The sequence below is a fragment of the Rhizobium subbaraonis genome, assembly GCF_900220975.1.
Classification (GTDB): Bacteria; Pseudomonadota; Alphaproteobacteria; order Rhizobiales; family Rhizobiaceae; genus Mycoplana; species Mycoplana subbaraonis.
This window is the reverse complement of sequence record NZ_OBQD01000003.1, coordinates 226,513-284,183: the sequence shown is the minus strand read 5'-3', so window position 1 is coordinate 284,183 and position 57,671 is coordinate 226,513. Positions and strand designations below refer to the sequence as shown.

At 65.2% G+C, this 57,671-nt stretch carries 42 protein-coding genes and 1 tRNA gene (2 of these 43 only partly in view); 26 read left to right on the top strand and 17 right to left on the bottom strand.

The genetic code is table 11. The features are described from left to right. Both CRO48_RS05755 and pbpC read left to right on the top strand, forming a co-directional pair. Positions 1 to 4,891, top strand: the 3' portion of a protein-coding gene (locus CRO48_RS05755; RefSeq protein WP_097137186.1) for an alpha-2-macroglobulin family protein. Its footprint begins 566 nt before the window's first position; only the last 4,891 of its 5,457 coding nucleotides appear in the window; the start codon falls outside the window, past its left edge; the stop codon is at positions 4,889 to 4,891. A gap of 18 nt (positions 4,892 to 4,909) precedes the next feature. Then, positions 4,910 to 6,985, top strand: a complete 2,076-nt coding sequence (gene pbpC / locus CRO48_RS05750; protein WP_407071895.1) for a penicillin-binding protein 1C — start codon at positions 4,910 to 4,912, stop codon at positions 6,983 to 6,985. A 602-nt stretch (positions 6,986 to 7,587) separates the two neighbouring features. Here the strand turns inward: pbpC and CRO48_RS05745 are convergent. The 4 genes from CRO48_RS05745 to CRO48_RS05730 form a co-directional block, all read right to left on the bottom strand. Continuing rightward, positions 7,588 to 9,576 carry an acetyl-CoA carboxylase biotin carboxylase subunit gene (locus tag CRO48_RS05745; RefSeq protein ID WP_097137182.1) on the bottom strand — a complete coding sequence of 663 codons (1,989 nt, stop codon included), beginning with the start codon at positions 9,574 to 9,576 and terminating at the stop codon, positions 7,588 to 7,590. A 96-nt stretch (positions 9,577 to 9,672) separates the two neighbouring features. Continuing rightward, positions 9,673 to 10,056 carry a RidA family protein gene (locus CRO48_RS05740; protein WP_097137180.1) on the bottom strand — a complete coding sequence of 128 codons (384 nt, stop codon included), beginning with the start codon at positions 10,054 to 10,056 and terminating at the stop codon, positions 9,673 to 9,675. A gap of 22 nt (positions 10,057 to 10,078) precedes the next feature. Further along, complete coding sequence (locus CRO48_RS05735; RefSeq protein WP_097137178.1) at positions 10,079 to 11,686, bottom strand: carboxyl transferase domain-containing protein; 1,608 nt, start codon at positions 11,684 to 11,686, stop codon at positions 10,079 to 10,081. After that, positions 11,686 to 12,834: an isovaleryl-CoA dehydrogenase gene (locus tag CRO48_RS05730; protein WP_176526676.1), complete on the bottom strand. Its 1,149-nt coding sequence runs from the start codon at positions 12,832 to 12,834 to the stop codon at positions 11,686 to 11,688. Before CRO48_RS05730 ends, CRO48_RS05735 begins: the two co-directional genes overlap by 1 nt. A 339-nt stretch (positions 12,835 to 13,173) precedes the next feature. On the opposite strand from CRO48_RS05730, the gene CRO48_RS05725 reads away from it, so the two are divergent. The 3 genes from CRO48_RS05725 to CRO48_RS05715 all read left to right on the top strand — a co-directional run bounded on the left by CRO48_RS05725 (position 13,174) and on the right by CRO48_RS05715 (position 15,295). After that, positions 13,174 to 13,248, top strand: a tRNA-Val gene (locus CRO48_RS05725). Positions 13,249 to 13,411: 163 nt separating this feature from the next. Then, positions 13,412 to 14,617 carry a sodium/glutamate symporter gene (gene gltS / locus CRO48_RS05720; protein WP_097137173.1) on the top strand — a complete coding sequence of 402 codons (1,206 nt, stop codon included), beginning with the start codon at positions 13,412 to 13,414 and terminating at the stop codon, positions 14,615 to 14,617. A 297-nt stretch (positions 14,618 to 14,914) separates the two neighbouring features. After that, positions 14,915 to 15,295 carry a hypothetical protein gene (locus CRO48_RS05715; protein ID WP_141402013.1) on the top strand — a complete coding sequence of 127 codons (381 nt, stop codon included), beginning with the start codon at positions 14,915 to 14,917 and terminating at the stop codon, positions 15,293 to 15,295. A 182-nt stretch (positions 15,296 to 15,477) separates the two neighbouring features. Here the strand turns inward: CRO48_RS05715 and CRO48_RS31725 are convergent, their stop codons facing one another. From CRO48_RS31725 to CRO48_RS05705, 3 genes are all read right to left on the bottom strand, one after another. Continuing rightward, a complete protein-coding gene (locus CRO48_RS31725) occupies positions 15,478 to 15,702 on the bottom strand; it encodes a hypothetical protein (protein ID WP_141402012.1) in 225 nt (74 codons plus the stop codon). A gap of 407 nt (positions 15,703 to 16,109) precedes the next feature. Next, a complete protein-coding gene (locus CRO48_RS05710; protein ID WP_097137170.1) occupies positions 16,110 to 17,348 on the bottom strand; it encodes an alpha/beta hydrolase in 1,239 nt (412 codons plus the stop codon). Between the two features lie 324 nt (positions 17,349 to 17,672). Further along, a complete protein-coding gene (locus CRO48_RS05705; protein WP_097137168.1) occupies positions 17,673 to 18,410 on the bottom strand; it encodes a FadR/GntR family transcriptional regulator in 738 nt (245 codons plus the stop codon). 240 nt (positions 18,411 to 18,650) lie between these two features. On the opposite strand from CRO48_RS05705, the gene CRO48_RS05700 reads away from it, so the two are divergent. The 5 genes from CRO48_RS05700 to CRO48_RS05680 all read left to right on the top strand — a co-directional run bounded on the left by CRO48_RS05700 (position 18,651) and on the right by CRO48_RS05680 (position 22,180). After that, the gene (locus tag CRO48_RS05700; RefSeq protein WP_245423435.1) at positions 18,651 to 20,180 is read left to right on the top strand and encodes a UxaA family hydrolase; all 1,530 of its coding nucleotides are present in this window, start codon (positions 18,651 to 18,653) and stop codon (positions 20,178 to 20,180) included. Between the two features lie 262 nt (positions 20,181 to 20,442). Beyond that, the gene (locus tag CRO48_RS05695; RefSeq protein ID WP_097137166.1) at positions 20,443 to 20,709 is read left to right on the top strand and encodes a hypothetical protein; all 267 of its coding nucleotides are present in this window, start codon (positions 20,443 to 20,445) and stop codon (positions 20,707 to 20,709) included. A gap of 234 nt (positions 20,710 to 20,943) precedes the next feature. Further along, positions 20,944 to 21,273, top strand: coding sequence for an ArsR/SmtB family transcription factor (locus tag CRO48_RS05690; RefSeq protein ID WP_097137164.1), 330 nt, complete (start codon positions 20,944 to 20,946; stop codon positions 21,271 to 21,273). Further along, positions 21,270 to 21,749, top strand: coding sequence for an SRPBCC family protein (locus CRO48_RS05685; protein ID WP_097137162.1), 480 nt, complete (start codon positions 21,270 to 21,272; stop codon positions 21,747 to 21,749). The genes CRO48_RS05690 and CRO48_RS05685 overlap by 4 nt, the downstream gene beginning before the upstream one ends. Positions 21,750 to 21,766: 17 nt before the next feature. Further along, the gene (locus CRO48_RS05680; RefSeq protein ID WP_097137160.1) at positions 21,767 to 22,180 is read left to right on the top strand and encodes a GFA family protein; all 414 of its coding nucleotides are present in this window, start codon (positions 21,767 to 21,769) and stop codon (positions 22,178 to 22,180) included. 75 nt (positions 22,181 to 22,255) lie between these two features. Here the strand turns inward: CRO48_RS05680 and CRO48_RS05675 are convergent, their stop codons facing one another. Beyond that, positions 22,256 to 22,900, bottom strand: coding sequence for a glutathione S-transferase family protein (locus tag CRO48_RS05675; RefSeq protein WP_097137158.1), 645 nt, complete (start codon positions 22,898 to 22,900; stop codon positions 22,256 to 22,258). Between the two features lie 144 nt (positions 22,901 to 23,044). Further along, positions 23,045 to 24,073, bottom strand: a complete 1,029-nt coding sequence (locus tag CRO48_RS05670; RefSeq protein ID WP_097137156.1) for a GntR family transcriptional regulator — start codon at positions 24,071 to 24,073, stop codon at positions 23,045 to 23,047. 209 nt (positions 24,074 to 24,282) lie between these two features. On the opposite strand from CRO48_RS05670, the gene ilvD reads away from it, so the two are divergent. Next, positions 24,283 to 26,118, top strand: coding sequence for a dihydroxy-acid dehydratase (gene ilvD, locus CRO48_RS05665; RefSeq protein ID WP_097137154.1), 1,836 nt, complete (start codon positions 24,283 to 24,285; stop codon positions 26,116 to 26,118). 136 nt (positions 26,119 to 26,254) lie between these two features. On the opposite strand, the gene CRO48_RS05660 is transcribed toward ilvD, so the two are convergent. Then, positions 26,255 to 26,608 (bottom strand): lysozyme inhibitor LprI family protein, encoded by a 354-nt coding sequence (locus CRO48_RS05660; protein WP_176526662.1) that lies wholly within the window; start codon positions 26,606 to 26,608, stop codon positions 26,255 to 26,257. Between the two features lie 189 nt (positions 26,609 to 26,797). Here CRO48_RS05660 and CRO48_RS05655 point away from each other — a divergent pair, with 189 nt between their 5' ends. The 13 genes from CRO48_RS05655 (at position 26,798) to CRO48_RS05595 (ending at position 48,524) form a co-directional block, all read left to right on the top strand. Then, entirely contained in the window at positions 26,798 to 27,532 is a 735-nt protein-coding gene (locus CRO48_RS05655) for a DUF899 domain-containing protein (protein ID WP_097137152.1), read from the top strand. 72 nt (positions 27,533 to 27,604) lie between these two features. Then, entirely contained in the window at positions 27,605 to 28,372 is a 768-nt protein-coding gene (locus tag CRO48_RS05650) for a VOC family protein (RefSeq protein ID WP_097137150.1), read from the top strand. Positions 28,373 to 28,468: 96 nt separating this feature from the next. Next, positions 28,469 to 31,783 carry a transglutaminase family protein gene (locus tag CRO48_RS05645; protein WP_097137148.1) on the top strand — a complete coding sequence of 1,105 codons (3,315 nt, stop codon included), beginning with the start codon at positions 28,469 to 28,471 and terminating at the stop codon, positions 31,781 to 31,783. A gap of 63 nt (positions 31,784 to 31,846) precedes the next feature. Then, positions 31,847 to 34,198 (top strand): circularly permuted type 2 ATP-grasp protein, encoded by a 2,352-nt coding sequence (locus tag CRO48_RS05640; RefSeq protein ID WP_097137146.1) that lies wholly within the window; start codon positions 31,847 to 31,849, stop codon positions 34,196 to 34,198. A 12-nt stretch (positions 34,199 to 34,210) separates the two neighbouring features. Continuing rightward, on the top strand, positions 34,211 to 35,098 hold the full coding sequence (locus tag CRO48_RS05635) for a transglutaminase family protein (RefSeq protein ID WP_097137144.1): 888 nt from the start codon (positions 34,211 to 34,213) through the stop codon (positions 35,096 to 35,098). Between the two features lie 214 nt (positions 35,099 to 35,312). Beyond that, entirely contained in the window at positions 35,313 to 36,563 is a 1,251-nt protein-coding gene (locus CRO48_RS05630) for a vWA domain-containing protein (protein ID WP_097137142.1), read from the top strand. Between the two features lie 207 nt (positions 36,564 to 36,770). Continuing rightward, positions 36,771 to 39,233: a glycogen/starch/alpha-glucan phosphorylase gene (locus CRO48_RS05625; RefSeq protein ID WP_097137140.1), complete on the top strand. Its 2,463-nt coding sequence runs from the start codon at positions 36,771 to 36,773 to the stop codon at positions 39,231 to 39,233. Then, positions 39,233 to 41,437 (top strand): 1,4-alpha-glucan branching protein GlgB, encoded by a 2,205-nt coding sequence (gene glgB / locus CRO48_RS05620; protein WP_097137138.1) that lies wholly within the window; start codon positions 39,233 to 39,235, stop codon positions 41,435 to 41,437. The genes CRO48_RS05625 and glgB overlap by 1 nt, the downstream gene beginning before the upstream one ends. A 22-nt stretch (positions 41,438 to 41,459) precedes the next feature. Then, complete coding sequence (glgC, locus tag CRO48_RS05615; protein WP_097137136.1) at positions 41,460 to 42,722, top strand: glucose-1-phosphate adenylyltransferase; 1,263 nt, start codon at positions 41,460 to 41,462, stop codon at positions 42,720 to 42,722. Positions 42,723 to 42,748: 26 nt separating this feature from the next. Then, a complete protein-coding gene (gene glgA, locus CRO48_RS05610; RefSeq protein WP_097137134.1) occupies positions 42,749 to 44,188 on the top strand; it encodes a glycogen synthase GlgA in 1,440 nt (479 codons plus the stop codon). Positions 44,189 to 44,191: 3 nt separating this feature from the next. Next, positions 44,192 to 45,820 (top strand): alpha-D-glucose phosphate-specific phosphoglucomutase, encoded by a 1,629-nt coding sequence (locus CRO48_RS05605; RefSeq protein ID WP_097137131.1) that lies wholly within the window; start codon positions 44,192 to 44,194, stop codon positions 45,818 to 45,820. A 142-nt stretch (positions 45,821 to 45,962) separates the two neighbouring features. Further along, complete coding sequence (gene glgX, locus CRO48_RS05600) at positions 45,963 to 47,930, top strand: glycogen debranching protein GlgX (RefSeq protein ID WP_097137129.1); 1,968 nt, start codon at positions 45,963 to 45,965, stop codon at positions 47,928 to 47,930. A gap of 105 nt (positions 47,931 to 48,035) precedes the next feature. Further along, complete coding sequence (locus CRO48_RS05595) at positions 48,036 to 48,524, top strand: MaoC family dehydratase (protein ID WP_097137127.1); 489 nt, start codon at positions 48,036 to 48,038, stop codon at positions 48,522 to 48,524. A gap of 106 nt (positions 48,525 to 48,630) precedes the next feature. Here the strand turns inward: CRO48_RS05595 and CRO48_RS05590 are convergent, their stop codons facing one another. The 4 genes from CRO48_RS05590 to CRO48_RS05575 all read right to left on the bottom strand — a co-directional run bounded on the left by CRO48_RS05590 (position 48,631) and on the right by CRO48_RS05575 (position 53,824). Beyond that, positions 48,631 to 49,179, bottom strand: coding sequence for a sarcosine oxidase subunit gamma (locus CRO48_RS05590; protein ID WP_097137125.1), 549 nt, complete (start codon positions 49,177 to 49,179; stop codon positions 48,631 to 48,633). Further along, positions 49,172 to 52,165, bottom strand: a complete 2,994-nt coding sequence (locus tag CRO48_RS05585; protein WP_097137123.1) for a sarcosine oxidase subunit alpha — start codon at positions 52,163 to 52,165, stop codon at positions 49,172 to 49,174. The genes CRO48_RS05590 and CRO48_RS05585 overlap by 8 nt, the downstream gene beginning before the upstream one ends. After that, positions 52,162 to 52,506: a sarcosine oxidase subunit delta gene (locus tag CRO48_RS05580; protein ID WP_097137121.1), complete on the bottom strand. Its 345-nt coding sequence runs from the start codon at positions 52,504 to 52,506 to the stop codon at positions 52,162 to 52,164. The genes CRO48_RS05585 and CRO48_RS05580 overlap by 4 nt, the downstream gene beginning before the upstream one ends. 64 nt (positions 52,507 to 52,570) lie before the next feature. After that, positions 52,571 to 53,824 carry a sarcosine oxidase subunit beta family protein gene (locus tag CRO48_RS05575; protein ID WP_097137119.1) on the bottom strand — a complete coding sequence of 418 codons (1,254 nt, stop codon included), beginning with the start codon at positions 53,822 to 53,824 and terminating at the stop codon, positions 52,571 to 52,573. Between the two features lie 314 nt (positions 53,825 to 54,138). Between CRO48_RS05575 and rpsU the strand changes: the two genes are divergently transcribed. Then, positions 54,139 to 54,366 (top strand): 30S ribosomal protein S21, encoded by a 228-nt coding sequence (rpsU, locus tag CRO48_RS05570; RefSeq protein WP_097137118.1) that lies wholly within the window; start codon positions 54,139 to 54,141, stop codon positions 54,364 to 54,366. 288 nt (positions 54,367 to 54,654) lie between these two features. Beyond that, the gene (locus CRO48_RS05565; protein WP_407071891.1) at positions 54,655 to 55,548 is read left to right on the top strand and encodes a tetratricopeptide repeat protein; all 894 of its coding nucleotides are present in this window, start codon (positions 54,655 to 54,657) and stop codon (positions 55,546 to 55,548) included. Between the two features lie 233 nt (positions 55,549 to 55,781). Here the strand turns inward: CRO48_RS05565 and CRO48_RS05560 are convergent, their stop codons facing one another. The 3 genes in view from CRO48_RS05560 to CRO48_RS05550 are tightly spaced (at most 10 nt apart) and all read right to left on the bottom strand, a layout consistent with a single transcriptional unit that may run on beyond the window. Next, positions 55,782 to 57,179, bottom strand: coding sequence for an NAD(P)(+) transhydrogenase (Re/Si-specific) subunit beta (locus tag CRO48_RS05560; RefSeq protein ID WP_097137114.1), 1,398 nt, complete (start codon positions 57,177 to 57,179; stop codon positions 55,782 to 55,784). 10 nt (positions 57,180 to 57,189) lie between these two features. Then, positions 57,190 to 57,600: an NAD(P) transhydrogenase subunit alpha gene (locus CRO48_RS05555; protein ID WP_097137112.1), complete on the bottom strand. Its 411-nt coding sequence runs from the start codon at positions 57,598 to 57,600 to the stop codon at positions 57,190 to 57,192. After that, positions 57,600 to 57,671, bottom strand: the 3' portion of a protein-coding gene (locus CRO48_RS05550) for a Re/Si-specific NAD(P)(+) transhydrogenase subunit alpha (RefSeq protein WP_097137110.1). 1,080 nt of this gene lie beyond the right edge of the window; the window shows 72 of its 1,152 coding nt (coding positions 1,081-1,152); its start codon lies off the right edge, out of view; its stop codon occupies positions 57,600 to 57,602. The genes CRO48_RS05555 and CRO48_RS05550 overlap by 1 nt, the downstream gene beginning before the upstream one ends.

Genomic DNA, 57,671 nt, shown 5'->3' with positions numbered 1-57,671 from the left:
CCGCTCGACCGACAATTCCTATCTCGCCGGCCAGGGCCCGCTTGCCGCGCTGAACGCCTATTGGCTGACGCGGTCGACCACCGCTCGCGCCGACGCCCTGGCCGTGCTTGCCGACACGCTCGACAAGTCCGGCAACTACCGCACAGGCATCAATGCCTACAAGGAAAGCCTCGCGCTGGTGGCAGACCCCACGGTCCGCGCCGCCTATCTCGACCTCAAGGCACGCCAGGGCTTCCGCGTCGTCCAGCACACGATCGACAACGACAGCGTCAGCCCGCGAGCCTGCGTGCAATTCTCCGAACCGCTGATGAAATTCGGCGCCGACTACGCAAGCTTCGTCACGCTCGACGGCGCAGCCCCAAAGGGCGTCGAGGCGAAGGACAGCCAGATCTGCGTCGAGGGGCTCAACCACGGCCAGCGCTACAAGCTGGCCCTCCGCCCCGGCCTGCCCTCCTCGGTCGACGAGAGCCTTGAGCAGGCCGTCGAGCTCGACATCTACGTCCAGGACCGCAGTGCCAGCGTGCGCTTCACCGGCGACAGCTTCGTGCTGCCGAGCACCGCGCGGCGCGGCATCCCGCTCGTCTCCGTCAACACCGACAGCGCCGATCTCAAGCTCTACCGCGTCGGCGACCGCAGCATCGCAGCCCTTCTGACCGGCTCGCAGTTCCTCACCCAGCTCGACGGCTATGGCGCCGGCCGCATCGAGAGCGAACTTGGCGAACTTGTCTGGCAGGGCCAGATCGAGATGCAGCGCGACCTCAACAAGGACGTCGTCACCTCCTTCCCCGTCGACGAAGCCCTGCCGAAGCGCGAACCCGGCATCTACGTGCTGACCGCCGAGGCCTCGAACGGGCCGAAGCGCGACTGGGACGCCAAGGCGACGCAGTGGTTCCTCGTCTCCGACATCGGCCTTTCGACCTTCGCCGGCACCGACGGGCTGCATGTCTTCGCCCGCTCGCTCGGCAGCGCTGCGCCGCTTGCCGGCGTCGAACTACAGCTGCTGGCCAAGAACAACGAGATCCTCGGCACCGCCAAAACCGACGCCGATGGCCGCGCAACCTTCACCGCCGGGCTGATCCGCGGCACCGCGGCGATGATGCCGGCCGTGCTGACGGCACGCAATGGCGAGGCCGACTACGTCTTCCTCGACATGACGCGCGCCGGCTTCGACCTCTCCGACCGCGGCGTTACCGGCCGCCCGGCGCCGGGCGCCATCGACATCTTCGCCTGGACGGAGCGCGGCATCTACCGCGCCGGCGAGACGGTGCATGCCGCAGCCCTTGCCCGCGACATCGAGGCAAATGCGGTGGAAGGCCTGCCGCTGACCTTCGTCTTCAGCCGCCCCGACGGCGTCGAGGATCGGCGCCTCGTCAGCAACGACAGCCGCCTCGGCGGCCACACGATCGACTTCCCCGTCCAGGCGAATGCCATGCGCGGCACCTGGACGATGCAGATCTTCGCCGATCCCAAGGCGCCGGCCATCGGCGAGAAGACCTTCCTCGTCGACGACTTCGTGCCCGACCGCACCGAATTCGACCTGACCAGCGAAGCGAAGGACATCGTCAGCGGCACCCCGGTCGCGATCGACGTCGACGGCCGCTACCTCTATGGCGCCCCTGCCGCCGGCCTTGAGATCGAGGGCGACGTGGCCCTGAAGCCGTCGCGCACCAGCGAGACCTTCAAGGGCTATGTCTTCGGCCTTGCCGACGAGGAGGCGATGGAGGAAAACCGCCTGCCGATCGAGGGGCTGGCGCCGCTCGACGACCAGGGCAAGGCACGCTTCGAGGTCGATGTCGCCGAGCGCCCGGCGACCACGCAACTGCTGAACGCCGAGATCACCGTGCGCATGAGCGAGGCCGGCGGTCGCGCCGTCGAGCGCTCGCTGACCCTGCCGGTGCGCCCCGACGGAGCGATGATCGGCATCCGCCCTGCCGCAGGCGGCGACGTACCGGAAAATTCGACGGCGCGTTTCCACGTGATCGTGGCCGGTCCGCAGGGCGGCAGGCAGGCAATGCAGGGCCTGCCGTGGAAGCTTCTGAGCGTCGAGCGCGACTATCAGTGGTATCGCGACGGTTCGTCCTGGCGCTACGAACCGATCCTGTCGACGAAACAGGTCGAGGCCGGCGTGATCGACGTCACCGAGGACGGTGCGGAGATCGCCGTTCCGGTCGGCTGGGGCCGCTACCGCCTGGAGGTCGAGACGGCCGACGCCGACGGCCCCGCGACCAGCATCGAATTCGACGCCGGCTGGTATGTCGAGGCCAGTTCGACGGAAACGCCGGACGCGCTCGAGATCGCGCTCGACAAGGAGAGCTACAAGGTCGGCGAGACGGCAAAACTCAAGGTCACCTCGCGCTATGCCGGCCAGCTTCTCGTCACCAACGGCACGGAGACCCTGATCTCGGTTGCAACAGCCGTGGCCGGCGAAAGCGGCGGCGAGATCGAAATCCCGGTGACTGCCGATTGGGGCGCGGGCGCCTATGTCACCGCCACGCTCTATCGTCCCGGCGACGCCCAGGAAAGCCGCATGCCGATGCGCGCCATCGGCGTCAAATGGCTGAAGGTCGATCCGGCCGAACGCAAGCTGGCGATCACGCTGGATGCGCCGGAAAAGACGCTGCCGCGCCAGCCGCTGAACATTGCCCTCACCGTTGCGGGAGCGGGCGCGAACGAGGACGCCTACGTCACTGTCGCGGCCGTCGATGTCGGCATCCTCAACCTCACCCGCTACGAGGCGCCCGACCCGGACGGCTGGTACTTCGGCCAGCGCCGGCTGGGGCTGGAGATCCGCGACCTCTATGGCCGCCTGATCGACGGCTCGCTCGGCGCCACCGGGCGGCTGCGCACCGGCGGCGACGGCGGCCAGGTTGCCCTCGAAGGCAACCCGCCGACGCAGAAGCTCGTTGCCTTCTTCTCCGGCCCGGTCAAGCTCGACGCGCAAGGCAAGGCGGAGGTCTCCTTCGACATTCCGCAGTTCAACGGCACCGCCCGCGTCATGGCCGTCGCCTGGTCGAAGGCCGGCATTGGCCATGCGAGCCGCGACGTCGTCATCCGCGACCCGGTCGTCGTCACCGCCAGCCTGCCGAAATTCCTGGCGCCAGACGACCGCGCCAGCCTGCGTATCGACATCGCCAACACCGACGCGCCGGCTGGCGACTACCAGCTGTCGATCACCCACAATCCCTCCGTGATGGTCGAACAGACCGGAGCGTCGCAGACCCTGCGGCTGGAAGCGGGCGGCAAGACTGACCTGACCCTGCCCTTGATCGGTGGCGAAGTCGGCAGCGGCGTCGTCACCGTGGCCCTTTCAGACGGCGCCGGGCGGACCTTTGAACAGTCGCTCGACATTCCCGTCCGCCCCGCCACCCTGCCGATCACCACCCGGCGGGTTCTGGAGCTTGCCGCCGGCGGCAGCGTCACGATCGACGACCAGTTGCTCGCCGACAGCCTGCTCGGCAGCGCCTCGGTCGCGCTCAACGTTTCCCGCTCCTCGGCCTTCGACATTCCAGCCCTCCTGATGACGCTTGACCGTTATCCCTATGGCTGCGCGGAGCAGACCACCAGCCGCGCCCTTCCGCTGCTCTATCTCAGCGAGCTTTCGAAGGAGAGCGGTCTGCCCGACGACACCGAGACGGCAAAGCGTGTGCAGGATGCGATCTTTCGCGTGCTCTCCTACCAGTCGTCTTCGGGCAGTTTCGGCCTGTGGGGTCCGGGCTACGGCGACCTCTGGCTCGATTCCTACGTCACCGACTTCCTGACCCGCGCCCGCGAGCAGAAGTTCGACGTGCCGGAACAGGCGATGGTGCAGGCACTCGACAACCTTCAGAACGCGCTGTCCTACGACAATAACGTTCAGGACCGTGGCAACGAGATCGCCTATGCGCTCTACGTGCTGGCCCGCAACCGCAAGGCCGCGATCAGCGACCTGCGCTACTATGCCGATACACGGCTTGCCGAATTCCCGACGCCGCTTGCCAAGGCGCATATCGCAGCAGCGCTGGGCCTCTACGGCGACGCGCAACGCTCAGAGCGGATCTTCCGGGATTCGCTCCGCATGACGACGGACGTCACCAATGTCAGCCTTGACCGCTCCGACTACGGCTCCGCACTCCGCGATGGCGCTGCCGTGCTGGCGCTGGCAGCCGAGGCCCGCCCGGTGCCGGCGATCATCCCCGAACTTTCGCGCATCGTTGCGAACGAATGGCAGAACAAGGCCTATACCAGCACCCAGGAACAGACCTGGATGCTGCTCGCCGCCCGCGCCATCCAGGGCGAAGACGACACGCTCCGGCTCGAGGTGAACGGGGCGGACCACAGCGGCCGCTATGCGGCCCGCATGAGCGGCGAGGATCTTCTGAAGAGGCCCGTCACCGTCGTCAACCGCGGCAATGACAACGTCTCTGCCGTGCTCACCACAGTCGCAGCCCCCGTGCAGCCGCTGCCGGCCGGCGGCGACGGCTTTGCCATCGAGCGCAGCTACTACACCCTCGACGGCGAACCGGCGACCATTTCCGAAGCGCGCCAGAACGAACGCTATGTGGTCGTGCTGAAGGTCACGCAGGACAACGCCTGGCCCTCGCGCGTGCTCGTCACGGATCTTCTGCCGGCCGGCCTGGAGATCGACAATCCGAGCCTCGTCAACAGCGCCAGCCTGACCAATTTCGACTGGATTGGCGACGTCGAGGCCGCCCACACCGAGTTTCGCAGCGACCGCTTCGTCGCCGCCTTCGACCGTTCCGGCACGAGCGGCAGCGAGATCACGCTCGCCTATGTGGTGCGCGCGGTGACGCCGGGAACCTATGATCATCCGGCGGCGAGCGTCGAGGACATGTACCGTCCGCAGTTCTCGGCCCGCACGGCGACCGGCCGCATGCAGGTGCTGGCGGAATAGGAGGCGACCGTGCCGGTCTTGCGCATCGGCCTGCTGGTCCTGCTTTGCAATGCGGTGGTCTTCACCGCATTGCTGCACGGGCTGCTGCGCGCCGACGCGGCCTTTCCCCCGCCGATCGAGAAGGCGCGGGAAGTCTCGCGCGAAGTGGTCGATGCCGACGGGCGACTGCTCAGGGCCTTCGCGACCTCCGAAGGCCTCTGGCGACTGCGGACGACGTCCAGGGACGTCGATCCGCAGTTCGTCCGGATGCTGCTCGCCTATGAGGACCAGCGCTTCTACGAGCACAGGGGCATCGATCCGCTGGCGCTTCTGCGCGCCGCCGGCCAGTTCGTGAGCCACGCCCGTATCGTTTCCGGGGCCTCGACGCTCTCGATGCAGGTTGCCCGGCTGATCGAGCCGCGCGAGGGCCGATCCTTGTTGGCGAAGGTCAGGCAGATCGTCCGCGCCATCCAGATCGAGCGCCGGCTCGACAAGGCCGAAATCCTCGATCTCTACCTAAGCCGTGCCCCCTATGGCGGCAATCTGGAAGGCGTGCGCGCCGCAAGCCTCTCCTATTTCGGCAAGGAGCCGAAGCGGCTCTCTGTCGCCGAGGCAGCCCTGCTCGTCGCCCTCCCACAGCTGCCCGAGCGCCGCCGGCCGGACCGCTTCCCGAAGGTGGCGGAAGCCGCGCGCGAGCGCGTGCTCACCCGCATGGCCGTCTCGACCGTGATCGGGCAAGGCGAGGCCGAGCGGGCGGGCGGGGAAGCCATCCCCGAACGCCGCCTGCAACTGCCGGCCCTCGCCCCCCATCTTTCCGAACTCGCGCTGCGCAGGGACCCGACCCGCCAGCGCCACGAGACGACGATCCGCCGCGGCGTGCAGCATGCGCTGGAAACAGTCGCCCGCAACGCCGCCGAACGGCTTGGCCCGAAGCTGTCGGTCGCAATGGTCATGGCCGACGCCCGCACCGGCGAGATTGTCGGCGAGGTCGGCTCGGCCAGTTACTTCGACGCCTCACGCTCCGGCTGGATCGACATGACGCGCCAGGTCCGCTCGCCCGGCTCGACGCTGAAGCCGTTCATCTACGGTCTCGCCTTCGAGGAAGGGCTGGTGGCGCAGGAGACGATCGTGGAGGACCGGCCGGCCGACTTCTTCGGCTATCGGCCGCGCAATTTCGACATGAGCTATCAGGGTGACGTCACTGTCCGCCAGGCCCTGCAACTGTCGCTCAACGTCCCCGCCGTGCGCCTGCTCGATGCGGTCGGCCCGACGCGGCTGACGGTGCGGCTGCGCCGCGCCGATGTGAGGCTCACCCTGCCCGCAGGCGAGGCGCCGGGCCTTGCGATCGGCCTAGGCGGCGCGGGCATCACATTGCGCGACCTCGTCCAACTCTATGCGGCGCTCGCCAACCAGGGCGCCGTCGTGCGCCTCGGCGACGGCGTCGAGCGGCAGCCGGAAGTGCTTGCCGGCGATCCGCTGATCGCACCCTCCGCCGTCTGGAACGTCTCCGACACCCTTGCCGCCGTGCTGCCACCGCGCGGCAGCCGCAGGATCGGCCTCGCCTACAAGACCGGCACGAGCTACGGCTACCGCGACGCCTGGTCGGTCGGCTATGACGGCCGCCATGTACTCGGCGTCTGGGTCGGTCGCGCCGACAACGCCGCCATCCCGGGCCTCACCGGCTACGATAGCGCCGCCCCCATCCTGTTCGAGGCCTTCTCGAAATCCGGCATCGCGATCACGCCGATGCCGAAAGCGCCGCCGGGTGCCGTCCGCATGGCGCAATCCGAACTCCCCGTCGGCCTGCGCCGCTTCGCCCGGACCGCCTCCGGCCTCGTCACCGCCACCGCCCGCGAACCCGCCCCGCTGATCGTCTACCCGCCGGAAGGTGCGCACGTCGAACTCGGCGCCCTCTCGGGCAGCGACATCGCGCCGCTGGCGCTGAAGCTGCAGGGCGGCCGCGCCCCCTTCCGATGGCTCGCAAACGGCCGCATGCTCCCCGACACGTCCCGCCGCCGGACCACCCAGTGGACCCCGGACGGCGCCGGCTACTCGACCTTGACCGTCATCGACGCCGCAGGCCGGGCAGCCAGCGTGCGTGTGTTCGTGGAATAGCACGCAACGGGAACGACCTCCGCCCTCACGACGGAAGGGATTTTTCGTGCCTTTCAACTTTCGCGCCCGCTGAGAATGTACCGTTCCGGCGCGCCCTCATCGCCTTTTTTGAAACTCTTGGAACCTCCGACATCTGCGCCCCTCACCCCAACCTCGCGGCGACCGTCCTTCTCCCCGCTCGCGGGGAGAAGGTGCCAGCAGGCGGATGAGGGGGGAACCCGCGCGCCGCAGATGACGGAGCGCCGGGGCGTGGCGGAGCGAATGTCGTTCGAAGCGCGGGGCCAGTCGGCAGGAGTGCCCCAAACCTGCAACCGCCAATATTGATGCTTTGCCCGCCACCGGAGGTGAGCGGCGACGAATACGGAACACGCAACGTCTGCCGCGAGTTTCCTTCTCCCGATTGGGGAGAGGTGCCGGACGAATGTGAGGCGTTGTGGAGTCACGGCAGACGCCGCGTGTCCGCACCCCGCCGTCATCCGGCGCCGCGCGCCATCTTCTCCCGCTGGAAAAGGGTGAAGCCTGGACCGGCATCGATGAATGCAGGCTCCGGCGCAGCCAAAGGCGGTCGCGATAAACACCGCCCCCCCCCCGGCACTGACTCCCTAATCCACCTCCTCCGCCACCAGCCTCAGCAGCACAACCCCCTCGGCCACCTGGTCGCCGGCGGTGACCGCCACCGATTCCACCGTGCCGTCGCGCGGGGCGGTCAGCACCAGTTCCATCTTCATCGCCTCCATGGTCACGAGCGCGTCGCCTTTCGCGACCGCCGTCCCCGCCTCTGCCTGTACAAGCCGCACCACACCCGGCATCGGCGCCGCCAGCACGTCGCCGCCGGCTTCCTCCTCGCCGTGCAGGCCCGCCATTTCCTCGACATGGAACACGTGGCTTTCGCCCTCGACGAACAAGACGATCTCGCTCGCCTGCCGGACGCTCCACGCCTCCAGGCTGCAATCGCCGAAATCGGCCAGAACAGCGCCCTTCGCGCCCGCCGCGCGCAACACGACCGATAACCGCCTCTCGCCGAGTTCGACCTCGAAGCGCCTGCCGTCGCCCGCGGCGACCCGGACCTCGAGCGGCTTTCCGTCCTGTTCGACAAACACCGATTGCCACGACGCCCCCCATAGCCGGAAGCCGCGCAGCCGCTCCCAGGGATCGCCGCCCTCCCCCGGGTCGATCAGCCCGAGTGCTGCGATCGCCGCCAGCGCCTGCACCTTCGGCCCTGCCGGCGGATCCGGCAGCAATGTCTCCGCTTGCCGCCCGATCAGCCCCGTGTCGACGTCGCCGGCCGAAAAATGCGGATCCCTGCACAGCCGTCCTAGAAAACCGGCATTGGTCGTCACCCCGGCGATCCGGCATCGCGCCAGCGCGCCGGCGAGCCTGCCGAGCGCCTCGGCACGGTCGGCACCGTGAGTGATCACCTTGGCGATCATCGGGTCGTAGAACGCGGTGACCTCGTCGCCGGCGCGCACACCGGAATCGATCCGCACACCGTCCGGGACGTCGAAAAGCGCCAGCCGCCCCGTCGATGGCAGGAAATCGCGCGCCGGGTTCTCCGCATAGAGCCGCGCCTCGAAGGCCCAGCCATGGATAGCAAGCTCGGCCTGACGCTTCGGCAACGGCTCGCCGGCGGCGACGCGCAACTGCCATTCGACGAGGTCGAGCCCGGTAATCGCCTCGGTGACGGGATGTTCGACCTGCAGACGGGTGTTCATTTCCATGAAGAAGAAGCGATCGGCCCTGAGCCCGTCGGAGACATCGGCGATGAACTCCACCGTGCCCGCCCCGCTATAGGAGATCGCCTGCGCAGCCCGCACCGCCGCCGTTCCCATTGCCTCGCGCATCTCGGCGGTCATGCCCGGCGCCGGCGCCTCCTCGATAACCTTCTGGTGTCGACGCTGCGCCGAGCAGTCGCGCTCGAACAGATGGACGACATTGCCGTGCCGGTCGCCGAACACCTGCACTTCGATATGCCGCGGCTTGGCCATGTATTTCTCGACCAGCACCCGTCCGTCGCCGAACGATGCCTCGGCCTCGCGCCGGGCGCTGGCGAGTGCTGCCGCGAACGCGGCCGGCTGATCCACCCGGCGCATGCCCTTGCCGCCGCCGCCGGCCCGCGCCTTGATCAGCACCGGATAGCCGATCAGATCCGCCTGCGCGGCGAGGAAATCCGGCTCCTGGCTGTCGCCATGATAGCCAGGCACGACGGGCACGCCCACCTGGTCCATCAGCGCCTTGGCGGCATCCTTCAGCCCCATCGACCGGATCGCACGCGCGGACGGGCCGATGAAGACGAGGCCGGCCGCCTCGGCCGCCCCGACGAAGTCCGGGTTCTCGGACAGGAAGCCGTATCCCGGATGCACGGCCTGCGCCCCGCTCTGCTGGCAGGCGTCGATGATCGCAGTGCCGTCGAGATAGCTTCGCGCGGCCTCCGGCGGACCGATGCGGATCGCCTCGTCCGCCATCGCCACGTGCAGCGCCGTCCGGTCGGCGTCCGAGTAGACCGCAACGGTGGCGATGCCGAGCTTGCGGGCCGTGCGGATGATCCGGCAGGCGATCTCGCCGCGATTGGCAATCAGGATCTTCTTGAACATCGTTTCTCCCGGTGATGACCGGCTGCTGGTGCGGGGTGGAAGCCAGGGCCTTGGGCGAGGCGGGCCGGAAACCGGCCCTTTCGATCGCCGCCGGCCCTACTGTGCCGCCACCGCCTCGACCTCCAGCAGCCAGCGCTCATCGAAGATGCCGCAGATCACCACTGTCATCGCGGGCGCCACGGCGCCGAGATACTCGCTGCGCAGTTCCCGGTTGGCCGTCGCATACTGCCGGTCGGCGAGATAGGTCGTCACCTTGACGAGATTGGACTTGTCCATGCCCGCCGCCTTGAGTTGTGCGTCGACATTGCGCCAGACCTGGCGCGCCTGCGCCTCGAAGCCGTCCGGCACCTTGTCGTCCCTGTCCGCCGGTATCTGGCCGCTGACAAGCAGCAGCCTTTCGTACGCCTCCAGCCTCACCGCCTGCGAATACCCTCCGTGCGGGTCCGGTGCGTTCTTCGCGTTGATGTTCTCCCGTTTCATGATTGCCCTCCTGACGTTGGATCTACATGCGGAACAGGCCGAAGCGCGTCGGTTCGATCGGGCCGTTGAGCGCGGCGGACAAGGACAGACCGAGGACGTCGCGTGCCTTGCGCGGGTCGACGATGCCGTCGTCCCAGAGCCGCGCCGAGGCGTAGAGCGGGTGGCTCTGGCGCTCGAACATCTCGATCGTCGGCCGCTTGAACTCGGCCTCCTCTTCTGCCGACCATGCAGCACCCGAGCGCTCGATCCCTTCCCGCCGCACCGTTGCAAGCACGCCTGCCGCCTGCTCGCCGCCCATCACCGCGATACGGCTGTTCGGCCAGGTCCAGAGAAAGCGCGGCGAATACGCCCTGCCGCACATGCCGTAATTGCCCGCCCCGTAGGAGCCGCCGATCAGCATGGTGATCTTCGGCACGCCGACGGTGGCAACCGCCGTCACCAGCTTGGCGCCGTGCTTGGCAATGCCGTCGGCCTCGTATTTCCGCCCCACCATGAAGCCCGTGATGTTCTGCAGGAACACCAGCGGAATGGAGCGCTGGCCGCAGAGTTCGATGAAATGCGCCCCCTTCAGGGCCGCTTCCGAAAAGAGCACGCCGTTGCTTGCGACAACCCCGACCGGTATTCCGTGGACAGCGGCAAAGCCACAGACGAGCGTGGTGCCGAAACGCGCCTTGAACTCGTCGAAGCGCGAACCGTCGACGATGCGGGCGATCACCTCGCGCACGTCATAGGGCACCTTGCTGTCGGCGGGCACGATGCCGAGGATCTCATCCGGGTCATAGAGCGGCGGATCGCCTTCCCCCTTTTGCGGCAGTGGCTGCTTGCGGCCGTTGAGATTGGCGGCGATCCGCCGTGCCAGCGCCAGCGCATGCCGGTCGTCGCGCGCTAGGTGATCGGCGACGCCCGAAAGCCGCGTGTGCACGTCGCCGCCACCGAGGTCCTCGGCCGAGACGACCTCGCCGGTCGCAGCCCTGACCAGGGGCGGGCCGGCGAGAAAGATCGTCCCCTGGTTCTGCACGATCACGGTCTCGTCGCTCATCGCCGGCACATAGGCGCCGCCGGCGGTGCAACTGCCCATCACGACCGCGATCTGCGCGATTCCTTTCGAAGACATCTGCGCCTGGTTGTAGAAGATGCGGCCGAAGTGGTCGCGGTCGGGAAACACCTCGTCCTGGTTCGGCAGATTGGCGCCACCGGAATCGACGAGATAGAAGCAGGGCAGTCGGTTCTGCTCGGCGATCTCCTGGGCGCGCAGGTGCTTCTTCACCGTGATGGGGTAGTAGGTTCCGCCCTTCACCGTCGCATCGTTGCAAACGATCATGCATTCGAGCCCCGATACCCGGCCGATTCCGGCGATCAGCCCTCCGCCGGGCGAGGCCCCGTCATAGAGCCCGTGTCCCGCCGTCAGCCCGATCTCCAGAAAGGGCGAGCCCGGGTCGATCAGTTGTGCCACGCGCTCCCGCGGCAGCAGCTTGCCCCGCCCGAGATGGCGCGCGCGCGCCTTAGCGCCGCCACCTTCGAAAGCGAGCTGGGCAGCAGCCTCCGCCGGTCCGATCGCCGCCAACATAGCCTGCCGGTTGGCGGCAAACGCCTCGCTGCGCGGGGAGATGCCTGATTTCAGTACCGCCATCACGCGGTCTCCTGGAAGATTTCGCGGCCGATCAGCATGCGGCGGATCTCGGACGTCCCTGCGCCGATCTCGTAGAGCTTGGCATCGCGCAGCAGCCGGCCCGTCGGATAGTCGTTGATGTAGCCATTGCCGCCGAGCGCCTGGATTGCCTGCAACGCCTGCTGCGTTGCCTGTTCGGCGGCGTAGAGGATGCAGCCGGCGGCGTCCTTTCGCGCCGTCTCGCCGCGGTCGCAGGCCGCCGCCACCGCATAGACATAGGCGCGGGCGGAGTTGAGCGCGACGTACATGTCCGCCACCTTGCCCTGCAGGAACTGGAACTCGCCGATCGGCCGCTCGAACTGGCGGCGCTCGTGCACATAGGGCACCACCACGTCGAGGCAGGCGGCCATGATGCCGAGCGGCCCGCCGGAAAGCACGACGCGTTCGTAGTCCAGGCCCGACATCAGCACGTTGACGCCGCGCCCCTCCCCGCCCATGACGTTCTCCGCCGGCACCTCGCAGCCGGAAAACACCAGTTCGCAGGTGTTGGACCCACGCATGCCGAGCTTGTCGAGCTTCTGCGCGGTGGAGAAGCCCGCAAAGCCCTTCTCGACGAGGAAGGCGGTGATGCCGCGCGGCCCGGCAGCGGGATCGGTCTTGGCATAGACGACGAGGACGTCGGCATCGGGACCGTTGGTGATCCACATCTTGTTGCCGTTCAGGATGTAGCTGTCGCCGCGCTTCTCGGCCCGCAGCTTCATCGAGACGACGTCCGAGCCCGCCCCCGGCTCCGACATGGCCAGCGCGCCCACATGTTCGCCCGAGATCAGTCTCGGCAGGTACGTCTCACGCTGCGCCTCCGTGCCGTTGCGCATGATCTGGTTAACGCAGAGGTTGGAATGAGCGCCATAGGACAGCGCGACCGAGGCGGACGCGCGGCTGATTTCCTCCATCGCCACGCAATGGGCGACATAGCTCATGCCGGCACCGCCATAGTCTTCCGACGCCGTGATGCCGAGAAGGCCGAGTTCGCCGAGCGCCTGCCAGAGCGAAGCAGGGAAGGCATTGTCCCGATCGATCTCGGCAGCGATGGGTGCGATCCGCTCGCGCGCGAAACGCCGCACACTCTCACGCAGCGCCTCGACCTCCTCGCCAAGCCCGAAATGCATTCCGGCTGTGTACATGGTCACGTCCTCCCACGGCGATGGTTCCAGCAGAGGCAAGGCATGCAGACGGTGCCAGACCGTCCCGCCGGAAAGTATCGCCAACCGCGCGGCCGAAGCGATCCATCCCGATAAACCCGCAGCCCTCCTCCCAAAGCGCCGACAGGAAGATAGGGTGCCATTTTCTCGTTTGGAGTGCGATCCCCTTTTTATCCACGGGCCTTCTACCACCCGAAATCCCGGAAAATCAGGGGCCTCCACAGCGGCGAAAAGAAGCGAAAAAAAAGCTTCACAAAGCCTATTGACGCCGCGCCGGCTTTTATGGTCTATGCGCCCACATCGGATGGGCGTGTAGCTCAGCGGGAGAGCACTACGTTGACATCGTAGGGGTCACAGGTTCAATCCCTGTCACGCCCACCATTCGAATTTCAAGGGCTTAGCGTAAAACCGCTAAGCCCTTTTCGTATTTTTCTGCGACTTCGCCCGGGCCTTCTGGACCGCCTGTCCGCCCCGTAGTAACACAACCCGACAGGGGATTTACCACCGCGGCGCGCAGCGCTTCGCTCCAGGGAGCAACCGACGCATGACGACGATCGAGACACCGGGCTTCCTGACCTTTACGATTGCCATCGTGGTGTTCTTCGTCGGATCGGGGCTCAACCGGATCGTCGGGCCGCTGAAACGCTGGAACATCCCCGAAGCCGTGACCGGCGGCCTCGTCGCCGCGCTCGTCACGCTGATCGCCTACCGCGTCTTCGACACCGCCATTGTGTTCGACCTCGATGCTCGCGACATGCTGCTGCTCTACTTTTTCACCGGCATCGGGCTCAACGCCCGGCTGGACGATCTCAAGGCCGGCGGCAAGCCGCTCGCCATTCTCCTGGTCCTGACGCTGTCCTTCCTGATCCTGCAAAATGTGATCGCCGCCGGCAGTGCCGCGCTTCTCGGGCTGCCGGACGGTCTCGCGGCACTTCTCGGGTCGGTATCGCTGATCGGCGGGCACGGGACCACGATCGCCTGGGCACCGCTGATCGCCAACCGCTTCGGTCTCCCCAACGCGCTGGAAATCGGCATCGCTTCGGCAACGCTCGGACTGGTGATCGCAAGCCTTGTCGGCGGCCCCGTCGCGCGCGTGCTCATCGGCCGCTACAAGCTCAGCGGCGAGGCAACCGAGCCGCCGAGCATCGGCCTGCCCGACGCTCCTGGAATGCCCCGGGAAAGCAGTATCAACCACGTCAACCTGCTGCGCACCGTCCTCATCCTCAACATCGCGATCCTGATCGGCTTTGCGCTGGATCAGGTGGTTGCCGAAACGGGCATCAAGCTGCCGCTCTTCGTCGTCTGCCTGCTCGTCGCAATTGCGATGACCAACACCATACCCCGTCTCTTGCCGAACATGTTCTGGCCGTCCCGATCGCGCTCGCTGGCCCTCATCTCCGACCTTTCGCTGAACGTCTTCCTCGCCATGTCTCTGATGTCGATGCAACTTTGGACCCTCGGCGGCCTGGGGCCGGCGCTGATCATCGTGCTCGGCCTGCAGACCGTCGCCGCCGTGCTCTACATGATCTTCGTCGTCTTCCCGGCGATGGGCCGCGACTATCAAGCGGCCGTCATCTCGGCCGGCTTCAGCGGGATAAGCCTGGGGGCGACCCCGACCGCGATCGCCAACATGACGGCGGTGACCAAGGCCCATGGGCCGGCGCCGACCGCCTTCATCATCCTGCCTTTGGTGTCTGCCTTCTTCATCGACCTCGCAAACGCGCTCGCAATCAGCTTCATGGTGCGATAGGCGCGCAAGGCAACGCTTCACGCGGCGACCGCTTCGACCGGACTGCCGCGGACGGCGCATGTGGAGATGGATCACGGGCGTCACGAAGTGCGCCGGCAGTTGCGACATCACAAGACCCCGCCACCGATGCCGTGAGGTAGCGGAACGCCGTGTGGTGGGCAATGCGAGGAGACCCGCCCTGCGCGGGACGCCGTATTCGCCGCTTTACCCGGCCTGCGTTCCGGGCTAATTGCGCAAGGCCTCGTTCCGATGGCAGGCGCAAGGCAACAGCGCAGGCTGAAACCGAAGGAAAGCATCGTGAAAATTGGCCCAGCCGGCAACCAAGCCCGTGAGCGTTTCCACAAGCAGATGCTGGCGCTCTACGACGTCTGTTCCGCGCTCGGGTTCCGGCCGGTCCTCTTCCGGCGCTACGTCATCCTGAACGGCGGCGTCTCGGCGGCAAAGGAACTGGTCTTCAAGCCGGGCACGACCGGCCTCGAACGGCTGATCGACCTCGGCAAGACCGAACACTCGATGGAAGCGACCATGCTTCTGCCGGAATTCCAGCCGCTCTTTTCCACCGAGGAACTGAAGGAAGCGCGCGAACGGCTTGCAAACGCCAACCGGTCGCGCTCACGCGGTCGCCTGACCCCGAACGCAAGCGAAAGAACGGGGGGTCCGCTCAAGCCCTCTAGCTGACCGCGCAGAAACGAAGACCGCAGCGCGGCCGTTCTGCGCGATCACGTACAGCGCCCGCGCCGAGCCGATACGCTCAAGGGTACGCTATGGACGAACCCGGCCCGAGCGAAATGCACAGCGCGGCACGCCTGCCGCACGGCATAACCCTGTCATTTCATGAAAGCGTCTGATCGCAGTGCAGGTCAGGCGTGGAGGCGGTTCCGCCCGGCCATCTGGCCCTGCATGCCGAGCAGCGCGTCGTCATAGCCCTGCGAGCGAGCCTCGGCGGCAATGACGGCAATCGTCTCGGTGATGATACGGCAGCAGTCCGGCGACATCGCCGGCAGCATGAATCGTGGATCGCTGGCCTGCATCTTCGCTAGGGTACTGCCCAGCAGCGCCCCCCATTCCTCCGGCGTTCGAGCCATGGAATTCCCCTTTGAAGCGTAACGATTTTGGCTGATCTTTTCTTATGTCGGCATATAAGCACAACATCACACACAATTCCACAAAAATGTGGGAAGTTGCTGGGAATAAATCACAGGCCTTGAACGTAAGCCCAATCAGACGCGACATTCGCCGCGGCACGCACTGCCGCGCACTCCGTCTTTTGCTGAAATTCCTGGCTTCCGACCCATGGCCGGAAATTGGCGCGCCATAAATATACAGCAAATTCAAAATATTAGACGAGAACTCCCTGATCTCCGGCTCCCGCGAGCCCGCACGTGACCGGCTAACACCCCCACGCATCCCCAAACGAGAGATTGCGTGGATTTTACCGCATTTGTGACCAGTTATGTGTGCTTTTGAGGCAGGGCGCCGCGGCCCTGCACGTCTATTGCGCCACCGGCGGCTTTTCGGGCTGGTCGAACATCGACCCCCTGTCCACGCTGCTACCCAGCCGCTCCTGCGCGGGCGTCATCGTCAGCAGGTCCACCGGCGTTGCGACGGTCGTCGCGGCGATACGGCCGATCCCCCCTGCAGTCCCTGCGACGATCGCTGTGATGCCGTCGCCGAGTGAAACGTCGGAGTCCGTCAGCGTCTGGCCGTTGACGAGGCGCTCGCCGATCAGTTGCACGATCTGCGGGCTCTCGGCGAACTTTCCGTGGTTCAGCCGGTCGCCGGTCTGCACCTTGGTCAAGTCTACGACCGTGATGCCGGCCTTTTCGAACTGGTCGCGATAGGGCTCGTCGGAGGGATTGATCTGCCCCAGGCGCTTCACATCGCCGGAAATGAAGCGCGAGAGCGCCAGCGCCCTGTCGTCCTGCGAGACGAAGATCGTGAAATTCGGCTTTCTCTCGCCCATGTCCGACCACTGCCGCGCAAAGACGTCGATATCGATGTCGGGCGAGGCCAGCACCACGTTCTGGATCTTCGGCCCGAGCTTGCCGCCGTCGCGGATCGCCATCTGGCGCAGGGACTCCATGGCGAGCCACGTGCCCATCGAGTGGGCGAGGATGGTGATGTCGGTCACGCCCTTTTCAGCTTCGATCGCCCGCAGAAGCCGCTCCAGACCCGTCCGGGAATAGTTGGTGCTTTCCTTGTCGTAGTTGTAGTCGAAAACCCGCGCGCGCGACGGCCAGGTGAACAGGATCGGCGTCACCTGCGCATCCGAATCGTGAACGATCTGCGCGAACCGGAAGACCGCGTCCTCGTAACGGTTGTTGAAGCCGTGCACGAAGACCATCACGTGGCCATTTCTGTTGTGGGCGCGGAACCAGGCCTCGCCGCTTTCCACCGACGGCAGCTGCTGGACGCGCGTCACCGCAAAGTCGGTCTCTGGATTGGGCGGCAGCTTCTTCGGCCACTGCACGCTGCCGGGCTTGCGGTTCTTGTCCGGCGGGATGGAAACAGCAATTTCGGTCAGGAATGGCCGCGCACTACGCTCGCCGGAGAAGAGCGTGTTCGGATCGCCGGAGGGCACCCGGGTGGTGGCGACGAGCATGTCCACCGTCGATGTTCCAGGCACCGGCGCGGTTTCGGCGATGGGGGCCATGAAGCCCTTCTTTCCACCGCACGCGGCAACGGCCACCGAAAGCGACAAAACAAGCGCAATGCGCCACCTACTCCGCATTCGGATACACCCTTTCACCGTGCCGCCGGCTAAGCAGCCTCCCAGACGTCGGCCCCCGCGTGAGGCCGGCCGCGTGTCTTAAGAGATGTTTAATGGGCAATACCCGGGCAGGCAATCGGTTATCATCCGCACCGGTGTTTGTGACATCGAGGTTGCGGGCACCTGCGGCGCCACGGCCACATCCCGCAGGTAGCATGACCTCAAGCGTTCCGCGACCTGCCACGCCTCAAACCGCGCAGGCTGGACAGGCCCTTCCCGATCTCATGATCCGCTGGAGAAAGACGAAGACCGCTCCGTTCCGGCACCGGAGACGGCAAGGCCCCGCTAGGCGCCGTTGAGCGCGAGGTCGCGAACGGCAAGGTCCAGCGTTCGGTTGGACGCCGCGCGCGCGGCCTCCGGATCACGCAGGCGCAGCGCCTCGACCAGTTCCCGATGGACCAGCAGCGCCTCCTCCCTGTCTTCCACCGCCTCGTTGGAGCGATGAAGCGCATAGATGAGCGCCGCATGAATGATGGAGGAGAGCTGGCGGAAGACCTGGTTGTGGCTCGCCTTCAGCAGGATCTCGTGAAACTGCACGTCGGCGCGCGTGAAGGCCTCGATATCTGCGCCGGCATCGCGCATGCGCCTCCAGGCGCCGTCGAGGTCTGCGATTTCCTGGACCGTCGCGCGCTCCGCCGCAAACGCCGCCGCGACAGGCTCCACCGTGCGACGCGTCTCGAGAATGCAGCCGAAAAGGTCGAGATCGTGAATGCGCGGCCCCATCCATTCCAGGATCTGCGGGTCGAGCAGGTTCCAATCCGTCTTTTCGCAGACGACCGTGCCGACGCGCGGCCGGCTGTGGACCAGCCCCTTGGTCGAAAGGATTTTCAGGGATTCCCGCACCACCGTCCGGCTGACGCCGTACATCTCGCAAAGATCGCTTTCCCGCGGAAGAACGCTTCCCACCGCATAGCGGTCGGAGCAGATGTCGAGCCCGATCGCAGCGGTCACGTTTTTCTGTACCCGCGGCCTTCGGACCTGCAAATCCGTCTTGCCGCCCTGCGGCTCCCTCGTCACGTCCACCTGTATCCCCCCGGCGCACCCGCTCTTCGCATCAGCATCCGCCGCGCCAAGCCGCGCTGTCAATACCGCTTTGTCAGACTATTTGATCGATAAGTATGACTATTCAGCCCGATGCGCGTGCCGGGGATGGAAGGCGAATCCGCTCCACGAAGTCAACCTTGACAGGGTGCGAAACTGCCACAATTGACTTTTGCCGACATTGTGCATAATTCGCCAGCCCCCTGTCGCAGGAGTTCTGCCATGCTTGCCGAAATGCCCGCCGTCCTGGTCCTCAACCCGAAAGACAATGTCGGCGTCGTACCGGCCAATCTCGATGCAGGACGCGCTCTCGTGAACGGGGTGGTGGCCGCCGAACGCATTCCGCGTGGCCACAAGGTCGCGATTTCCCCGATCGCCGTGGGCGCACCGGTCCTGAAGTACGGCCAGATCATCGGCTATGCGACGCGGGCGATCCGGCCGGGCGAGCACGTGCACCTGCAGAACCTCGCCATCCACGACGTGGCGCTGAAGCACGAATTCTGCGTCGACAACGCCCCTCCTGACATGGTGCCGGAAGCCGAGCGCCACACCTTCGAAGGCTACGACCGCGGCGGCGGCCGCATCGGCACGCGAAACTACATCGGCATCCTCTCCACCGTGAACTGTTCCGCCACCGTCTCGCGCTACGTCGCCGAGCACTATGCACGGAAGTTTCGCGAGGCCGGCCACGACAACATCGACGGCGTGGTGGCGCTGACCTATGGCGGCGGCTGCGCGCTGAACCTGAAGTCGGAGGGCGGCCGCATCCTCACCCGCACCTTCAAGGGCTATGCGCGCAACCCGAATTTCGGCGGGATCCTGATGATCGGGCTGGGCTGCGAGACCTTCCAGTACGGGCCGCTGGTCGAGGAGGCGGGGCTCGAGGAAGGCAAGACCTTCCGCACCATGATGATCCAGAACCAGGGCGGCACGCGCAAGACGATCGAGGCCGCCTGCGAGATGATCGACGACATGCTGCCCGACGTCGGCCGCATCCGCCGCACGCCGCAGCCGCTGTCCGGTATCAGGCTGGCGCTCGAGTGCGGTGGTTCTGACGGCTATTCCGGCATCTCGGCCAATCCGGCGCTCGGTATCGCCTCGGACATGCTGGTGAAGGAAGGCGCCACGACCGTGCTTTCGGAGACGCCCGAAATCTACGGCGCCGAGCACCTGCTCACCCGCCGCGCCGCCCGCCCGGAAGTCGCCGAAAAGCTGCTCGCACGCATCGACTGGTGGCGAGAGTACACGGCGAAGAACGATGCCGAACTGAACAACAACCCCTCGCACGGCAACAAGGCTGGCGGCCTGACCACCATTCTTGAAAAGTCGCTCGGCGCTGTCGCCAAGGGCGGCTCGATGCCGCTGAACGCGGTCTACGAATACGCCGAGGAAGTGGAGGAAGCAGGCTTTGTCTTCATGGACACGCCCGGCTACGACCCCGCCGCCGTCACCGGCCAGATCGCCGGCGGCTGCAATCTCGTCGCCTTCACCACCGGCCGAGGCTCCGTTTCCGGCTACAAGCCCGCCCCCTGCATCAAGATCGCCACCAACACGCCGATGTACGAGCACATCAAGGAGGACATGGACATCAACTGCGGCACCATCGTCGACGGCACCGAGACGATCGAGGAAGCCGGCCGCCGCATCTTCGACTTCGTCATCGAAACGGCATCAGGGCGGAAAACGGCAAGCGAGGCGTTCGACTACGGCGACAACGAGTTCGTGCCCTGGCAGGTGGGCGCGGTGACGTGAGGCGCGGGAGGGGAGCACTTCAGGCATCGCCGTTCGCGCGCCAACTCTTGGGTTTGCAGGCGCGGCACTCCAGCGACAGCGCCGATGTTGCTGCCGCCCGCGGCCGCGTCCGGGATTGACAGCGCGGCCCGTGCGCACCGTCAGGGCGACGGATCGGCTACGAATTGCTTGACAGGCCGCATGATGGGGCGTTCCGTGCTCGGACGTGGGGGATCGCGGCAGGCTTTGCGTGTCACCTCCGCGTCAAAGGAGGGACGAAGCAATGCCGACCATTGTTGCCCACCACAACATCACCAAAGGTGCCGACCATTGGCTCAATTCACCGAAGCGCCAGGAGCTGTTCGGCCCCCTTGGCGTGACGGGAATCCGAACCTTCGTCGATCCACAGGATCCGACCCGGGTGGCCATCCTTATGGACGTGCCGGATATCGACGCCATGAACAAGGCAATGCAAAGCAAGGCCGCCGCCGATGCGATGGCCTTTGACGGGGTGGTCCCGGAGTCTTTGGTGATCCTTATTGAATCCTGAAGTTTGGCGGCGGCATTTGTCGCCGCTTTCCTGAGTATGCCCGGCATCGCCAACATATCCCGGCACCTCACCCGATGCGTCGCCGGGAATTCGCCCATGCTCACGGTCCTCGCCGCGCTGCTCCTTCGGCCTGAAGGCAAACAGGGGCGGCGAGAGCCGTGGGTTCAGGCACTGCCGCACGGATCAATCAAATAGTATTGACTAATTGATTAGTATGCGCTATTTAATCGATCCATGATCGAAGCTGAAACCATAACAACTGTCATGCGCGCCCTTGCCGATCCCACCCGGCGGGCCGTGTTCGAGCGCATCGCCAACTCCGACGAGATCACCGTCGTTGAATTGACCCGCGGCAGCAACGTCACGCAGGGGGCCATCTCCCAGCACCTCAAGTCCTTGAAGCAGGCCGGGCTTGTCTGCGAGCGCCCTGAGGGGCGCAATGTCTACTATCGCGCCCAGCCAGGTGGGCTGGCGCCACTGGCCGACTGGATGAGCCACTACGGCGTCTTCTGGCGCGAACGCTTTGCCGATCTGAGAAATCTGCTGAAGGAAATCGATCCATGAACCGGGATATGACTCCGAATATGCAGTCGATCGTCGTGGACGAGGTCTTCCCGCATGCGCCGGCAGTCATCTGGAAGGCCTTGACCAGCGGCGAACTGATCGGCCGCTGGCTGATGGCACCGAAGGACTTCGAACCCGTCGTCGGGAGCCATTTCACCTTCCAGACCACACCCGCCGGCGAATGGGACGGCACCATTTATTGCGAGGTGCTCGAGGTGGTGCCGCGTGAACGGTTGTCCTATGCCTGGAAGGGAGGCCATGAAAGCAATGACGGCTATGGCTCGAAGCTTGACACGGTCGTCACCTTCACCCTTTCCGCGACCAACACAGGCACGCGCCTTCGCCTGGTGCACTCCGGCTTCGTGCTTCCGAAGAACGACACGGCCTACCGCAACATGGGCGAAGGCTGGAAAAAGGTGGTCAGGAAGCTCGACGTGGTGGTCGCTGAGGAGGCGTCTTCGCAAGCGCTGCATTGAAGAAACGGGAGAACGACATGAGCAAGTCCTACACCGGCGGCTGCGCCTGTGGCGCGATCCGTTACGAGATATCAGGCGAACCGGCCGTCATGGTTGACTGTCAGTGCCGGCAATGTCAGCGCGACAGCGGCACGGGACACCAATCGCACCTGACGTTCGTTTCGGCTGATGTGACGGTCGAGGGAGGCGCGTCACAATGGCAAACCATAGGCGATGGCGGAACCGTGAAGCGGCGCGCCTTCTGCCCGACCTGCGGTTCGTCCGTCTACATGACGTTTCCCGACATGCCGGATGTCTTCATCGTCACGCCGGCAAGCCTCGACGACCCGAGCCGTTACAAGCCACAACTGGTGTCCTGGACCGTGGCCGGACATGCCTGGGATCACCTCGATCCGGCACTGCAGAAGTTCGACAGGATGCCAACGACGTGACAAACGGCGCAGTCGAAGGGCAACGGCCGTGGAAGGTCGCCCGAGATCGGACTGTGAATGATCGGCGCCGCTCACCTAGAGCGAGGCATTGAACACCGCCATCTGCGCGGCGAAGGCGCGTTTGTAGGCGGGGCGCGCCTGGCCGCGGTCGACATAGGCAGAGAGGGTGGGATAGTCGTCCAGGATACCCGAACCTTCCAGCCTGCGCAGCACCGTCACCATCAAAAGGTCGCCAGCGCTGAAGGTACCGTCGAGCCACTCGGCATCGCCAAGGTGCGCGGCGAGTTGGTCGAGCCGCTTGCGGATGCGCTCGTCGATGAGGGGCAGGCGCTCATCGTACCATGGCCTGTCGCCCTCCAGATAGCGGGCGACTTCGCGATCGATCGTCGGCGGTTCCACCGTGTTGAGGGCGGCAAACATCCATGTGATCGCCCTCGCGCGGGCACGCGCGTCGTCCGGCAACAGGCCCTGATGGCGCTCGGCGATGTGAAGCAGGATGGCGCCGGATTCGAAAAGCACGAGGCCGTCCTCCTCATAGGTCGGGATCTGGCCGAAAGGTTGGAGCGCGACATGCGCGGGCTCCTTCATCGCCTTGAACGAAACGAGGCGCACCTCGTAGGGCTCGCCGACCTCCTCGAGCGCCCAGCGAACACGCATGTCACGCGCCAGCCCCCTGCCACGGTCCGGCGAGCGTTCGAAGGCGGTAATGGTAATCGTCATCGCGGTTCTCCCTGCCTGATCCGTCTTGAAGACGATTGGCCAAAGCAGTGTCCGACATCCTGCGATCAAATCTCCGGCCCGGTTGGAGCGCCACGCCGAGCGCGGCCTCAAGACGAGCGACGTCTTGCGGCCCTCGCCCTCTCCCTACCCCGCCGCCATCACATACCCCGGCACCTCAGGCCGGTGCGTCGCCCGGAATTCCGCCACCCGACCGATCACCTTCGGCAGCGACACCGCGATGTGGTGCCGGAGCGCCTCGGCAGCGCCTTCGACATCGCCCACCTCCAGCGCGGCGAACACGGTGAGGTGCTCGGCGATGAACGGCTCGTCCTTCGGCATGACGTGCGAGACGCCCATGATGTGCTTTGAGACGTTGAGCATGAACCTCGCACGCCTGAGCGCGATCAGGATCTCGCGGTTGGGGCAGTGGCCGAGAAGGGTGATGTGCAGGTCGGTCTCCATGCCGTCCATCTCCTCAAGCGAGAGATCGGGATAGCCGGCGAGCGCGCGCCTGAGCCGCGCCGTCATCGCCGTGCGCTCCTGCTCCGGCATGAAGGGATAGGCCTGCCTGAGCGCCACCGGCTCAAGCGCCACGCGGATGTCGTGCAGGTCGCGCATGCGACCCTCGTCAAGCGGGACGACGGTCCAGCGCATCCTCTCGTCCTTTTCCACGATGCCGAGGTTTTCCAGCCTTGTCAGCGCGTCACGGGCGACCTGGCGGCCGACGCCCTTCGCGCGTGCCAGTTCCACCTCGTTGATGCGGTGACGGCCGAACACGGAAAGATGTACCATCTCCCGCTCCAGCGCCTCGTAGATCGTTTCCCAGGCGGGCGCCTTGCGCAGCGGCTGCGCCTCTTCGCCGTCGCCGAACATGTCCGAGGTCAACGCTATGCGCAGCGGCGCGCCCCTGCCGCGGCCGACGACGAAGCCGCGGCCGTCGAACCGGCGGATCGCGCCCTCCGTCTCCAGCAGGGCGAAGGCCTGCCGCACCGGCGTCCGCGTGGAGGAGAAGATGCCGGCCACGTGCCCTTCCAGCAGCAGCGCGTCCTTCGGCAGCCGCCCTGCCGCGATCGCCCCGGAAATCTGGTCGCGGATACGCAGGTAGAGCGGGCGCGCCTCTCCCGTCTCGACCACCTCCGCCCGTTCCTTCGCCATCGTCCTGTCAACCGCCATCGAGCCGCGACACTCTCACAAACGGCCTCTGTCGGCAATGGTCGTCCCTGCGCCGGATCGCGACAGGAAATTCCACGCCGGCCGGCAAAAAATTGCATTCCTTTCGTGACGCGGCGGGGCTTTTGCGCTAGGGAACGCCTGACAAGGGCTGGCGGAACGGCTTTTTCGCCCCCACATGCCATGCCTGACCGGATTTGAGGAACACGTCGATGCCAGCCTATCGCTCCCGAACCACCACCCACGGCCGCAACATGGCCGGTGCCCGCGGCCTCTGGCGCGCGACCGGCATGAAGGATGCGGATTTCGGAAAGCCGATCATCGCGGTGGTCAATTCGTTCACCCAGTTCGTGCCCGGCCACGTGCACCTGAAGGACCTCGGCCAGCTGGTCGCCCGCGAGATCGAGGCAGCCGGCGGCGTCGCCAAGGAATTCAACACGATCGCCGTCGACGACGGCATCGCCATGGGCCATGACGGCATGCTCTATTCGCTGCCGAGCCGCGAGATCATCGCAGACAGCGTCGAGTACATGGTCAACGCCCATTGCGCCGACGCCATGGTCTGCATCTCCAACTGCGACAAGATCACGCCCGGCATGCTGAATGCCGCCATGCGCCTCAACATCCCGGCCGTCTTCGTCTCCGGCGGTCCGATGGAAGCCGGCAAGGTCGTCCTGCACGGCAAGACGCACGCGCTCGACCTGGTCGACGCCATGGTCGCCGCCGCCGACGACAAAATCTCCGACGAGGACGTCAAGGTCATCGAGCGCTCCGCCTGCCCGACCTGCGGTTCGTGCTCGGGCATGTTCACGGCCAACTCGATGAACTGTCTCACCGAAGCCCTCGGCCTGTCCCTGCCCGGCAACGGCTCGACGCTCGCCACCCACGCCGATCGCAAGCGCCTTTTCGTCGAGGCCGGCCACCTGATCGTCGACCTCGCCCGCCGTTACTACGAGCAGGAGGACGACAGCATCCTGCCGCGCAACGTCGCCAACAAGAAGGCTTTCGAGAACGCCATGTCGCTCGACATCGCCATGGGCGGATCGACCAATACGGTGCTTCACATCCTTGCGGCCGCCTATGAGGGCGGGATCGACTTCAACCTCGACGACATCGACCGGCTTTCCCGGAACGTCCCGTGCCTTTCCAAGGTCGCCCCCGCCAAGAACGACGTTCACATGGAGGACGTCCATCGTGCCGGCGGCATCATGCGCATCCTCGGCGAACTCGAGCGCGGTGGGCTGATCCACCGCGACAGCCCGACTGTGCACGCCGCGACCCTTGGCGACGCCATCGACCGCTGGGACATCACCCGCACCAGCAGCGAGACCGTGCGCACCTTCTTCCGCGCCGCCCCCGGCGGCATCCCGACCCAGGTCGCCTTCAGCCAGGAAGCCCGCTGGGACGAGCTCGACACCGACGGCGAAAAGGGCGTCATCCGCTCGGTCGAAAACCCCTTCTCCAAGGACGGCGGCCTCGCCGTGCTGAAGGGCAACATCGCGCTGGACGGCTGCATCGTGAAGACGGCCGGCGTCGATGAATCGATCCTGAAGTTCACCGGCCCCGCCGTCGTCTTCGAAAGCCAGGACGCGGCCGTGAAGGGAATCCTCGGCGGCGAGGTCAAGGCCGGCGACGTCGTCGTCATCCGCTACGAAGGCCCGAAGGGCGGCCCCGGCATGCAGGAAATGCTCTATCCGACGAGCTACCTGAAGTCGAAGGGGCTGGGCAAGGCCTGCGCGCTGATCACCGACGGCCGCTTCTCCGGCGGCACCTCGGGTCTGTCGATCGGCCACGCCTCTCCGGAAGCGGCGAACGGCGGCGCGATCGGTCTCGTCCGCCAGGGCGACATGATCGAGATCGACATCCCGAACCGCACGATCAACCTTGCAGTTTCGGACGCCGAACTCGCCGCCCGCCGCGCCGAACAGGACAAGCTCGGCTGGAAGCCGGCGCAGCCACGCAAGCGCAACGTCACCACGGCGCTGAAGGCCTATGCCGCCTTCGCAAGCTCCGCCGACCTTGGCGCCGTGCGCATTCTGCCGGAATAGGCTTTCCCCAAAACATTGACAGAAGCGGAAGGCCGGCCCCACGCCGGCCTTTTGCATTCCTGCCGCAGGGTGAACCCTGGAGGCCAGCCCGGCCTGCGCTCGGAGCAGGATATGCTCCATCGGCCTGGGTATCGCCTCAGAGCGGCCGGCTGATGTTCTTGTAGGCCTCGTCCAACTGCTGCATGCGCTTGTCGTAGGCGCCCTTGATGCAGGCGACATCGGGGCCGCAGGCCTGGCGCTCCTTCAGCCATTGCGACTGGCGATCCTGCATTTCGCCGCGCGCGCCCATCGCCACCAGACCGGTCAGGATGTCGAAGGTCGTGACCATCCGGACGTCGGCGTCGTTCAGCGCCCTGTTGTCGCAGATCGCTTTCTCGTCTGCCGCAAGGTCGGCGCGGTCGCAGTCGAAGCTTGCGGCCGCCGCCGGCAGGGCCGCCGAAAGGATGACAAGGCAAAGCGCGGGCAGGCTGAAGGCGGGTTTGTTTTTCATGGCGTCCAACTCCTCGTGAGCGGCGTTAGATATGGCCGGCGCTTTTTTTGACAAGGGAATGTCGGAATGCCGGGCTATGCTGCGTCCTTGAGGCACACGCAGCCGCAAGGCCGGCAACTTTGACATGCACGGCAAACGTTGATATCAACGTAAATAGTCGAAATGTTCCGTGAAAGAGGAGTTACGAACATGAGACAGGAGCACGAAGTCGTTTCGCGCGAGGATTGGGTCAAGGCGCGCCAGGCGCTATTGGCCATGGAGAAGGAGGAGACCCGTCTGCGCGACAAGGTGCGCGCCGAGCGACTGGCGCTGCCCTGGGTGCGGGTGGACAAGGCCTATGCCTTCGACACGCCGGCCGGCAGGAAAACGCTTGCCGACCTGTTCGACGGGCGCAGCCAGCTGATGGTCTACCATTTCATGTTCGGTCCGGACTGGGAAGCCGGCTGCCCCGGCTGCTCGTTCATGGCCGATCACATCGACGGCATGCTGCCCCATCTCAACCACCACGACGTCACCTTCATCTGCATTTCCCGCGCGCCGCTGGAAAAGATCGAGGCCTACAAGAAACGCATGGGCTGGAAGTTCCCGTGGTACTCTTCTTACGGCAGCGACTTCAACTTCGACTATCACGTCTCCTTCACCAGGGAAGAGCTCGGGCGCGGCAAGGTCTACTACAACTTTCGCGAGACGCCGTCCGAGGACGCCCATGACGAACTGCCCGGCATGAGCGCCTTCTTTAGGGACGAGGACGGGACCGTGTACCATACCTATTCGGAATATTCCCGCGGCGGGGAGGAACTGCTGAGCACGCTGATGACGCTCGACCGCGCACCGAAGGGCCGCAACGAGACCGGCACGCTGAGCTTCGTCAAGCGCAAGGACGAATACGGCGACGCGCCGAAAGCGCAATCCTGCTGCAGCTAGCCAGCGTCGGACACCGGGCCTGCGCGCCTTCGGCTTCCGCAACGAAGACTTCGAACAATCCAGGAGAAAATCATGTCCGATACCCAAGGCAAGTTCGTCTGGTACGAATTGATGACCAGCGACATCGGCGCGGCCGAAAAGTTCTACAAGACCGTTGTCGGCTGGAATGCCAAGGACGCCGGCATGCCGGATATGAACTACACGGTGTTTTCGGCAAACGATCAGATGGTAGCCGGCCTGATGAACACCCCGAAGGAGGCAGAAGGCATGCCGCCGGCCTGGATCGGCTACATCGGCGTCGACAGCGTCGATGCAACCGCCAAGGAGATCGCGGCCAAGGGCGGCAAGGTCTACCGGGAGCCGGAAGACATTCCCGGCATCGGCCGCTTCGCCGTCGTCGGCGATCCGCACGGCGCCGCCTTTTGCCTGTTCAGCTCTAGTGACGAGCCCCCGCCGGCCGGTGAACAGATGGCTCCCGGCCACGTCGGCTGGCACGAGCTGATGGCGGGCGATCTGGAGGGCGCCTGGCCGTTCTACGCCTCCCTCTTCGGCTGGGAGAAGGACGAGGCGCTGGATATGGGCGAGATGGGCACCTATCAGCTCTTCAAGTCGCACGGCCAGACGATCGGCGGCATGATGACGAAGCCGAAGGACCTCCCCGCACCGCCGCACTGGGGCTTCTACTTCGTCGTCGATGCGATCGACGCGGCCATCGACCGCGTCAATGGCGCAGGCGGGCAGGTCGTCATGGGACCAATGGAGGTGCCCGGCGGCGCATGGATCATCCAGGGAATCGATCCGCAGGGCGCGCATTTCGCCCTCGTCGGTTCGAGGCGCTGAGGCCCCCGGGCGCCACGGCCCTTGCAATCTCGCTTTGCATTGCACAAACTTCCCCTCGATGGCGGCAAAGACCGTCACGAGGGGAAAAGCGAGCTGATGTCGATCAAGGCCAGTATCTACCATCTGACCCACTATAAATATGACAATCCGGTCCGCCTGGGACCACAGATCATCCGGCTGAAGCCGGCCGCGCACTCGAAAACCAAGGTGATCGGCCATTCGCTGAAGGTCTCGCCGGCGAATCACTTCGTCAACCTGCAGCAGGATCCTTACGGCAACTACCTCGCCCGATATGTCTTTCCCGAGCCCGTGACCGAGCTGAAGATCGAGGTCGATCTCGTCGCCGACATGACGGTCTACAATCCCTTCGACTTCTTCGTCGAGGAGGAGGCCGAGCACTGGCCGTTCGACTATCCGGCCGACCTGCGCGAGGATTTGCACATCTACCGCGAGCCGGAACCGCTGACGCCGGCGCTTTCAGCCTTCCTCGACACCGTCGACCGCTCCCGCCAGCGCACCGTCGACATGGTCGTCGGTCTCAATGCGAAGCTGCAGCAAAAGGTCGACTACGTCATCCGCATGGAACCCGGCGTGCAGACGCCCGAGGAGACGCTGACGCTCGCGCTCGGCTCCTGCCGTGACTCGAGTTGGCTGCTGGTGCAGATCCTGCGCAATCTGGGTTTCGCCGCGCGCTTCGTCTCCGGTTACCTGATCCAGTTGACACCGGACCTCAAGGCACTGGACGGCCCGTCCGGCACCGACCACGACTTCACCGACCTGCATGCATGGTGCGAAGTCTATCTCCCTGGCGCCGGCTGGATCGGCCTCGACCCGACTTCGGGCCTCCTGACCGGCGAAAGCCATATCCCCCTGGCCGCAACCCCGCACTATCGCAACGCAGCACCGATCACCGGCGGCTATTTCGGCGAAGCGAATACCAGCTTCGACTTCGCCATGAAGATCGACCGCGTCGCCGAACACCCGCGGATCACCAAGCCCTTCTCCGACGAATCCTGGGAGGCGCTGAACGCGCTGGGCAAGGACGTCGACCAGGTGCTCGCAAACAACGACGTGCGCCTGACGATGGGCGGCGAGCCGACCTTCGTCTCCATCGACGATTTTGAGTCCGAGGAATGGAACACCGGCGCCGTTGGCCCGACCAAGCGGGAGAAGGCAGACGCGCTGATCCGGCGCCTGCGCGAGCGCTTCGCCCCCGGCGGCTTCCTGCATTATGGCCAGGGCAAGTGGTATCCCGGCGAAAGCCTGCCCCGCTGGACCTTCTCGCTCTACTGGCGCCGCGACGGCAAGCCGATCTGGTCCGATCCCGAGCTGATCGCCGAGGAACATGCCACCCATCCGGTGTCAGACGGCGATGCAGAGCGTCTCCTGACGACGATCGCCGGCGAGCTCGGCATCGAGACGGAGATGGTGCTTCCGGCCTATGAGGACCCCGGCGAGTGGCTCCTGAAGGAAGCAAACCTCCCCGACAACGTCGACCCGTCGAACTCCAAGCTGGAGGATCCGGAAGCTCGAAGCCGCATCGCCCGCGTCTTCGAGCGGGGACTGACCAGGCCAAGCGGCTACGTGCTGCCCGTGCAGGCGTGGAACGCTCGTGCCGCCGGCCAGCGCTGGATCAGCGAGAAATGGCAGACCCGGCGCGGCCGCCTCTTTCTCGTCCCCGGCGACAGCCCGGTCGGCTACCGCCTGCCGCTGGGCTCGCTGCCCTGGATTCCACCCTCCGCCTACCCCTACATCAACCCCGTCGATCCCACGGTCGAACGCGGCGACCTGCCGGACTTTGCCGATCCGCACCGCCAGATCACGATGGACTTCCACGCCACCGAAGGCCAGCAGGAACAGGTCGAGCAGGTCGTGTCCGATATCGTCGGCAAGGTCCGCACGGCCATCAGCGTCGAGCCCCGCGACGGCAGGCTCTGCGTCTTCATGCCGCCGACCAAAGGCGTCGAGGAATATCTCGAGCTCATCGCCGCGGCCGAACGCGCCGCAAGCGCACTCGGCCTGCCGGTGCATATCGAGGGCTATGCGCCCCCGCACGACGAGCGGCTGAACGTCGTCCGCGTCGCGCCGGATCCCGGCGTCATCGAGGTGAACATTCACCCGGCCTACGACTGGCAGGACTGCGTCGACATCACCACCGCCGTCTACGAGGAGGCTCGCCAGAGCCGGCTGGGCGCTGACAAGTTCATGATCGACGGCCGCCATACCGGCACCGGCGGCGGCAACCACGTCGTCGTCGGCGGCAAGAATCCGAACGACAGCCCCTTCCTGCGCCGGCCGGACCTTCTGAAGAGCCTCGTGCTGCACTGGCAGCGCCATCCCTCTCTCTCCTATCTCTTTTCCGGCCTGTTCATCGGCCCGACGAGCCAGGCGCCGCGCATCGACGAGGCCCGCCACGACGGCCTGTACGAGCTGGAGATCGCGCTTTCGCAGGTGCCCGCCCCCGGCGAGGGTGCGCCACCGCTTCCCTGGCTCGTCGACCGGCTGTTCCGCAACCTGCTCGTCGACGTCACCGGCAACACCCACCGCTCCGAGATCTGCATCGACAAGCTGTTCTCGCCCGATGGCCCGACCGGCCGGCTGGGCCTGGTGGAATTCCGCGGCTTCGAGATGCCGCCGAATGCGCGCATGAGCCTGGCGCAGCAGCTCCTGATCCGGGCACTGATCGCCCGCTTCTGGCTGAAGCCGGCCACGGGTTCCTTCGTCCGCTGGGGTACGACGTTGCACGACCGGTTCATGCTGCCGCATCACGTCTGGCAGGATTTCCTCGAGGTGCTCGCCGATCTCAGGCAGAACGGCTTCGAAATCCGCCCGGAATGGTTCGCAGCCCAGCTGGAATTCCGCTTCCCCTTCTGCGGCGAGGTCGAGTACGAGGGCGCGAAGCTGGAGCTGCGCCAGGCGCTGGAGCCCTGGCATGTGATGGGCGAGCAGGGCGCCATCGGCGGCACGGTGCGCTATGTCGATTCGTCCGTCGAGCGGCTGCAGGTGAAGCTGGAGACGGCGAACCCGCAACGCTATGTCGTCACCTGCAACCGCCGGCGGGTGCCGCTCGCGCCGACCGCGGAGAGCGGCGTCGCCGTTGCCGGCGTCCGTTACAAGGCCTGGCAGCCGGCTTCCGGCCTGCACCCCGCGCTGCCCGTTAATACGCCGCTCACCTTCGACATTTATGATACATGGTCTCACAGAGCGGTGGGCGGCTGCATTTACCACGTTGCCCATCCGGGCGGGCGAAACTATGACACCTTCCCTGTGAACGGAAACGAGGCGGAAGCCAGACGACTGGCCCGCTTCGAGCCCTGGGGACACACCCCGGGCGGCTACGGGGTTTACGAAGAAGCCATCTCGCGGGAGTTCCCGCTGACACTCGATCTTCGTCGTCCCGCAGGAGTGTAGGACTTGACATCAACGGCTGCCGAGGCGGAGCGTATCGACGGGAACCCGGTATTGGAGGGGCTCATGAAATATGCGCCCTTGCCGGGCATCGCCGACGAGATGGTCGCCCCCGACGGCACCGTGCGACCGGTCTGGCAGCCGCTCCTCTCGGCTCTCCGCCGGATGGACGAGGCGGAACTGGCAAGCCGCTTCGCCCGCGCCGACCGCTATCTGCGCGACGCCGGCGTCTTCTACCGCGCCTATGGCAAGGATGCCGGCGGCGAGCGTGCATGGCCGTTGTCGCACATACCGGTGCTGATCGATCAGTCCGAATGGGAGACGCTGTCGCGCGGCTTGGTTCAGCGGGCCGAGCTGCTGGAGATGATCGCGGCCGACATCTACGGCCCTGCCCGGCTGGTGTCGGAGGGCCTCTTGCCGGCATCCCTCATTGGCACCAATTCCGAATATCTGCGCCCTCTGGTGGGACTGACGCCCGCCGGCGGCCACTTCCTGCACTTCTGTTCCTTCGAGGTCGGACGCGGCCCCGACGGCAACTGGTGGGTGCTGTCCGACAGGACCGAGGCGCCATCGGGCGCCGGCTTTGCGCTGGAGAACCGCGTCGCCACCGCCCGCGCCTTCTCCGACGTCTATGCCGAAGCGCATGTGCACAGGCTTGCGGGCTTTTTCGGCGCCTTTCGCGACGCGCTTCTGGCCGGCCGCCAGTTCGAGGACGACCGTATCGCCGTGCTCTCGCCGGGTCCGGCCAACGAGACCTATTTCGAACACGCCTATATCGCCCGCTACCTCGGCTTCACCCTCTTGGAAGGCGAGGACCTGACGGTTGTTCGCGGCCGGGTGATGGTGCGCACGGTCGCGGGGCTTAAGCCCGTCAGCGTGTTGTGGCGGCGCCTCGACGCCAGCTTCGCCGACCCGCTGGAGTTGAACCACCAGTCGCAGCTCGGCACGCCCGGCATCGTCGAGGCCCTGCGCGCAGGTTCCGTGCGCATCGTCAACGCGCTTGGCACCGGCATCCTGGAGACCCGCGCGCTGCTCGCCTTCATGCCAACCATCTGCCGGCACCTGACCGGCGAGGACCTGCTGCTGCCGAGCATCGCCACCTGGTGGTGCGGCCAGAAACTGGAGCGCGAGCAGGTCGCCGCCAATATCGAAAAGATGGTTATCGGACCGGCCTTCTCCACGCGTCCCTTCTTCGACGACAACGGCCGCTCCGTGCTGGGCTCCGCCTTGCGCGAAAACGCCAAGCTTTCGATCACGGACTGGCTCGACAGCGACGGCAGCGGCCTCGTCGGTCAGGAGGCCGTCACGCTTTCCACGACGCCGGCCTATGTCGACGGCAAGCTGGTGCCTCGGCCGATGAGCCTGCGCGTCTTCGCCGCCCGCACCGGCGACGGCTGGCAGATCATGCCCGGCGGCTTCGCCCGCATCAGCTCCGGCAACGATGTTTCGGCGATCACCATGCAGGACGGCGGGTCCGCCGCCGACGTCTGGATCGTCAGCGACAAGCCGGTCGACCGGACGACACTGCTGCCCGCCGACGAAAATTTCACCCGCAACATGCCCGGCAGCCTGCCGAGCCGGGCCGCCGACAATCTCTTCTGGCTCGGCCGCTACATCGAGCGCGCCGAAGGCGCACTGCGGATCCTGCGCGCCTGGCACGGCCGCTTCGCCGAATATGCCGATCCGGACCAGCCGCTGCTGAGGGACGTCACCGATTATCTGAAGGAACTGGACATCGACACGGCCGAGCCCGTGCCGTCGAGCCTGGTGATCAACATCGACAGCGCCGTTTTCAGCGCCAGCAACATTCGCGACCGCTTCTCCCCGGACGGCTGGCTGGCCCTTGCCGACCTCGCAAAGACCGCGCGCCGCTTCCATTCGTCCGTCCAGCCCGGCGACGACGCGACGCGCGCGATGACCGTCCTGCTGCGCAAGCTCGCGGGCTTTGCCGGCCTCGTGCACGAGAACATGTACCGTTTCACCGGCTGGCGCTTCCTTTCGATCGGCCGCTATCTCGAGCGCGGCCTGCACATGACGCGCCTCCTGCGCCACCTCGCCGGCGAGGATGCCCCGGACGGCGCGCTCGACATGCTTCTGGAGATAGGCGACAGCGTGATGACCCACCGCCGCCGCTACAACGTGGCGACGGCGCGGCTGACCGTGACCGATCTTCTCGCGCTCGATCCGCTGAACCCGCGCTCCGTGCTCTACCAGCTGAACGAGATCAAGACGGAGATCGAGCAACTGCCCTTCGCCTACTCGAACGGGCAGATGTCTCCCTTCTATCGCGAGGCGATGCGCCTGCATGCGGGCCTCGCCGTCATGACGCCGGAAGGAATGACGCCCGAGGCCTATCGCCGCTTCGAAGGCGAGCTTGAAAAGCTGTCCGATATCCTCGGCCAGACCTACCTGAGCTGAGACCCCCACACCATGCTGTACGACATCAACCTGCGCATCGAGTACGACTACGAGGTTGCGGTCTCCGGCGGCCGGCACATGGTCCGTATCCTGCCGCGCTCGATTCCCGGCCGCCAGCGGCTGATCGCCGGCGCGATCGACATCGTCCCCCAGCCGGTGGAGCGCAACGGCCTCGTCGATTTCTTCGAGAACTCGGCGACCTCGATCCTCTTCCGCAATGCCCATGACCGGCTGGAGGTTGACATGCAGGCACGGGTGCAGGTGGATATCCGCGAGGACCTTCCGGATTTTTCGCCGCGCCCGGGCGAGCTTTCCAGGGAGATCGCGGCCTATTGGTCTCTCGATCCGGCATCGCCCCACCACTTCACCGGTCACAGCCCCCGCCTGCCCCATTGTCCGGTGATTGCCGAGTACGCGCGCTCGATCGCCCGCGACGGTATGACCGTGCAGGAGATCGGCAACGCGATCTGCGAGCGCATCCATGCAGACTTCACCTATGACGCCGAAGCGACGTCGGTGGAGACCACCCCCATCGAGGCATTCCGCCTCAAGCGTGGCGTCTGCCAGGATTTCACCCATGTGATGATCGTGGCGCTGCGCAGCCTCGGCATTCCCGCAGGCTATGTCAGCGGCTTCCTGCGCACCATCCCGCCGGCGGGAAAGGAGAGGCTCGAAGGCGCCGACGCAATGCACGCCTGGGTGCGCCTCTGGTGCGGGCGCGTGACCGGCTGGATCGAGCTGGACCCGACCAACAACATCCCCGCCGGCAGCGACCACATCGTCGTCGGCTATGGCCGCGACTACGCCGACGTGGCACCCGTCATCGGCATCGTCAAGAGCTACGGCCAGCAGACGACGTCACAGGCCGTCGACGTCATTCCCGTGACCCCGCAGGGTTAGGCAAAGGCAAACCGGAGGGGTTGTCCGATTTTGGCACAGGCGGCCGGCGGCCTGCCTGCGAGTCCCGATTGGAGACACCGGCCACCACCCGCAACCCACTGCTTTCCGGGCTCTTTTTCGCATATGCCTCCAATTTTAGCTTTTGCCGAAACCGGCGGATAATTTTTCCACGCTATCGTCGCTGCAACATTATGACGATGGGGTGGCTTCCAAAATGAAACTGGCAACGGAAAAACAGGGTGTCCTTTCCCGCCTGATAAAGGACCGTCGCGGTAACTTCGGCATGATGACGGCATTGCTGCTTCCGGTGCTGCTGGGCGCCGGCGGCATCTCTATCGACCTGACGCAGATCATGATGACGAAGTCGCGGCTGCAGGATGCGGCCGACTCGGCAGCCCTTGCAGCCGCCTCGGCGCTGGCAAACGACAAGTACACGGAGGCGGACGCAAAGCTTCTGGCCATGCAGTTCCTCAAGACGCAGATGCAGGACGGCAGCGATCTCGACGACGAGGCGGCCAAGGAGAAATTGGAGCTTCTGTCCAACTCCGAAATCGATATCCAGCAGATTGCGACGGTCGGCACCGGAAAACAGTTCGTGGTGCAGATCAATGCCCAGTATGGCGTGGACCTCAACCCGCTCACCCGCCTGCTGGTCAAGGACGTCTCCACCGTGAACGCGTCGACCTCGGCCAAGAGCGCCACGGAATCGAAGAACGCACTTTCGATGTTCCTCGTGCTCGACCGCTCCGGCTCGATGTCGTTCATCACCAACGATATCGCCAGCAGCACGCAGAAGTGCAAGAACTGGACGGAGAAGAACTGGGGCAGCAACATCTCCGAGACGAAGCCTTGCTACACCCGCAAGATCGGCGCGCTGAAACTGGCGGTCGCCAATCTCGTGACGCAGCTGAATACCGCAGACCCGAACAAGGAGCTCGTTCGCACGGCCGCGGTGTCCTACAACGACAAAATGCAGACTGAAACGACGTTTGCCTGGGGCACGGACGCCGCCCTCGCCTACGTCAATGCGCTGCCGACCCAGCCGGAGGGCGGTACCGATTCACATGCCGCCTTCGGCAAGGCTTACGAGAAGCTGACGATCTCCGACACGTCGAATGAGAAGACCGAGGAAGAATACCACAAGGAGAAGAACGGCCAGGTTCCGACCAAGTACATCGTCTTCATGACCGACGGCGAAAACACCGCCTACAACGGCAGCTCGAACGACTCCAATTCGAAGAAGTCCGACAAGGAGACGAAGGCCTATTGCGATCTTGCCCGCACGGCCAAGATCGAGGTCTACACCGTGGCCTTCATGGCCCCGAAGCGCGGACAGGAGCTTCTGCAGTACTGCTCGACCACGACCTCACACTACTATGAGGCCAAGGACATGGCCCAGTTGGTCGCCGCCTTCAAGACGATCGGCGAACGAGCCGCAGGCGCCTATGCCCGCCTGACGCATTAGACTTTCGCAAACCCCGCACATTCACAAGGCCCGCCGTCCGGATCGGACAGCGGGCCTCTGTCTATTTCCTGGCCATCCGCCGTGCACCCACCGCATGGCTCCTTTCTTCCAGCGCTGTATTGCAAGCGCTTCGGATAGATGCAAAATTGCGTCAAATCGCCACGTTTTGTGTCTGCCGATCAGTAGAGAAGGGCTTCGTTACCACCCATGATGAACAGGGTCTCCGCCAACGAAATCCCCGCTCCCGCACCACGATCCACCGAGCCGTCGCAGCTTGCGACCGAGCTGGTGGAACGCCTGAAATACCGCATCGGCAAGGACCCGAAGGTCGCCAAGCCACACGACTGGCTGACGGCGGCGATCCTGGTCGTACGCGACCGCATCACCGACAAGTGGATGGATTCGACGCGCCGCACCTACGCCACCGGTGCCAAGCGCGTCTACTATCTGTCGCTCGAGTTCCTCATCGGCCGACTGATGCGCGACGCGATGACGAACATCGGCCTGATGGATGAGATGCGCGAGGCGCTCGCCTCGCTCGGCGTCGATATCGACATCATCGCCGAGCTCGAACCGGACGCGGCACTCGGCAATGGCGGTCTCGGCCGGCTTGCCGCCTGTTTCATCGAATCCATGGCGACGACCGATGTGCCGGCCTATGGTTACGGCATCCGCTACGTTCACGGCCTCTTCCGTCAGCAGATCGCCGACGGCTGGCAGGTGGAACTTCCGGAGACCTGGCTGGCGCACGGCAATCCCTGGGAATTCGAACGACGCGAAAGCTCCTATGAAATCGGCTTCGGCGGGGCTGTCGAGACGCTGGATCTCGGCGACGGCAAGCAGCGCTTTGTCTGGAAGCCCGCCGAGCGCGTGATCGCAACCGCATACGACACGCCGGCCGTCGGCTGGCGCGCCAAGCGCGTCAACACGCTCCGCCTCTGGGCGGCAAACCCGATCGATCCGATCCTTCTCGACGCCTTCAACGCCGGCGACCACATCGGCGCGCTGCGCGACAGCAACAAGGCCGAGAGCCTGACGCGGGTTCTCTACCCGGCAGACGCCACGCCCGCCGGTCAGGAACTGCGCCTGCGCCAGGAGTTCTTCTTCTCGTCCGCCTCGCTGCAGGACATCCTGCGCCGCCACCTGCAGCAGTATCCGGATTTCAGCTCGCTGCCGGATGCGGTCGCGATCCAGCTGAACGATACGCATCCGGCGGTATCGGTGGCCGAGCTCGTGCGCCTGCTGACCGATATGCACGGTCTTGATTTCGATACCGCCTGGGACCTCACCCGTCGCACCTTCGGCTACACCAACCACACGCTTCTGCCCGAGGCGCTGGAGAGCTGGCCGGTTCCGCTCTTCGAGCGGTTGCTGCCGCGGCATATGCAGATCGTCTACGCGATCAACGCGAAGATCCTGATCGAGGCCCGCAAGGAACGCGGCGCCGACGACCAGAGCGTCCGCAACATCTCGCTGATCGAGGAAGGCGGCGAGCGCCGGGTGCGGATGGGCAACCTCGCCTTCGTCGGCTCGCATTCCGTCAACGGGGTCTCCGCGCTGCACACGGAACTGATGAAGGAGACGGTCTTCGCCGACCTTCACCGCCTTTACCCCGACCGCATCAACAACAAGACCAACGGCATCACGCCACGGCGCTGGCTGATGCAGTGCAATCCCGGCCTGTTCAACCTCATTCGCGAATCGATCGGTGACGCCTTCGAGGACGACGCCGAACAGCTGAAGGCGCTCGACCGCTTCGCCGGCGATTCCGCCTTCCGCGAGCGTTTCGCCGCGATCAAGCGCGAGAACAAGGTGCGGCTCGCCAATCTTGTGCAGGCCAGGATCGGCGTCCGCCTCGATCCGGGCGCCATGTTCGACATCCAGATCAAGCGCATCCACGAATACAAGCGCCAGCTGCTCAACATCGTCGAGGCCGTGGCGCTCTACGACCAGATCCGTTCGCGGCCGGAACTCGACTGGGTACCCCGCGTCAAGCTTTTCGCCGGCAAGGCGGCGCCGAGCTATCACAATGCCAAGCTGATCATCAAACTGGCGAACGACGTCGCCCGCGTCATCAACAACGATCCCGCCGTGCGCGGCCTGCTCAAGGTCGTGTTCGTTCCGAACTACAACGTCTCGCTTGCCGAGGTCATGGTTCCGGCAGCCGACCTTTCCGAGCAGATCTCGACGGCAGGCATGGAAGCGTCGGGAACCGGCAACATGAAGTTCGCGCTGAACGGCGCGCTGACGATCGGGACGCTCGACGGCGCCAATGTCGAAATGCGCGACCACGTGGGCGCGGAAAACATCGTCATCTTCGGCATGACCGCAGACGAAGTCGCCCGGGTTCGCGCCGAGGGCCATAACCCGCGCGCCATCATCGAGGGTTCGCCGGAGCTGTCGCAGGCGCTGTCGGCCATCTCTTCGGGCGTGTTCTCTCCCGACGACCGTGGCCGCTTTGCCGGCCTGATCGACGGCCTCTACAACCACGACTGGTTCATGGTCGCGGCCGACTTCGATGCCTATGCCAAGGCGCAGCGCGACGTCGATGCGCTCTGGTCCGACACGGCCGCCTGGAACTCCAAGGCGGTCCTGAACACGGCGCGGATGGGCTGGTTCTCCTCCGACAGGACCATCCGTCAGTACGCGACCGAGATCTGGGGCGCTTGATGGCAAAAAAAGACCCGCTGGCAAAGCAATCGACGGGTCTGGCGAAGGCCGAAATCGAGGCAATTCTGGACGGCCGCCATTCGGATCCCTTCGCCGTACTCGGCATCCAGCAGGTCGATGACAAGTTCGTCGCGCGCTGCTTCATCCCGAATGCCGAAACCGTCTCTGCCGAAACAATGGCCGGCAAGACGATTGGAAATCTCGATCGCCTCGATGCCGCGGGTGTCTTCGCCGGCTCCGTCTCCATTCGCAAGCTGCAGCCCATCCGCTACCGCGCGCGCAATGAAGGTGGCGAATGGATCGTCGTCGATCCCTATTCCTTCGGCCCCGTGCTCGGCCCGATGGACGATTACTATATGCGGCAGGGATCGCACCTGCGGCTGTTCGACCGCATGGGTGCCCATCCGCTGACGCTCGACGGTATCGACGGCTTTCATTTCGCCGTCTGGGCGCCCAACGCGCAGCGCGTCTCCGTCGTCGGCGATTTCAACGAATGGGACGGCCGCCGCCACGTCATGCGCCGGCGCGGCGACACCGGCATTTGGGAGATCTTCCTGCCCGGCGTGACCGCCGGCAGCGCCTACAAATACGAGATCGTCGGCAAGAATGGCGAACTGTTGCCTCTGAAGGCCGATCCCTTCGCACGGCGCTCCGAACTGCGTCCGCGCACCGCGTCGATGACCACGGGCGAGATCGATCAAGAATGGGAGGACGAGGCCCATCGCGCCTTCTGGGCCAGCGCCGACGCCCGCCGCCAGCCCATCTCCATCTACGAAGTGCACGCAGCCTCCTGGCAGCGGCGCGACAACGGCGAAATGCTCTCCTGGGACGAACTGGCGGACCGGCTGATCCCCTACTGCGTGGACATGGGCTTCACCCACATCGAATTCCTGCCGATTTCCGAATATCCCTACGACCCGTCCTGGGGCTACCAGACCACCGGGCTCTATGCGCCAACGGCGCGCTTCGGCGAACCGGAAGGATTCGCCCGCTTCGTCAACGGCGCCCACAAGGTGGGCCTCGGCGTCATCCTGGATTGGGTCCCGGCCCATTTCCCGACCGACGAGCACGGCCTGCGCTGGTTCGACGGCACTGCGCTCTACGAACATGAAGACCCCCGCCAGGGCTTTCATCCCGACTGGAACACGGCGATCTACAATTTCGGCCGTCAGGAGGTGCTGGCCTTCCTGATCAACAACGCCCTCTACTGGGCCGAGAAGTTCCATATCGACGGTTTGCGCGTCGATGCGGTCGCCTCCATGCTCTACCTCGACTACTCGCGCAAGCACGGCGAGTGGGTGCCGAACGAATATGGCGGCAACGAGAACCTGGAGGCCGTGCGCTTCCTGCAGACGATGAATTCCCGCGTCTACGGCACCCAGCCGGGCGTAATGACGATCGCCGAGGAATCGACCTCCTGGCCGAAGGTGTCCCATCCCGTCCACGAAGGCGGCCTCGGCTTCGGCTTCAAGTGGAACATGGGCTTCATGCACGACACGCTGCAATTCATGTCGCGCGAGCCGGTGCACCGCAAGTTCCACCACAACGACATGACCTTTGGCCTGCTCTATGCCTTCACGGAGAACTTCGTGCTGCCGCTGAGCCATGACGAAGTGGTCCATGGCAAGGGCTCGCTGATCGCCAAGATGACGGGCGACGACTGGCAGAAGTTCGCCAATCTGCGCGCCTACTACGCCTTCATGTGGGGATACCCCGGCAAGAAGCTCTTGTTCATGGGGCAGGAATTCGCCCAGTGGCGGGAATGGAGCGAGGATCGCGCGCTCGACTGGAACCTGCTCGAATATCGCATGCATGAAGGCATGCGCCGGCTGGTGCGCGACCTCAACGGCACCTACAGGCGCCGGGTGGCCCTGCACGCGCGCGATTGCGAAGGCGAAGGGTTCGAGTGGCTGCTGGCCGACGATCGCGACAATTCCGTCTTCGCCTGGCTGCGCAAGGCGCCGGGCGAAAAGACGATCGCGGTCGTCACCAACTTCACGCCAGTCTACCGCGAAGCCTACCGAATACCGTTGCCGGGCGAGGGCCGCTGGAAGGAGATTCTCAACACCGATGCCGACATCTATGGCGGCTCGGGCAAGGGGAATGGCGGCGCAGTGCAGGCGACAAGAGACAAGAACGGGAACGTTTCAGCCATGATAACATTGCCGCCGCTGGCGACTTTGATGCTGGAACAGGATGCATGACGGACTGGTCGGGAGGACAACAATGGAGCAAAAGCGCAATCAGCCACTGGCGCGCGACGCCATGGCCTATGTACTGGCAGGCGGTCGCGGCAGCCGCCTGAAGGAACTGACCGACCGCCGGGCCAAGCCAGCCGTGTACTTCGGCGGCAAGGCGCGCATTATCGACTTCGCCCTCTCCAACGCCCTGAATTCCGGCATCCGCCGCATCGGCGTGGCGACGCAGTACAAGGCCCATTCGCTGATCCGTCACCTGCAGCGCGGCTGGAACTTCTTCCGCCCCGAGCGTAACGAGAGCTTCGACATCCTGCCGGCCAGCCAGCGCGTGTCCGAGACCCAGTGGTACGAAGGCACCGCCGACGCGGTCTATCAGAACATCGACATCATCGAGGACTACGGCGTCGAATACATGGTGATCCTCGCCGGCGACCATGTCTACAAGATGGACTACGAGCTGATGCTGCAGCAGCACGTCGATTCCGGCGCGCAGGTGACGATCGGCTGCCTCGAGGTGCCACGCATGGAGGCCGTGGGCTTCGGCGTCATGCACGTCAACGACAAGGACGAGATCATCGACTTCGTCGAGAAACCTTCCGATCCGCCGGGCATCCCCGGCAATCCGGAAATGGCGCTCGCCTCGATGGGCATCTATGTGTTCCACACGCGCTTCCTGATGGATCTCTTGCGCCGCGACGCCGACGACCCGAATTCCTCGCGCGACTTCGGCAAGGATATCATTCCCTACATCGTCGAGAACGGCAAAGCCGTCGCCCACCGCTTCACCGCGTCCTGTGTCCGCTCCGACTTCGAGCGCGAAGCCTACTGGCGCGATGTCGGAACGGTGGACGCCTATTGGCAGGCCAACATCGACCTGACCGACATCACACCCGAGCTCGACATCTACGACAGCACCTGGCCGATCTGGACCTTCGCCGAGATCAAGCCGCCGGCGAAGTTCGTCCATGACGACGAGGACCGGCGCGGCTCGGCAATATCCTCGCTCGTCTCAGGCGACTGCATCATCTCGGGGTCGTCGCTCCACCGCAGCCTGCTATTCACCGGCGTACGCGCAAATTCCTACTCGCGCCTCGAGGGCGCGGTGGTCCTGCCGGACGTGAAGATCGGCCGGCACGCGCAGCTTCGCAATGTCGTCATCGATCGCGGGGTAATCATACCGGAAGGCCTGGTGGTCGGTGAGGATCCCGAACTCGACGGACGGCGCTTCCGCCGCTCGGAGAACGGCATCTGCCTCATCACCCAGGCGATGATCGACAAGCTCGACCTTTAGGGTCAAAACTCTAGGATCAGTCGCCCATGAATGTGCTTTCGGTGGCATCCGAGGTCTTCCCGCTGATCAAGACAGGCGGGCTCGCCGACGTGGCGGGCGCCCTGCCGCTGGCGCTTGCGGGAAACGGCATACGGATGCGCACGCTCCTGCCTGGATATCCCGCGGTGATGCAGCAACTGGCCAGGCCGCGCAAGGTCGCCACTCTGACCAGCGTATTCGGCGACGAGATGCGCATCCTGTCTGCGACCCATGCCGGCCTGGACCTGCTGATCCTGGACGCGCCAACCTATTTCGACCGCACCGGCGGCCCCTATGTGGACGTGACCGGCAGGGACTATATCGACAACTGGAAGCGCTTCGCCGCCCTGTGCCACGCAGGTGCGGAAATCGCCCGCGGCCTTCTGCCGGACTGGACGCCGCAAGTCGTGCATGCCCATGACTGGCAGGCGGCGATGACGCCGGTCTACATGCGCTACACCGGGCTCGAGCGCGTGCCGAACGTCATCACGGTGCACAACCTTGCCTTCCAAGGCCAGTTCGGGCCTGAAATCTTCCCCCAGCTCGGCCTGCCGCCGGACGCCTTCAGCGTCGAGGGACTGGAATATTACGGCGATGTCGGCTTCCTCAAGGGCGGGCTGCGCACCGCCTGGGAAGTGACGACCGTCAGCCCCACTTACGCGCAGGAAATCACCACGCCGCAATACGGCATGGGCCTGGAGGGCCTGATCAATGCCCGCGCAAGCGAGCTCGTGGGCATCGTCAACGGCATCGACACATCCGTATGGGACCCGTCGACCGATCCGCATATCGCCGCCAACTACGGCCCCTCGTCGCTTAGGCTCCGTGCCAAGAACCGCAGGGCGCTGGCGGAGCGCTTCAGCTTGATCAACGACGACGGCCCGCTGTTTTGCGTGGTATCGCGCCTGACCTGGCAGAAGGGCATCGACCTGATTGCAGAGCTTGCCGACTGGATCGTGGCCGAGGGCGGCAGGCTTGCCGTGCTCGGCTCGGGCGACCAGGGGCTGGAAGGCGCGCTGCTGGCCGCGGCCTCCCGTCACCGCGGTCGCGTCGGCATCGTCATCGGCTATGACGAGCCGCTGTCGCACCTGATGCAGGCCGGCGCCGACGCGATCCTGATTCCCTCGCGTTTCGAACCCTGCGGGCTGACGCAGCTCTACGGGCTGCGCTACGGCTGCGTTCCGATCGTCGGCCGCACTGGCGGCCTTGCCGATACCGTCATCGACGCCAACGAGGCAGCGCTCGCCGCGCGCGTCGCGACAGGCTTCCAGTTTGCACCCGTTGACGTTGAAGGGCTTCGACAGGCGCTTCGCCGTGCTTTCACCGCATTTAGAGAACCTAAGGTCTGGGCCCGGTTGCAAAATCAGGGCATGAAGTGCGACGTTTCATGGGAACGCAGCGCCGAACGCTACGCCAAACTTTATTCCAGCCTCCTTGCGAGAGTCTAAGTTATGATTAAGACCGTATCCACAACGCCTTACAGCGACCAGAAGCCCGGCACCTCGGGCCTTCGCAAGAAGGTGCCCGTCTTCCAGCAGGAAAACTATGCGGAGAACTTCATTCAGTCGATCTTCGATTCGCTGGAGGATTTTGCCGGCCAGACGCTGGTGATCGGCGGCGACGGCCGTTACTACAACCGTGAGGTCATCCAGATCGCGATCAAGATGGCGGCGGCGAACGGCTTCGGCCAGGTCCTCGTCGGCCGCGGCGGCATCCTGTCCACACCCGCCGCTTCCAACGTCATCCGCAAGCACAAGGCCTTTGGCGGCATCATCCTGTCGGCCAGCCACAACCCCGGCGGCCCGACGGAAGACTTTGGCATCAAGTACAACATCGGCAATGGCGGCCCAGCGCCGGAGAAGATCACCGATGCGATCTTCGCCCGCTCCAAGGTGATCGATACCTACAAGATCGCAGACGCCGCCGACATCAACATCGATATCGAAGGCACCCACACCATAGAAGGCACCAAGATCACCGTCATCGATCCGGTCGCGGACTATGCCGAGCTGATGGAGGAGCTTTTCGACTTCGCTGCGATCCGCGCGATGTTCGCCGGCGGCTTCCGCGTCGTCTTCGACGCAATGAGCGCGGTGACCGGTCCATACGCCAAGGAAATCCTCGAAAACCGGCTCGGCGCGCCGAAGGGATCGGTACTGAATTTCATGCCGCTGCCCGATTTCGGCGGCCATCATCCCGACCCGAACCTCGTCCACGCCCGTGCGCTCTACGAGGCGATGATGGCCGACGATGCACCCGATTTCGGCGCTGCCTCCGATGGCGACGGCGACCGCAACCTCATCATCGGCCGCGGCATCTTCGTCACCCCCTCCGACAGCCTTGCGATGCTGGCCGCCAACGCTCATCTCGCCCCCGGCTACAGCAAGGGTCTATCCGGCATCGCCCGTTCCATGCCGACGAGCGGCGCTGCCGACCGCGTGGCGGAAAAGCTCGGCATCGGCATGTACGAGACGCCGACCGGCTGGAAATTCTTCGGCAACCTGCTCGACGCCGACAAGGTGACGATCTGCGGCGAGGAAAGCGCCGGCACCGGCTCCAACCACGTGCGCGAGAAGGATGGCCTGTGGGCGGTTCTCCTCTGGCTGAACGTGCTTGCCGTGCGCAAGGAAAGCGTGCTCGACATCGTCCGCGAGCATTGGGCAGCGTACGGCCGCAACTACTATTCCCGACACGACTACGAGGAAGTGGATTCTGCCGCAGCGAACGGGCTGATCGCGGATTTGCGCGCCAGGCTTGCCGACCTGCCGGGCAAGACCTTCGGCGGGCTCACCGTCGAGAAGGCCGACGACTTCGCCTATCACGACCCGATCGACAAGTCGGTCAGCGAGCACCAGGGCATCCGCATCCTGTTTGCGGGCGGCTCGCGCATTGTCTTCCGCCTGTCGGGGACGGGCACGTCGGGGGCGACCCTGCGCGTCTACATCGAACGCTTCGAGCCTGACGCTGCCCGTCATGACATCGAGACGCAGACGGCTCTCGCCGACCTCATCGCGATCGCGGACGAAATCGCCGACATCAAGGGCCGGACGGGCCGCGACGCACCGAGCGTGATTACGTGAGGCTGCGGCACCCGCCCCTTTCGAAGGGACGGGTGCCGGACACTGCGGGGCGAACAGGAACGACGGGCGTTCTGTCGCTGCACTGCTCTCCATCAGGGGAATCTCCCTTCCTGAAGCCTTCCAGCGGAGACGTTTCGACAGGATGCCAGAAGCGATCGGGACCACATTGGGAGCATCGACAGTCGAGGACGGGGCAGCCTTCATCGTCCGCTCGCGCGATGCCAGCCGCATCGACCTCTGCCTGTTCGACGAGGAGGGGCGGCAGGAAATCCGGCGCGTTCCGATGCGGCGCAAGGGCGACCTGCACCATGCTTTCGTCCCGGGACTGGGCGCCGGCGCCCGCTACGGCCTGCGGGCCGAGGGCGTCTACGCCCCCGACCATGGCCTCTGGTTCGATCCGAGCAAGCTTCTCGTCGATCCCTATGCCAGAGAGCTCGATCGCCCCTTCGTTCACGACGCCCGCCTCACTCGGTTCGGCGAGGATACCGCCGACCTCGTGCCGAAGGCTGTTCTGACGGTTGACCGGCTCGCCGACGTCAAGGCGCCGCTTCTCGCTCCGGGCGCAGTGATCTACGAAGTCGCCGTGCGGGCTTTCAGCATGCTGCATCCCGAAGTGCCGCCGGAGATCCGGGGCACGATCGCCGCTCTGGCTCATCCCGCCGTTATCGCTCATCTGAAGCGCATTGGCGTCGATGCAGTCGAGCTCATGCCGATCGTCGCCTGGATCGACGAGCGTCATCTCCCCCCGCTCGGCCTTCACAACAGCTGGGGCTACAACCCCGTGGCACTGATGGCATTGGATCCGCGCCTGGCACCCGGCGGCGTGAAAGAGCTCGCCTCGACTGTGGCAGCCCTGCACGCCGAAGGGATCGGCGTCATCCTGGACCTGGTGTTCAATCATTCGGGCGAGAGCGACCGGCAGGGGGCCACGCTTTCCATGCGCGGCCTCGACAACCTGACCTACTATCGCCACGTCGCCGACCGCCCGGGAGAGCTCGTCAACGATACCGGCTGCGGCAACACGATGGCTTGCGACCATCCCGTCGTGCGCCGCCTGATCCTCGACAGCATGCGCCATTTCGTCGTCAATGCCGGCGTCGATGGCTTCCGCTTCGACCTCGCCTCGATCCTGGGACGCAGCGCGCACGGCTTCGACCCGAAGGCCGCCCTGTTCGAGGAGATCCACGTCGATCCCGTCCTGTCCGACCGGGTGCTGATCGCCGAACCCTGGGACATCGGCCCCGGCGGCTATCAGCTTGGCAATTTCCCTCCCGATTTCCTCGAATGGAACGACCGCTTCCGCGACGATGTCAGGCTGTTCTGGCGCGGTGATCCCGGGCGTCTCGGCACCTTCGCCACCGCCCTTTGCGGCTCGTCGAATGTCTTCCAGCGCGACGGCGCGACGCGCACCCGCAGCGTCAATTTCGTCGCCGCCCATGACGGCTTCACCCTGATGGACCTCGTCTCCTACGGCCGCAAACACAACGAGGCCAATGGCGAGGACAACCGCGATGGCCACAACGACAATCATTCATGGAACAACGGTGCTGAAGGGGAGACGGGTGACCCCGTGGTTCGCGCGGCCCGTCAGCGCGACGCGATGGCGCTCCTCTCAACACTCTTCGTCTCGAAGGGCGCGGTTCTGCTGACGGCAGGCGACGAAGGCGGCCGCAGCCAGCACGGCAATAACAACGCCTATTGCCAGGACAATGCCATCACCTGGCTCGACTGGTCGGCACTCGATGCGGAACTTGTCGAGCACACCGCAGCGCTCGCCGCAATCCGCCGCCGCTTCGACGTCTTTTCCGATACCGCGTTCCTGACCGGCCGGGGCGACGTCGAGTGGTTACGCCCGGACGGCCTGCCGATGCAGACAGGCGACTGGGACAATCCGCTCGCCTCCTCCTTCGTGATGCTCCTCGCATCGCATGACGCGCTCGGCGGCAGCAAGGTCCGCCTCGCCGTTTGCGTCAACAGGGGAAGGGACGGCGTGCCTCTGGCACTCCCCTGCCCGGGCTCCGGCAGCTGGCACAGTCTGCTTTCCCATGGCGGCGGTCCCGCAAGCGAAATCGCTCCACGCAGCATCGACATCCTCATTCAGCACCCTTGACCGGCAGGTCGAAATCGCCTGTACGAACAGAATGCTTTCCTTTCCCCATCCGTCGCTCTAAACATCGCCATAGCTTTGCACCCTGGGCTTGTGAAAGGACCGTTGATGCCTCGCGAAATCCATCTCACCGACGTAAGGGGCCTTGTCGGCGAGGAGATTGGCGTGTCGAAGTGGTTCACGGTGGACCAGACCATGATCGACCGTTTCGCCCAGGCGACGGAGGATCACCAGTTCATCCACACCGATCCCGTCCGCGCCGCAGCGGAAACGCCTTTCGGCGGCACGATAGCGCACGGCTTCCTGTCGCTGTCGCTTCTGTCGGCGATGAATTTCGACTGCGTGCCGCGCGTGCTCGAACAGACGATGGGCATCAACTATGGCTTCGAGAAGGTGCGCTTCATGACGCCGGTAAAATGCGGCGCGCGCGTGCGTGGCCGATTCAGGATGGCGGACGCGCGCTTTCGCGGGGCTGGCATGCTGATGGTCACCTACGACGTCACGGTGGAAATCGAGAACGAGCGGAAGCCTGCACTGACCGCCAACTGGATGACCATCATCCAGTTCGACCCCAAGGACCGGCCGGAAGACGCGTGAGCCGAAGCAAGCGCGCCTGCAGAACGACGCTCACGCCGCTCCAATAAAAAAAGGCTGCAACCGGTACGGTCGCAGCCCTTTTTGATCGCTTGAACTGAGGGCTCTGTCAAAGCCCTGCGTCTTCCGCCCCTTCCGCCAGCAGGCCGAAGGCGTAGGGTGCGAACGAACGCCAGCATTCGACGCGGAAGTCCTGCTCGCCCGTACGGAAGATCACCACCTCGATCTTGCCGAGAACGGTGCGCGCGCAGGCGCCGACCGGGAAGACGGCCGGCGAGAGGTCGTGCGGGCTGGCGCTGGCGATCGCTACCGCCGCCTTCGTTCCGGACACCAGCACCGCCGTGTTGCGATGGGAGACGTCGACCGCCGAATGAAGCACGTCGGCCTTGGCGGCCAATGCGGCGAGGTCCGCACCGTTCTCGTCGATCAGCAGCCATTCGTCCGGGCCGAGCCACAGCGCGTGCCTGCCGTCCGACGAAGCCGATGTCTTCGGCCTCGTCGGCAGATCGAGGCCGAGCGCCTTCGACAGGGCGGACACTGCATCCGCGCCTGCGCGCAACGACAGGCGCGAGGCCGGGCCGGCGGCGGTGACGTGAGCTACGGCGGAGCCGCCGTGGAAGCCGCCCAGCGGCGCCTTGCGGAGTGCTTGTTCAGCCATTGAGGCGAACTCCTTCCTTGTCGATGAACACCATGTCCGTCACCTCGACCGCGACCGTGCGGTCTGGCATCGGCACGTAGAGCGTCTGCCCCGTCCGGGAATGACCACCCTCCACCAGCGCAAACGCGATCGAGTGGCCGCAATTCTCCGACCAGTAGGCCGACGTAACGTGGCCGAGCATCTTCATCGGCACCGGCTGGTTCGGATCGGCGACGATCTGCGCCCCCTCCTCCAGCACCAGCTTCGGATCCTTGGTCCTGAGGCCGACAAGCTGCTTGCGGCCCTCCTTGACGAGATCCGGCCGTTTCAGGCCGCGAATGCCGACGAAGTCGGTCTTCTTCTTCGAAACCGCCCAGGCCAGACCGGCGTCAAAAGGCGTAACCGTGCCGTCGGTGTCCTGGCCGACGATGATGTAGCCCTTCTCGGCGCGCAGCACGTGCATGGTCTCCGTGCCGTAGGCGCAGGCGCCGAGCGCCTCCGCCCTGGCCCAGATCGCTTCCCACACCGCCTGGCCGTAGTCGGCGGGAACGTTGACCTCAAAGCCCGCCTCGCCGGTGAACGACATCCGGAACAGCCGCGTCGGCACGCCGCAGATCTTGCCCTCGCGGACGCTCATGTGCGGGAAAGCCTCGTTGGAGATGTCGATGCCTTCGACGAGCGGCGCGATGATCTCGCGCGCCTTCGGCCCCTGCACGGCGATGACCGCCCACTGTTCCGTGGTGGAGGTCAGCCACACCTTCAGGTGCGGGAACTCGGTCTGGAGGTAGTCTTCCATGTGGTTCATCACCCGCGGCGCGCCGCCGGTGGTGGTGGTGACGTGGAAGCGGTCCTCGGCGATGCGGCCGACGACGCCGTCGTCATAGACGAAGCCATCCTCGCGCAGCATGATGCCGTAGCGGCAGCGGCCGGGCTTCAGCGTATCCCAGGCGTTGGTATACATGAGATTGAGGAATTCTGCCGCGTCCGGGCCGACCACCTCGATCTTGCCGAGCGTGGAGGCATCGAACAGGCCTGCGACCTCGCGCACCGTTCGGCACTCGCGGTCGACCGCCTCCTGCATGGTCTCGCCGGCGCGCGGGTAGTACCAGGCGCGCTTCCAGTTGCCGACGTCCTCGAAGATGGCGCCGTGCGCCGCCTCCCAGGCATGCATCGGCGTCTTGCGGGCCGGATCGAACAGGTCGCCACGGGAATGGTTGATGATCGTTCCGAACGTCACCGGCGTATAAGGCGCGCGGAAGGTGGTAAGGCCCACCTTCGGGATCTCGCGGCCCAGCGTCTCGGCAGCGATCGCAAGCCCGTGCAGGTTGGAAAGTTTGCCCTGGTCGGTCGCCATGCCGTTTGTGGTGAAGCGCTTGATGTGCTCGATCGAGTGCATGCCCTCGCGCACGGCAAGGCGGATGTCCTTGGCGCAAACGTCGTTCTGGAAGTCGATGAAAGCCTTGACGTTCGTATCCGCACCCGCGCCTTCCGCCGCACCCGCCATGCCGCCGGTCCATTCGAAGGCGTTTTCGCCGCGCAGTTCGACCTTCTCGCCGCCGTCGTTGCCGGTCGCACGCGCCATCAGCTCGCCGGCCGCAAGCGCCTCCTCGATCGTGGCCTGCAGACCAATCGTGCCGTTGCAGGCGCCAACCGACAGGCAGTCCTGCGCATAGGTGCCCGGCAGAAACTGCCCGGTCTCGGCATTGTAGGCGACCTTGCCGCGCGACTGCGAGAACAGATGCACCGAAGGCGTCCATCCGGCCGAGGTCAGCAGCGCGTCAACCGTGATCGAGCGCTTGCCACCGCCGCCGTTGCGCACGACGGTGATGGCGGAGACGCGGCGATGGCCCTTGGTGTCGACCACCGAATGGCCGGTCAGCACCTCGATGCCGTGGCTGCGGGCCTCGTTAAGGACGGCATCACCCGGCTTGCCGCGGCTGTCGACGATGGCGGCGATCTGTACCCCGGCGCGCTTCAGGTCGAACGCGGCCTCGTAGGCCGAATCGTTGGCCGTATAGATCGCCACCTTCTTGCCGACGGCGACGCCGAAATGGTTGAGATAGGTGCGCGCGGCCGACGCCAGCATGATGCCTGGACGGTCGTTGTTGCCGAACACCATGTGCCGTTCGATCGCGCCGGTGGCGAGGATGACGCGCTTGGCGCGCACCTGCCACAGCCGCTCGCGCGGCGCCTTGCGGTCGGGGCGGGCGACATGGTCGGTCACGCGTTCGACGAGACCGACGAAATTATGGTTGTAGTAGCCGAACGCCGTGGTGCGGGACAGCACGGTGACGTTGTCCATCGCCGCAAGCCTTGCGGCCGCCTCCTGCGCCCAGACGAACCCTTCCTTGCCATCAACGGTGACTGAACGGTCGTAGTGCAGCGCACCGCCGACCTCGGGCTGCTCGTCGCAAAGGATGACACGGGCGCCGGTCGCAGCTGCCGACAGCGCAGCCGAAAGTCCCGCCACCCCTGCGCCGACGACAAGGACGTCGCAGGTGGCGTAGCGGTTTGCATAGTGGTCCGGATCTTCTTCCGTGGGCGCCGTTCCGAGGCCGGCGGCGCGACGGATGACGGGCTCGTAAACCTTCTCCCACGCAGCCTTCGGCCACATGAAGGTCTTGTAGTAGAAGCCGGCGGCGAAGAACGGCGACATCAGGTTGTTCAGCCCGCCCACGTCGAAGGTGAGCGACGGCCAGCGGTTCTGCGAGGTCACCTTCATGCCGTCGAAGACTTCCTGCACCGTGGCGCGCACGTTCGGCTGGCGACGTGCGGTATCGCGGGCGACGTCGATCAGTGCATTCGGCTCTTCGGGACCGGCGGACACGATGCCGCGCGGCCGGTGATACTTGAACGAACGGCCGACGAGGTGGACGCCGTTGGCAAGCAGCGCCGAGGCGACGGTATCGCCCTCCAGCGCCTCATAGCTCTTTCCGTCAAAGGTGAATCGCGCAGTCCTGGCTGGCGTCAGGCGGCCCTGACCGGCAATGCGATTGGCGCCGCTCATTTCGCAGTCCCTTCCGTGGCTTCATAGGTCTCGACCGTCTTCTCCGTGGCCGGATGGACGGCTGATAGATCGGGCTTTGGCTCGCCGGCCTTGTAGCTGGCGTAGAACTTGTCGCTGACGGTATCGCGCGCGGCATTGAAGAAGCGGCCGCAACCATGGATGTGGCGCCAACGCTCGAAGATGAGGCCCTTGGGGTTGTCGCGCAGGAAGAAGAACTCCGCGAACTCCTCGTCTGTGATGTCGGCGATGTTGGTCGGACGTGCGATATGCGCATCGCCGCCGTGGCGGAACTCGAGCTCGGAGCGCTCTTCCTCGCAATAGGGGCAATAGATCAGTAGCATGCGGTCTCTCCTGTCCCGCACCGGCAGCACCGATGAGCTTGCCGGGCGCGCGGGGAAAATGGGTTCAGTGCGCCACCGCGGCAGCCGCGGCCTCGTCGATCAGACGTCCCGTCCGGAAGCGGTCGAGGGTCAGCCCGGAGGCCAGCTTATGCGGCTCGCCCTTGGCGATCAGGTGCGCGAACAGGTGCGCCGAGCCCGGCGTCGCCTTGAAGCCGCCGGTACCCCAGCCGCAGTTGACGAAAAGGTTCGGAACGGGCGTGACACCCTGGATCGCCGAGCGGTCCGGCGTGTTGTCGGTGATACCGCCCCACTGGCGCATCATCTTGACGCGGCGGAACATCGGGAAGAGTTCGCAAATCGCGTCGAGGGTATGCGTGATGATCTGCAGGCCGCCGGTCTGTGAATAGGAGTTGTACTGGTCGGTGCCCGCACCGATGACGAGCTCGCCCTTGTCCGACTGCGAAATATAGGCGTGAACCGTGTTCGACATGACGACGCAGGGGAAGATCGGCTTCATCGGCTCGGAGACGAGCGCTTGAAGCGGGACCGAATGCAACGGCACCCGCACGTCGGCCATCGACATGATCACCGAGTTGTGGCCGGAAGCCGAAACCGCGATCTTCTTGGCGCCAATGAAGCCCCGGCTCGTTTCGACACCGGTAACCTCGCCGTTCGGCCCGCGCCGGATGCCCTTGACCTCGCAGTTCTGGATGATGTGCACGCCGCGGTCGGAAGCCGCGCGCGCATAGCCCCAGGCAACCGCATCGTGGCGGGCGGTGCCGCCGCGGCGCTGCAGGGCCGCCCCGTTGATCGGGTAGCGGGCGGTCGCGGAGATGTCGAGCGGCGGACAGAAGTCCTTTGCCTGCTGCGGCGTCAGCCATTCGTTGTCGATGCCGTGCAGCCGGTTGGCGTGAATGTGGCGCTTGAAGGATTGCTTGTCGTGAATGTTGTGCGACAGCATCATAACGCCGCGCGGCGAGTACATGACGTTGTAGTTGAGCTCCTGGCTGAGCCCTTCCCAGAGCTTGAGCGAGTGCTCGTAGATGTCCATGCTCTCGTCATAGAGATAGTTCGAGCGGATGATGGTGGTGTTGCGGCCGGTATTGCCGCCGCCGAGCCAGCCCTTCTCGATCACCGCCACATTGGTGATGCCGTGCTCCTTGGCGAGATAGTAAGCGGCACCCAGGCCATGACCGCCGCCGCCGACGATAATGACGTCGTATTCCTTGCGCGGCTCGGGAGAAACCCACTGGGGCTCCCATCCCTTGTGGCCGCGCAGCGCCTCGCGTGCGACGGCGAAGACCGAATATTTGCGCATCCGCCTTACTCCGTATGTCCGGGTCATTTCCGTGTCGTGGATAGAAAGCAAATCTGGCAAAGTTACAACGTTTTCTTTGCGACGCATTCCGCCGCGCTTGTGCTGCATGCGACATCCGAAAGCGCGACGCATGCAGCAGCTCCCTGCACAGTTAATTTTGCACGGCATTGCGCCGAACCGTCTGGACTTCCGCATGCCGATCTGGTATCCGACCTCCCAATCGCACGTCCTCCGGGCTGCGAAGCGAATTATGTATTGCCTCGTCGACCTGATGCCCCGAGGCTTCCAACACAAACCAAAGGAACGGGATACTCGTGCAGGTACTAGTCCGCGATAACAACGTCGATCAGGCGCTCCGCGCTCTCAAGAAGAAGATGCAGCGCGAAGGCATCTTCCGCGAAATGAAGATGCGGGACTACTACGAGAAGCCGTCGCAGAAGCGCGCACGCGAAAAGGCCGAAGCCGTTCGCCGCGTTCGCAAGCTCGCGCGCAAGCGCGCTCAGCGCGAAGGTCTGGTCAGCGGCGGCCGTACGGCTCGTTGATCCGTCGTTTTTTCGACGTTTTCAGATGCAAGGTCTGGCGGGGGCGAAGCTATCGCCGCCGCCTTTTTTGATGCGTTCGGGGCAACCCGGAGGTAGACGCATCGCCCGGCAGCCGCAAAGCGGCAAAGGCCGGTGGCGTCGGACAAGCCTTGGCGCCAAGCCAATGCGCGCAGGAGCCGGAACATGCGGCCCTGGCATTGCCGGATGGCAAATCGCCTGGCGGCGGACGCATACGGCCAAAATCGATGCAGGATCTGGCGCGGTAGCGCCTTGTTGAGGGACGATATCTTGAAAATGGCAGCACTCACGGGGCAATCGACTTCCAACCTGAAACGCCTTGCTCCCGCATCGGACCTTCGCCGGCCCGTCTCCGCAGCGCTCTTCACCGTCATTGCCGCGATTTCGCTGTCTGCATGCCAGAGCGCCGGAACGTCCACCGACGTCATCCGCGTCGAACGCGCCCAGGGCTCCACGGAGAACATCTCCTCCCTTTCCAGCGTGATCGCCGCCAACCCGCAGGATCCTGAAGGCTACAACGTGCGCGGGTCGGCCTACGGCCGCGCCGGCGAATCCCGCAAGGCTGTCGACGATTTCAATCGCGCCATCGAGCTCAACCCGCGCTTCTACCAGGCCTATGCCAACCGCGCGCTGGTGCTGCGCAGCATGGGCAAGCAGTCCGAGGCCGCCTCCGACTACAACATGGCGCTGCAGATCAATCCGAACTACGACGTCGCCTATATCGGCCGCGGCAACCTCTATCGGCAGGCCGGCCGGATTGACGAGGCCTTCAACGACTTCAACAAGGCGATCTCCCTCGACACGACCGACCCGCGCGCTTACCACAACCGCGGCCTGATCTATCAGCGGCGCGGCCAGCACGGCCCGGCGATCGAGGATTTCTCCAAGGCCATCTCGCTGTCTCCGAGCTCGGCAGAGCCCTACAACGGCCGCGGCCTCTCTTATGCAGCGCAGGGCGACGACGACAACGCGTTTGCCGACTTCAACACCGCGATCGGTCTCGACGGCAACAATGCCGAATCCTGGACGAACCAGGCGCTGATCTACGAGCGCCGCGGCGAGACGGCAAAGGCGGCGAAGTCCTATTCGCATGCCGTACGCCTCGATCCGAACTACCAGCCGGCCAAGGACGGCGTCGCGCGCACGCGCGGCGGCGCGGCCTGACGGCGGACACCGGGGCGCCGCGCGCGCGCCTGCATCGACGGCCTTCAAAATAACGCCCGGGGAGCGCATCGTTCTCCGGGCTTTTTCATGCCTATCGAAAGGAGCTCCGATGCCGCATCATCGGCATGTCATCGCAAGCATGCTTCGCCCTCTCGCCCATTCTCACCGACGGCAACAAAAATGCCCGCCGGATGAGGGCGGGCATTTGTCGAGGACGGGCGTAACGCTTCGCCTCAGTGGTTCATCGCCTTGACAATGTCCTCAGTCATCTTCTTGGCGTCGCCGAGCAGCATCATCGTACCGTCCTTGTAGAACAGCGTGTTGTCGATGCCGGCATAGCCGGAGCCCAGCGAGCGCTTCACGAACAGGCAGGTCTTGGCCTTGTCCACGTCGAGGATCGGCATCCCGTAGATCGGCGAGGACTTGTCGTCGCGGGCAGCCGGATTGGTCACGTCGTTGGCGCCGATCACATAGGCGACGTCAGCCTGGGCGAACTCGGAGTTGATGTCCTCCAGCTCGAACACTTCGTCATAAGGCACGTTCGCTTCGGCGAGCAGCACGTTCATATGGCCGGGCATGCGGCCTGCGACGGGATGGATCGCGTACTTCACCTCGACGCCGTTCGCCTTCAGCTTGTCGGCCAGCTCGCGCAGCGCATGCTGCGCCTGTGCCACCGCCATGCCGTAGCCCGGCACGATGATGACCTTCGAGGCGTTCGCCATCAGGAAGGCAGCGTCGTCGGCCGAGCCCTGCTTGACCGTGCGCTGGATGCCGTCGTCGGCTACAGCCGCCGTCTCGCCACCGAAACCGCCGAGGATGACCGAGATGAACGAACGGTTCATGCCCTTGCACATGATGTAGGACAGGATCGCGCCCGAGGAGCCGACCAGAGCGCCGGTGATGATCAGCGCGAGGTTGCCGAGCGTGAAGCCGATACCGGCGGCCGCCCAGCCCGAATAGGAGTTCAGCATCGAGACGACGACCGGCATGTCGGCCCCGCCGATCGGCACGATGATCAGCACGCCGAGCACCAGCGAAAGCGCCACGATCGCCCAGAAGGCGAAATGGCTCTCGCTCGTCGCCAGCACGGCGATGAAGGCAACGATCAGGGCCAGCAGCACCGCGTTGATCACGTGGCGGCTGGGAAGCAGGATCGGCTTGCCCGACATGCGCCCGTCGAGTTTCAGGAAGGCGATGATCGAGCCGGTAAACGTGATCGCGCCGATCGCAACGCCGAGCGCCATCTCGACGAGCGCCTGGCCGTGGATCGAGCCGACGTCGCCGATGCCGAAGGCGGACGGCGAATAGAGCGCTGCCGCCGCGACGAGGACGGCGGCAAGGCCGACCAGCGAGTGGAATCCGGCCACCAGCTGCGGCATCGACGTCATCGGGATCGATCGGGCGATATAGGCCCCCGCCCCGCCGCCGATCGCAAGGCCGAGGACGATGAGCGCAAGCCCGCCGAAGGACGGCGTCGCCAGCAGCAGGGTCGTGAGGATCGCGATCGCCATGCCGGTCATGCCCAGCATGTTGCCGCGCCGGCTTGTGGTCGGATGCGACAGCCCGCGCAGCGCCATGATGAACAGGACGCCGGAGACGAGATAGAGGAAGGCTGCAATATTCGGTGACATCAGCGCAGCCTCACTTATCTTTTTTCTTGTACATCGCCAGCATGCGCTGGGTGACGAGGAAGCCGCCGAAGATGTTGACGGAGGCGAGGACCAGGGCGACGAAGCCGAAGCCGGTCGCAACGCCGGAAAGCGAGATGCCGACGGCAAGCAAAGCGCCGACGACGATGACCGATGAGATCGCGTTCGTCACCGCCATCAGCGGCGTGTGCAGCGCGGGGGTGACGGACCAGACGACGTAGTAGCCGACGAAGATCGACAGCACGAAGATCGCAAGCCGGAAGACGAATGGATCGATCGCTCCGCCGGAGACGCCGTGCGCGGCCGCACCCGCCGCCTCCGGTACGTATTCGGCCGCAGTACGCACAGCCTCCACCGCACGCTCGAGATCGGAGATTGCCTTGTCCAGGAGCTCGTTGGCCATCATGCTTCTCCCTTCATCTGGGCGGTGGCGAAGTTCGGATGAACGACGGCGCCGTCGCGCGTCAGCATGGT

Excerpts from the sequence above, each read along its gene's own strand:
- CRO48_RS05745 (WP_097137182.1), bottom strand. The coding sequence starts at position 9,576 with ATGTTCAAGAAGATCCTGATTGCCAATCGCGGCGAGATCGCCTGCCGG.
- CRO48_RS05740 (WP_097137180.1), bottom strand. The coding sequence starts at position 10,056 with ATGAAACGGGAGAACATCAACGCGAAGAACGCACCGGACCCGCACGGA.
- CRO48_RS05735 (WP_097137178.1), bottom strand. The coding sequence starts at position 11,686 with ATGGCGGTACTGAAATCAGGCATCTCCCCGCGCAGCGAGGCGTTTGCC.
- CRO48_RS05730 (WP_176526676.1), bottom strand. The coding sequence starts at position 12,834 with ATGCATTTCGGGCTTGGCGAGGAGGTCGAGGCGCTGCGTGAGAGTGTG.
- gltS (WP_097137173.1), top strand. The coding sequence starts at position 13,412 with ATGACGACGATCGAGACACCGGGCTTCCTGACCTTTACGATTGCCATC.
- CRO48_RS31725 (WP_141402012.1), bottom strand. The coding sequence starts at position 15,702 with ATGGCTCGAACGCCGGAGGAATGGGGGGCGCTGCTGGGCAGTACCCTA.
- CRO48_RS05710 (WP_097137170.1), bottom strand. The coding sequence starts at position 17,348 with ATGCGGAGTAGGTGGCGCATTGCGCTTGTTTTGTCGCTTTCGGTGGCC.
- CRO48_RS05700 (WP_245423435.1), top strand. The coding sequence starts at position 18,651 with ATGCTTGCCGAAATGCCCGCCGTCCTGGTCCTCAACCCGAAAGACAAT.
- CRO48_RS05695 (WP_097137166.1), top strand. The coding sequence starts at position 20,443 with ATGCCGACCATTGTTGCCCACCACAACATCACCAAAGGTGCCGACCAT.
- CRO48_RS05690 (WP_097137164.1), top strand. The coding sequence starts at position 20,944 with ATGATCGAAGCTGAAACCATAACAACTGTCATGCGCGCCCTTGCCGAT.
- CRO48_RS05685 (WP_097137162.1), top strand. The coding sequence starts at position 21,270 with ATGAACCGGGATATGACTCCGAATATGCAGTCGATCGTCGTGGACGAG.
- CRO48_RS05680 (WP_097137160.1), top strand. The coding sequence starts at position 21,767 with ATGAGCAAGTCCTACACCGGCGGCTGCGCCTGTGGCGCGATCCGTTAC.
- CRO48_RS05675 (WP_097137158.1), bottom strand. The coding sequence starts at position 22,900 with ATGACGATTACCATTACCGCCTTCGAACGCTCGCCGGACCGTGGCAGG.
- CRO48_RS05670 (WP_097137156.1), bottom strand. The coding sequence starts at position 24,073 with ATGGCGGTTGACAGGACGATGGCGAAGGAACGGGCGGAGGTGGTCGAG.
- ilvD (WP_097137154.1), top strand. The coding sequence starts at position 24,283 with ATGCCAGCCTATCGCTCCCGAACCACCACCCACGGCCGCAACATGGCC.
- CRO48_RS05660 (WP_176526662.1), bottom strand. The coding sequence starts at position 26,608 with ATGAAAAACAAACCCGCCTTCAGCCTGCCCGCGCTTTGCCTTGTCATC.
- CRO48_RS05655 (WP_097137152.1), top strand. The coding sequence starts at position 26,798 with ATGAGACAGGAGCACGAAGTCGTTTCGCGCGAGGATTGGGTCAAGGCG.
- CRO48_RS05650 (WP_097137150.1), top strand. The coding sequence starts at position 27,605 with ATGTCCGATACCCAAGGCAAGTTCGTCTGGTACGAATTGATGACCAGC.
- CRO48_RS05645 (WP_097137148.1), top strand. The coding sequence starts at position 28,469 with ATGTCGATCAAGGCCAGTATCTACCATCTGACCCACTATAAATATGAC.
- CRO48_RS05640 (WP_097137146.1), top strand. The coding sequence starts at position 31,847 with ATGAAATATGCGCCCTTGCCGGGCATCGCCGACGAGATGGTCGCCCCC.
- CRO48_RS05635 (WP_097137144.1), top strand. The coding sequence starts at position 34,211 with ATGCTGTACGACATCAACCTGCGCATCGAGTACGACTACGAGGTTGCG.
- CRO48_RS05630 (WP_097137142.1), top strand. The coding sequence starts at position 35,313 with ATGAAACTGGCAACGGAAAAACAGGGTGTCCTTTCCCGCCTGATAAAG.
- CRO48_RS05625 (WP_097137140.1), top strand. The coding sequence starts at position 36,771 with ATGATGAACAGGGTCTCCGCCAACGAAATCCCCGCTCCCGCACCACGA.
- glgB (WP_097137138.1), top strand. The coding sequence starts at position 39,233 with ATGGCAAAAAAAGACCCGCTGGCAAAGCAATCGACGGGTCTGGCGAAG.
- glgC (WP_097137136.1), top strand. The coding sequence starts at position 41,460 with ATGGAGCAAAAGCGCAATCAGCCACTGGCGCGCGACGCCATGGCCTAT.
- glgA (WP_097137134.1), top strand. The coding sequence starts at position 42,749 with ATGAATGTGCTTTCGGTGGCATCCGAGGTCTTCCCGCTGATCAAGACA.
- CRO48_RS05605 (WP_097137131.1), top strand. The coding sequence starts at position 44,192 with ATGATTAAGACCGTATCCACAACGCCTTACAGCGACCAGAAGCCCGGC.
- glgX (WP_097137129.1), top strand. The coding sequence starts at position 45,963 with ATGCCAGAAGCGATCGGGACCACATTGGGAGCATCGACAGTCGAGGAC.
- CRO48_RS05595 (WP_097137127.1), top strand. The coding sequence starts at position 48,036 with ATGCCTCGCGAAATCCATCTCACCGACGTAAGGGGCCTTGTCGGCGAG.
- CRO48_RS05590 (WP_097137125.1), bottom strand. The coding sequence starts at position 49,179 with ATGGCTGAACAAGCACTCCGCAAGGCGCCGCTGGGCGGCTTCCACGGC.
- CRO48_RS05585 (WP_097137123.1), bottom strand. The coding sequence starts at position 52,165 with ATGAGCGGCGCCAATCGCATTGCCGGTCAGGGCCGCCTGACGCCAGCC.
- CRO48_RS05580 (WP_097137121.1), bottom strand. The coding sequence starts at position 52,506 with ATGCTACTGATCTATTGCCCCTATTGCGAGGAAGAGCGCTCCGAGCTC.
- CRO48_RS05575 (WP_097137119.1), bottom strand. The coding sequence starts at position 53,824 with ATGCGCAAATATTCGGTCTTCGCCGTCGCACGCGAGGCGCTGCGCGGC.
- CRO48_RS05560 (WP_097137114.1), bottom strand. The coding sequence starts at position 57,179 with ATGTCACCGAATATTGCAGCCTTCCTCTATCTCGTCTCCGGCGTCCTG.
- CRO48_RS05555 (WP_097137112.1), bottom strand. The coding sequence starts at position 57,600 with ATGGCCAACGAGCTCCTGGACAAGGCAATCTCCGATCTCGAGCGTGCG.